This is a genomic window from Streptomyces sp. NPDC053513 (genome assembly GCF_044544765.1).
Taxonomy (GTDB): Bacteria; Actinomycetota; Actinomycetes; order Streptomycetales; family Streptomycetaceae; genus Streptomyces; species Streptomyces litmocidini.
This window is the reverse complement of record NZ_JBITXP010000031.1, coordinates 1-54,844: the sequence shown is the minus strand read 5'-3', so window position 1 is coordinate 54,844 and position 54,844 is coordinate 1. Positions and strand designations below refer to the sequence as shown.

The following is a 54,844-nucleotide window of genomic DNA, read 5'->3' as shown; positions in this document are numbered from 1 at the left end:
ACGGGGCACCTCCCCTCCTGGGGACTTGACAGACAGTGGGGTCTCGTGTGCACGCGCGTGCACGTGCACGTGTGCACGCTTTACGCGCGCGAGGCCCCGCCGGAGCCCGGCGGGGCCTTCGTGGGTGACGTTCAGTGACGCGGGCCGTGCTGCTTCAGGACGGTGTCCGCGTACTGCATGAGGTGGTCGAACAGCCGCGGGTCGCCCGCCTGCCGCTTCTCCAGCACCAGCTTGAAGAGGCGGCAGACCAGCGTGAATGCGGCGAGGACATCGCCGCGACCGGCTTTGACTTCCCTGGTGATTTCAGTCCGGGTGACTCGGAGCCAGAATTCCATCCGGCCGGTCTCTCCGCGACTTTCGATCGCCTTCCGCTCTTCTTCCTGCAGCCAGCCGTTCCGCCCTTGAATGGAGCGTTCGATGCTGCTGAGGGGGCGCGTCACGCCGACTCCCTCTTACCGAGGTCGAAAATCGACGTGGGACCACTGTAGCCGGAATTCTGCGGCTGCGCACTCTGCTGCGGCGGGTTGGGCGCGGCCTGGAGGACCGGCGGGTTCTTCTTCCGCTGCTTCTCCAGCTCCTTTTCCTTCCTTTCCTTGGCCGTATTCACCACGGCCTCGTCGTGGGCCCGGCGCTTGTAGGCGCTCTTTTCCAGGCCCTCGGTGAGGTTCTTCAGGTTCTTGAGGACGTTTCCGAGGGCCCTTTCAACGGGCATCGCGCGCAGCCGGGCGTGGTACCAGCGGTCGCCCTCAACGTGCGTGTCGCGCAGGTGCACCTGGGTCTCGATCGAGAGGGTCTCCAGGTTCTTGCCGATGTCCAGCAGGACCCGCTGGACATCGGCCAGGTACCGGGCGGTGGCCTCCGGGCTCTGCGCGACGTCGCGCAGGGGGGAGTAGTTCGGGTCGTTGTTGCTGTTCACGGCGGGGATTCCCTCCTGGTGTACTGGTGGGGCTGTGACTGCTTCCGGCAGTCGCAGCGAGGGCCAGCCCACTTCCGATGGGCTGGCCCTCACTGGTGTGTGCCGGACGGTGGATCAGGGGCGGTAGCCGCCGGCGAGCAGCTCGGCCGCCTCCTGGCGGTACTCCGAGGCCGTGCCGGGCGAGGTGACCGCCAGCTCGTGCTGGATGTGGGAAAGCGGCAGCCGGTCGGCGTCGCCACCGGCCGCGAGGATCATCCGGGCAACCTTGCGGACCGCCCGCTCGCGCGGCTTGAGCTTCGCGGCGTCCTCGGCTTCGACCGCGCGCCGCTCGATTTCGGCGGCGGCCCGCCGCATTTCGGCAGCGGCCCGCTCGGCCTCGGCGGCCTCCTTCCGGGAGCGCGCGATGTCGGCGAGAGCGGCCTCCCGGCGGCTGTCCTCCTCCGCCTGCTTGCGGTCGGCTTCGGCGACGGCCCGCCGCGTTTCGGCAGCGGCCTTCTCCGTTTCGGCAGCACGCCGGTCCGCTTCGGCAGCGGCCTGGCGAGCCTCGGCGATGGCCTGGGTCTCGATGGCCTGCGCCTCCGCCGCGGCGACCCGGTCGGCCTCCGCCGCTTCCTTCCGCTTCTGCGCCGCCTGGCGCTCCAGCTCGGCCGCCTCCAGGTCGGCGGCGGCCGCCGCCTTGCGCGCCTGCGCGATCCGCTCGGTCTCGATCGCGCCGGCCTCCGCCGCCGCGACCTTGTCCGCCTCGGCCGCCGCCCTGCGCTGCTCGGCGGCCTTCCGCTCGAGCTCGGCCTTCGCCAGGTCCGCCTCGGCCGCCGCCTTGCGCTCCTCGGCCTCCAGGCGCTCCGCCTCGGCCTCGCGGGCGCGGGCCTCGGCGACCACGGCGTTGTCGAGGGCCTGCAGCTCCAGCTCAGCGGCCCTCTCTGCGGCGCTGACCTGGGCTCGGGCGTGCGCGCGGGCCTGCCCGGTCTGGCCGTCGACCTCCGCCTGGACCAGCTCCACCTTCCCCTTGGCACGCAGCCGCTCGGCCGCGGACTCGGCCTTGGCGACCTCGCTGCGGGTCTCCGCGTCCAGGCGGCGGCGCTCCGCCTCTTCCTCACGTTCGGCAGCTGCCTGTTCCTGCTCATCGGGCATGGCCAGCGCCTGGGCGACGGTGTAGCCGTACGGCGCCATCCGCATCGGCAGCAGCTCGTCCTCGCTGGCCTGGGAGATGTCACCGTCGTGCTTGCGCTTGAGCCACTGCTCGTAGGCGATGAGCTCCTGGTCCCGGCGGATCATCTCCGGGTAGGAGGTGACGCCCCACAGCCGCATCCGGCGGAAGATCCGGGCCGTCGCTACCGGGGCGAGCACCCACCGCAGCCACGGGATCGAGTCGCGTTCGGCCTGGTCAGGACGGACAACGCGGTCGATCGCGTCACGGCCGAGCTCCACCACCATGATGAAGAGGACCGGGACGACGCCGTGGGCGCCGGCCGCGACGTAGTCCATCAGCGACCATGCCCGGTCCCGGGGAGCGCCGGACGCGGCGTTGAGGACGACCGTGACCGCCGTCAGCAGCCACACCGGATAGCGGATCCAGCTGATGGGGCGCTTGAGCCAGGCCATCAGCAGGTCGACCGCAATCATCACCATGATGCCGACGTCAACGCCGACCGCGAACATCTGCCCCTTGCCCAGCGAGCCGAAGCGGAGCCGCTCGAAGGCGAAGACCGCGACGTGCTCGAAGGACAGGTACAGGCCGATGCCCGCGAGGACGAGCGCGGCGATCACGATCGCCCCGGCCGCCCACTTCTGGCTGCCGGTCAGCCTCCCCGGGGAGGGCTTCGCTCCGGTTCCGCTTTCCGTCTCCGAAACGAACTCCGCCGTCTCCGAAACGACGTCGGCCGTCCGCGAAACCGGCGTGGACGTTCCCGAAACGGCGGCCGGTGAAGCCGTCCCAGGGCCGGGTTCAGCCGCGGTTCGCGGCCAGTCGGTGATCGTCATAGGGGCCTCCGAGAGGGGTCGTTCAGGGTGTGCGCGAAACGGCGGGGGCTGCTCCCGAAACGCGGCGAGGCGTTCCCGAAACGGCCGGTTGTGCGGATGGTTGCTTGCGAACTGGACACCGGCTCTACCCGCTCCGCGCGCACGAAAAGGCCGACGGCCCGGGAGGTGGGCGGCCGTGCTCGCGAAGCGTCGCGGGGCGGGCCCGAAACTGGGTGCGGCTCCCGCCGGGCGGGCGCGAAGTCAGCGTCAGCGCTCGGGGAACTGCGCGCCGTGCCGCCGAAGGTCGGCGGTGGTGATGCCGAAGTGCCGGCACCGGTCGATCAGCAGCTGAAGCCTGGTGCCCTCGGCGAGCGCCTCGGGCGAGCCGACGCCGTACTGCTTCTGCGCGGCGAACAGCTCGTTCAGCGCGGCCGCGGTACGGGCGGCGTGCCGCTCGAAGCGGCCCTCGCCCACCCACTCCTCCGCGATGACGTGGAGGGTGGTGCGCCAGCTGCCGTCGTAGTCCTCGGGGTCGATCGGCGGGATGTCGGTGCCGAAAATCGCGAAGGCGCACGCCTGGGCGGTGGCTTCCGTGCCGGGCTGGAGCGGGGTCATCGTCGTGGCCATGAAGGCCTCCCTCGACTGTTCGGTCCGGGCTATCCGGCTCCCCTTCACCGCTCGTCCTGGCCGCCATGGTGAGCAGCCGGGACGAGCGGATCAGGCAGCCGCCAGAGCGGATCAGATGGCGTTGCGGGCCCGCTGGCGGGCTGCACGGTGCTTCATCGCCCGCCGATCGGTCAGGTGGCCTGGGGCACCTCGGCAGCGCCGGGACCGTAGGTGCGGGCGAAGCAGGCGCCGGCGGCCAGCAGGTCGAGGACGTCCTCGCGGGTGCGGTGCAGGCGCTCCGTCCACGCCGTGGCGAGGGCCTGGTCGTGGCCGGTCAGCGCGCGGACCACCCCGTTCAGGACCTGATAGGCGACGTCGCGGGTGTCGGTGTCGCCGTTCCCGCCGCGCGCCGCTTGGTCCAGCGCCACGGACAGGGTGCGCGGACCGGGAGCGGTCTCCTCCCGGACCGCGAGGAGCACCTCGCGGACCATGGCCTGCGTGCTCATCGACTCGATCGCGGGCAGCTTCGTGCTCGCGGGCGAGGTGTAAGTGCTGGTGCGGGACCAACCGTCGGCCTCCAGCAGGGCGGCGGCCGCCTCCAGGTGGCGGGCGACCGACTCGCCGGTCGACTCCTCACCCGAGGCGCCGGTCCACACCGGCCGGTAGGAGTCCCGCGCGAGCTCGGCGGCCCGGGCGAGGACCTCGTCGGTGAACACGGTGGCGGGGAGGGTAGTGGTGGTCATGCGGTTCTCTCCTTCAGAGACAAGGACCGCCCCCGCCGGGCGGCGGGGGCGGGAGAGGCAGACGCGCGTCAGCGGCGCTGCTGGGTGAGGTGGTTGTTCCAGGCGGCCTGGAGACGGGAGAACCGCTCGAACAGCGGCGCTCCCACCTCGCACGGCGCCTCGACCCGGCACGAGCAACTGGTGACGTGGGTGGTCCACTCGTTAAAGGCGGCCATGTACCGGGTGTAGAGCGGATTCTGTCGGGCGGTCACTTCTGGTGGTTCTCCGATCGGCGGTTCGCCTCGGCGACCTTGTCGGAGAGCTCCTTACGCTCGGCCTCGGTCATGCCGACACCGCCTGTCCGCTCCAGGACCGCCGGCGGGCGCGGCGCTTCATCGCGCGGCGCTCGTCCTCCGACAGTCCGCCCCAGACGCCGTCGTCCTGACCGGACTCCAGCGCCCACCGCAGGCACGCCTGCATGACGGGGCAGCGGCAGCAGACGGCCTTGGCCTCCGCGATCTGCAGCAGGGCGGGGCCGGTGTTGCCGACGGGGAAGAACAGGTCGGGGTCCTCTTCGCGGCAGACCGCGTTGTGGCGCCAGTCCATCGCGGTCACTTCCCCGAGCGGACGCGGCGCAGGGCCTCGTCCATGTCCGTGTCGGAGTCGCCGTTGTTCCGTGCGATGCTGTCCTGCATAGGTCCTCCGCGTAGGTCCTGGACAGCCTCGGGGGCGCAATCCCCGGGGCTGTCGTTCGTTTGGCGGGTCGTACGACCGGCCACGACCAGCAGCCATCCCCTTGGTGCAGTAGGGGGTGGCCGCTGATCGTGAGCGTCCGTCCGGGGCCGTCTGGTCAGGCGGCGGCGTACTCGGGGCGGCAGCCGGAGCGGATCGTCCGGCGCAGTCGAGCGGCGTGGGGGAGCAGGATGTCGACCAGGCGCTCACGGACGCAGGCAGTGATGGTCGGGTCGGCGGCGAGGATGTCGCGGCCGGCGTCGACGCGAGCGGTGATCTCCGCGCCGTGCGCGAGGGCGAGCTCGTGGCGACGGTCGGGCGGGACGACCAGAACCGCGGCCGCGTAGCGGCGCATCTCCCGGGCGGTGCACGCGGGCTCGTACATCTCCAGCGGCGTACCGAAGGCGATGTCGAGGTCCGCGTCGAGGTCGGCGAGCTCGGTGGGGAGCGGGACGTCGAGCTCGTCCAAGAGCGCCAGGGTCTCCGCGTCGAACGGTCCCTCGGTGGTGTGTGCCTGGCGGAAGGTCAGGGTCGTGGGCATCGGGTCCTCCGGATCGCGTCGGGTCAGGCGGGGCGGGGTGTAGATGGCCCCAGCCTCGGCTCCCTTTTTCGGGGGAGTCGAGGCCGGGGCCGGGAGAACGGGTCAGGTCGTCGGGGTGAGCTTTCGGGTCGGCACCGGCGGGGCGCCGAGCGGGGTGTCACCGGCGGGCAGCTGGGCTCGGCGGGTGTCGGTGTCGCGGACCGCGGACGCGGTCGCTGCCCACTGCTTCTTGCGCAGCAGCCACATGGGCCGGCCGTCGCCGGGCTCGTCACCGGCCGACGTTTGCCGCTGCGCGGCGATCTGGCTGACGGCCGGGGCGACCGCGACCTTCGGCTTGCGCCGCACGGTGGTCCGGCGGCGGTGGCCGGTCTCCGCGTGACCGTCCTCCAGGTGCTCCGCCCACTTCTTCACCGTGACGTCGACCGTGACCAGGCGGTTGCTGCCCAGGCGGCAGCGGACGGCCGGGGCCTCGAACGCGCGGCCGGTGTCGTGCGGCACGAGCTTGGGCTTCTTGGTCTGGATGCCGGTGATCGGCACCCACGTCTCGCAGTCGGGGCAGACCAGCGACGCGCAGGCGGGGCGCAGGTCGTACTGGTTGGGCTTGAGGGTGGAGAGGGCGAGCACCGGGCGGGCGTTGACGGTGCGGGAGCGGGTCCGGCTCTTGCGGGGCCGGGCGGTGCGCTCAACGGTCGAAGCAGACATCTGAACTCCTCGTGACGGAGCGGCAGGGGGAGCGTCGCGATGCTCTCTCCGCCCTCCGGGCCGCACGGCACAAGGCCGGCGTCCCGCAGGACAGACAGCGCACAGCGCTGCGACGTGCACGCAGTCGTCGTGCCGTCAGGCTCCGGGGGAGTTCGATGGTGCTCTCGCGTCCTGGGTGACCCCGAGGACTACCCCGCCGCCCCGAAGGGCGGACGACTACTGCGGTGGTGCGACTACGCGGTGTTCCCGGGGGATCACCGCCTTACTTACATCAGGTTGCCTCAGGTACCCTCAGGTGTCAAGCGGTATAGTGAGGCACCTAGACAGAAGAGAAGGAGGCGAGGCGACATGCCAGGGCAACCGCGGGCCGACAACCGGCCGCCATACGCGCGCATCGCGGGCCACTACCGCGACCTCATCAGCTCCGGGGAGCTGGCGCCGGGCGACCTGCTGCCCAGCATCCGCGCCCTGGCAGATCAGTGGCAGGTCAGCACCGCAACGGCTGACCGCGCCATGAAACTGCTGCGAGACGAGAAGCTGGTCAACGGCATCCCGGGCGTTGGCACCGAGGTCATGGCGCGTCCCGTGTCGCTCGCATCCGGATCGGAGCGCCACGATCGGAGCGCCACGACGAAGTCGTCGTGGGGCGTGGGGGAAAAATCCTCCGGCCACACCGCGGGCATGGTGCCGGCCCCCGAGGACGTCGCGGATGCGCTCGGCATCGAGCCCGGTGAGGACGTGATTCGTCGAAGCCGTGTCTACCGAGATGCTCACGGGATCGTCTCCCACTCAACGTCCTGGATCCCGGCGGAGTTCGCCCAGGTGCTGCCCGAGCTCGCGCACAGCGAGCGCCTCAAGGGCGGCCTGTCGCTGGACCTCGTCGCCGAAGCCACTGGGCGCCACGTCGTACAGCGTGTGGATGAGGAGACGGCACGCATCGCCACTGCCCGCGACCTCGAGCTCCTGGAATTGGAGCCCGACACCGTCGCAGCGATCCTTGTGCTGACCGCGCGCTTCCTGGACGCCGACGGCGAGCTGCTGGAGTACGGCGTGGACCTGGGCGCCCCCGGCCGCACCCGGCGAACCACGTCCGCGGTTCTGCGATGACCGGGCGCACCACCGGCCGCCCGGCTCCCACGCCTCGCGCGATCCTCATGTCGGGCCTGCAGGGCGCGGGCAAAACAACCCTCGCTCGCGCCCTGGAGAAAGCTGGCTTCCGGCGGCTCTGCCCCGACGAGGAGATGTTCCGCCGCTACGGCCACTACGGCCGAGACTTCCCCCGCGGGCAGTTCAGGATTCGAGAGGCGCCCGTACTCAAGGACATCGCCCTTGAGCTCGAAGAGCTCCTGGCGGCCGGACACGACGCCGTGGTCGACCACGGCTTCTGGACTCCGGAGGAACGGGCCCAGTGGGCAGCGACTGTGGTGAAGGCGGGCGGTGAGCCCATTCTGATCTACCTGCCGCTCCCGCACGAGGTGCGCTGGGACCGGATCCGGAAGCGCAACGAGCAATCGCTGATCGACGCGAACTCCATCGAGTTCAGCGAGGAGGACCTCCTTCGGCATGCGGGACGCTTCTCCCCGCCGACCGACGACGAGCCGCACCTCGTGTACGACGGCAATCCGGACAGCGTCCTCGCCCTGCTCCGCCGCGCGCAGCAGCCGGATGCGGATGGAACCGTAGAACACTGAGAGCCTCCCGAGTCGGCGGACCGTTGTTTCGGTTCTAGGTCCGCCACACTCGGGAGTTCCAGATCCGACATGTGGCCGGATCATCTGGCCACATAGGCCACGAGGTTGGGGGCGGGATGGCACAGAAGCCGAGGGAGCTGACGCCCTGGGTGTCGCCCTTGCACAACTGGGGATACCAGCTGCGGGAGCTGCGGACCGCACGGGGACTAAGCCTTCGCGAGCTCGGCAAGATCACTCGTATCGACCACAGCCACCTGGGACGATTCGAGCGAGCGGAGCGAACGCCCGACCGGTCGCAGGCCGTGGTCCTGGACGACAGGTTGGGCGCCAGCGGGATGCTGCTCCGCCTGTGGGAGCGGATCGGTGACGAGCGTGGCCATGTGGCCAATCCCCCGGCCCATGTGGCCAGATCATCAGTGGACCTAGCTTTCGCCGTGGCCGACCAGGCAGCGTCGGACGAAGGGATCTCGGTCCCGTGTCGTCTAGCTGATGGGTCGGTGATTTGGGTGGCTCTGAATCGGCGTGCGCTGCTGCGCACGGGGATGGGGCTCGGGGCTGCGGCCGCGGTCGGCGTCGGTTCGCCGGCCTTCGCGGACTCCGGTGCCGTTCCCGGTCTGGTCCGCAAGGCCCGGGCCGCGTACGCGTACGGCTCGACGCCGGTGGAGCACCTGCGTCGCACCCGCCGCCTGCTGATCGACAACGACAACCTGCTCGGGCCCCGGCACGCCGTCGCCGCCGTGCGCGACCACATCCAGGTCATCCAGGAGCTGCGCCGGGACGCGAAGGGCGCCGACCGGCGCGACCTGATGGAGCTCCAGACGCAGTACGGCGAGTTCCTGTCCTGGCTCTACCAGGACCTGGGTAACCCGCAGGCGGCGTCGTACTGGCTGGACCGGGCCATGCAGTGGTCCCACACCGTCGGCGACAACGACCTGACCACGTACGTCATGGCCCGCAAGGCGCAGCTGGCTGGTGACACGGCCGACCTGGTCGACGTGGTCGACCTCGCCGAAGCCGCCCAGCGCATGGCCCGTCCCCGCAGCCGCCTCGCCGCCGTCGCGCGCACCTATGAAGCGTACGGACACGCGCTGCGCGGTGACGCCGACGAGAGCGAGCGGGCGATCGACGACGTCCGCAACGCCCTCGATGGCGCCGCCGCCGACCCCACCCCGTGGGGCGTGTGGCTGAACGCCTCGTACGTAGAGGTCCACCGCGCCCAGGGCCTCGAGGCCCTCGGTAAGCACGACCAGGCCGCGGACGCGTTCGGCGCCGCCATCCGGCTGATGCCGGACGGCTACCACCGCGACCGGGGCGTCTACATGGCGCGGCAGGCCGTGGCGTTGGCCGGCGCCCGTGCCCCGGAGCAGGCCGCCGCCCTCGGGATGCACGCGCTGACCGTCGCGGAGGACACGGGCTCCGGCCGGATCACGAACGAACTCGTCCGGCTCGACAAGGCCCTGATCCCCTGGCAGCGCGAGCCGGCCGTAGCCGAGTTCCGCGCCACCTTCGACTCCACCCTCTTCCACGAGACTGAAACGGAAGCCTGAGCAGATGACTGCCCGCCCGTACGTTCTGCTGTCCGCCGCCATGTCGGTCGACGGCTACCTGGACGACACCAGCCCCGAGCGGCTGCTGCTCTCCAACGCTGAGGACTTCGACCGCGTCGATCAGGTCCGAGCGGAGTCCGACGCCATCCTGATCGGCGCGAACACCATGCGCCGGGACAACCCGCGCCTGTTGGTCAACAGCGACGAACGCCGTGCTCAGCGCGTCGCCGACGGCAAGCCGGCCTACCCGCTCAAGGTCACGGTCACCCGAACTGGCGACCTCACCGCCGACCTGAAATTCTGGCACCACGGCGGCGACAAGTTGGTCGTCACCGTCGACAGCGCGGTGGAAAAGGTCCGTGCGACGCTCGGAGACCTCGCCGACGTCGTCAGCGTCGGGCCCGACCTCGACTGGGGCCTGGTCCTCGATGAGCTCGGGCGCCGCGGCGTCAAGCAGCTGATGGTGGAGGGCGGCGCCACGATCCACACCCAGCTCATGGCGCAGAACCTGGCCGACGAGGTCCACCTCGCCGTCGCGCCGCTGCTCGTGGGCCAGGCCGACGCCCCGAAATTCCTGGGCGCCGCCGACTACCCGGGCGGGTCGACCTCCCGTATGCGGCTGCTGGAGGCCCGCGCGATCGGCGACGTCGTGCTGCTGCGCTACGCCCCGAAGGAGCGCGGCTGATGTACGCGCCCGACCGAGACGAGGACCTCCGCTGGATGCGGCGCGCGATCGGCCTCGCCGCGCTGTGCCCCCCGGCCGCCGGGGCGTACTCGGTGGGCGCGGTCATCGTCGCCGAGGACGGCACCGAGCTCGCGGCCGGCTACTCGCGCGAGACCGATCCGCGTGAACACGCGGAGGAGGCTGCCCTCGCGAAGCTCCCGGTGGGCGACCCGCAGCTGGCCATGGCGACGATCTACTCCTCCCTGGAACCGTGCTCCCAGCGGAGCGCGGACCGCACTCCGTGCACGCAGCGGATCCTTGAGGCCGGGATCCCGCGCGTCGTCATCGCCTGGCGCGAACCGCCGTTGTTCGTTGCCGACTGCGTGGGGGTCGAGCAGCTCGCCGAGGCGGGCGTGGACGTCGTGGAACTGCCGGAACTCGCGGAGGCCGCACGCGCCGCGAACTCGCACCTGGGGTTCTCGTGACCACGCCTGTCCGTGATCTCGGCATCGCCCTTCCGATGGAAGCAGGCCAGGCGCTCCCCTCACAAAGATCCAGTAATGTATGGTTTCGGAGAACATCAGATGGGATGGAGGCTGCCATGTCGGGTCCGCTGCGTCGAGACGATGCCCTAGTGGATGCTGACACGCTTCCCCCACCGCACATTCGTCGGCAGCTGCGCATTGCCGCGAACCTCACGCAGGAGGAAGTCGCCGAGGCCCTCGGCGTCAAGCGCCTCGCCATCGTCGGGTGGGAAGCCGGCCGCACGCAGCCTCACCGCAGCAACCGGCTGAAGTACGCAGAGTTTCTTCGCGGGCTGGCTAAGGCACACCCGGCAGTTGCCCAGGGAGGTCCGCGTGAGGACTGATCTTGCTCCCGGTTTCGGGTACGCCGACTCCACCTTCGGTTTCGAGGGGGTCGGGGTGACGTAGCCGCCACGGGCCGCGCGCCTACCGAGAGGACGGCAATCCACTCGGCCTCGCGCGGCCCTTCGCGCCGACCATCAGGTCGGCCGCCCAGTCCCCGGTTGGCCCCGGTTCTGGGCTCCAGCTCATCGAGCTGGATTGAGCAATCCAATGCAGTACCCGGTCCGCGAGGACCACGCACCACCACCGCAGCAGCCCTCCGGCAAGAGGGCTTCTGCATAGCACCACCGAAGTGGCTCCGCCATTCCGACAGCCCCGGCAAGGGCTTGGGAACACGGCACGACCAGCCCGAGGGCTGTCCGTGTCATCCGTCCGATTCACCACAAGAGAGAACGGAGACCCGCCTCTGGTTCCTCGTCCGGCGCCCGCTCCTCACGGAGGGGGACCACCCACCTACCTGCTGAAACATCCATCCGGCGATACGCCGGAAGATACAGAGAGGCGGACGTCCTCATAGTGCCCGATCTGGTGTCCCCTGAAAAGTCGAGCCCTGCCCGTTTCAGTATGATTCGCACCTTTGGCGCGTTTCACGTGACGGAACAGGCATCCGAGATCTTCCTGTTCGCGCCTTTTGAACAGGAAGTGGTTCTTCCTGTAGGAAGCCACAGCCCGGCTGGGTCTGTCTGGTGGGTGTCCGTCCGCGTCCGCGACAACCTCGTCGGTGGCGTCCTCGAGGGGGTCGTCCCGTGTGGCGGGACACGATCCGAGGTTTCTGCCCACCGTGCGGGAGCGCGGGGGGTGATCCGCGCTGAGCGGACTCTGTCCACAGGCCGTCTGGTGCAGGGTCGGCGGATGGATCACGAAGCGTGCGTTTTGCCTGCTGAGGGGGGTGTCTGCTTTGGCGTGCACACCAGCCTGATGACGACACAGGCGATCTTCACCACCTCGGCCGGGACGGTGGGCCGATGAGCGGCGTGGCGGCACCGGTCGCCGCGCTGGTTCCTGCCCCGCGTCGGTCGGTCGACGGCGACGCGGTCTCGGTACTGCCCACGCTGTACGTGCCGGAGGCGTCACAGTGGCTGTCGACGTCGGCGGGCCGGATCGCGGGCGACGGTTACTCCTGGATGCAGGCGGTCCACTGGGTCGCCGGGGCTGGGCTCTACAAGCCGCGGCGGCATCGGTCGCACGGCCCGCGCTCGTTCGGGCCGACGACCGTGCGCGTCGCCCAGGAGCTCGCCCAGCTGTTCCCGTGCCGTCCGGGGATCGAGTACCTGGTGCGCTGCACCGGGCTGTCGGAGCGGTCGGTACAGAACCACCTGCAGATCCTGCGGGAGACGGGGCTGCTCGCCTACATCGTCAAGGGCACCCGGGTGTCCGGCGGCCCGGCGCAGGCCAGCGAGTTCGCACGGATGATCCCGGTGGAATTCGACGCCGCGCTGGGGATCCGTACGGCCGGTGAGGGGACGGGGCGGCGGGTTGTCGGAATCGCGGAGGCGGGTCGGGAGCTGATCGCGGCGCTGGCGGCGCGGGCGGCGAAGAAGGTCCGCCGGCCGCGCCCGAAGGCGGCGAAGCCTGTCTCGAAGGGCTCGCCGACGGGTGTCCCGGAAGGCGCTGGCGAGGCGGCTGAGACGGCTGTTTCGGCGAGGTCACGTTGCACCCCAATGGGGGGTGGTGCTGATGGTTCTTCTACTGCCGGTACTACTTCGCTCCCCCCTGAGAACAAGCTCGCAAGCGGGCAGAACGAGTCGTCGAGCAGGAAGAAGTCCAAGGCAAAGGCCGGTGGCCGGAAGAGCGGGCGCCGGAAGCTGAACATCATTGGGCGCCGCTACCAGCTGGGCCGGGAACTGACGCAGCAGGTGGAGTGGCTGCGCGGCTGCGCGGTGCCCCGCATCTCCTGGGTGGCCCGGCACCTCGCCGATGCCGGATGGACGGTGACCGAGGTCCTTGCCTGGCTGTACCTGCGCAGCAGCGCCGAGAAGGTCTACCGCGGCTCGGGCCTCCTCGCCGTTCTGCTCGCGAACGCGCAGAACGTGCTGGACACCCCGGCCAAGCGGGCCGACGCCGTCGCCCAGTGGCGCGGTGCCCAGGAGGCCCGGCGTTGTCACGACATCGAGCGAGTCCGTGCCGACCGTGAGCGCTACGAGGGTGACTGGCAGGCTCCGCGGAACCGCGGGGTCCACAACGAGGTGAACGTCGCCGTCGTCCAGCTCAAGAGCGCCCTTCGTCCGGCCGTCCAGGACCTTCCCGACGACAGCAGCTTCGGCGCGGCGGCCTTCGAGGTCGGCGACCAGGAGCTCGAGGACATCCGCGCGGTCGCCCAGGCCGGGCTCGAGAACGGCGACACCAGTTTGATCAACGACACCATCCACGCCTGCGGTTTTGAGGAAGCCCTGCGCGTCTACGGCCTCGACCTCATGCGCCGCGCCCGCCAGCTCGACGGGTTCCGCCGCAGCTCCCTGACCACACTCGCCTACGGCGCCTGAGGAGGCATCAACCATGACCGAGACCACCCAGACCACCACCGGCGCCGTCGTCCCCGCACAGCCGGACGCCACCGGTCCCGCGCCGTCCGGGGCCGACCTGGCCCGCCTCATGCTCCAGCGGGCCCGCCAGGACGCCAAGCAGCGCGGCAACGACCGGCTCGGCGCTCCCCGACGCCCGAAGAAGACGTCGAACGTCCAGTTCCACGGGCGCGCCCCCGTCGGGCTGGCCGGCGCTTTCCAGGGCCTGCTGGCCGACCGGGGCTGGGACGTCCCGGCCGCCGGCGGCAGCATCCTGGACCGCTGGCCCGACATCGCCGACGCCGTCGCTCCCAAGCTCGCCGCCCACAGCGTCGCCGTCGCCTTCCACCCGGAGACCGGGCAGCTCGACCTGCTCCCCGACTCGCCCGCCTACGCCACCCAGCTGCGCCTGATGACCCCCCGGATCATCGCCGCCGCCAACCAGCGGGCCGGCGCGGCCGCCGTGCGCACGATCCGGGTCCGCCAGCCCGGTACCGTCTCGACCACCCCGGCTTCGGTCCCGGTGCCCGCTGTCCGGACGGCCTGCGAGCCCACCGCTCCGGTGAAGACCCGAGAGACCGCCTCCGAGGGATACCGGCACGCGCTCGCCGCCCACCACGCCGCGTACACGCCCTTCCAGCAGGACCCCGCCCTCGCCGCCGCCGTCGGCCGCCAGGAACAGGTCCGTCGCGCCCTCGCCACCACCGTCTTCCCCGAACGCGAGGACGACCAAGAGGACGAGGCGCCGACGCTGCTGGAGGACGTCCGAGCCCAGCAGCGCCAGGTCAACGAAGCCGTCCGCGTCGCCGCGATCCTGCGGGCCCGCGCCGAACGCGCCGGACGGCCAGTGCCGACCACCGCTCCCGCGCTGCGTCAGGCAGGATGAAGCAGTTCAAATGCCCGAAATATGCGAGGCTTACTGCTTGCCTCCTGCACCGCAACCACGGTGATGTCCCCAACAGTCGCTAGCCATCCGGCTGTGCGTCTCTCGGTGTCAACCGGCTGGTGAAGACAGAAGAGACTGCGACGGGCAGGCGCCGACTTGCTCTCGCAGCGCACCGTGCGGCCGTGATCTTCGGGCGAGCAGTTCCACCCGTGAGCAGGAAGCCGCAGCCTTCGGCTGCTTTCCGGGTGCTGCCCATGGTGGGAAGGACTGGGGTAGTCCATCGAACTGACGAATCAGCAGTAAGCCATGGCTGTGGTCAGGTCGGCGTTTTACCGTATGACTGCGATCAAGACATGCGTCATGGACGGTGGGAGAGACGATGGGCACTCATAAGGACGGCATGCCCGTAGATCTTGCCGCTGAGCGTGCCGTTCTCGGAGCGATGATGCTGTCGAAGGACACCATCGCGGGCGTTGCGATGGCGCTAGTGCCGGAGGATTTCTACGACCCTGGCCATCGGCTGCTGTACTCAGTCATCCTTGGCCTCTTTAGCGCCGGGACCCCCGCCGATCCCACTCTGGTCGAAGCTGAGCTGGACAAGCGGAAACAGCTGGAGACCATCAGCCGTGACGTCATCCACGACCTGATCCACGCACCCGGCGCCCGCAAGGATCCCAACGCGGCGGCGCAACGGGTCATGGACGCAGCGGCCCTCAGGGCGACCGTCGAGGCGGCCCGCAAGGCCGAACGCCTCGTGACAGATGCAGACATCGACGACGCCGACGAGGTCCTGGAGGCGGCCCAGAGCGCCTTCTTCAAGGCCACGAGCCGTCAGCACCCCTCCGACAACGCCCTGCCTCTGGGCGACATCATGGAAGACACGCTCGACGACATCGAAGCCATCGGCAGCCGGTCAGGAACACTGCCCGGCGTCCCCACCGGGTTCACCGATCTCGACGCCCTGACCGGCGGCTTCATGCCCGGGCACCTGATCGTCATCGCCGCTCGTCCCGCCATGGGGAAATCCACCCTGGCCATGGACTTCCTCCGCAGCGCCTCCATCAAACACAGCACGCCCAGCGTGCTCTTCAGTCTGCAGTCCGGCCGCAACGAGATCACCATGCGGATCCTGTCCGCCGAAGCACGTGTCGCCCTCCACTACATGCGCAGCGGCACAATGAGGGACGAGGACTGGCACCGGCTCGCCAAACGGATGCCTGATGTCGCCTCTGCCCCGCTCTACATCCAGGACGCGGGATCCATGACCCTTCTCGATCTGCGAGCCCAGTGCCGCCGGCTACGCATGCGCAACGGTGCCCGCCTGGTCGTCGTCGACTCCCTGCAGACTCTCGACTACGGCACCCGCCGCTTCAGCTCCCGCTACGAGGAAGTCTCCGAGATCGCCCGCGGCCTCAAGGCCCTAGCCAAGGAACTCGAGATCCCCATCATCGCCGTGTCCGATCTCACCCGCGGCCCCGAGCAACGCACCGACAAAAAACCCATGATCAGCGACCTGCGCGACTCCGGCACCCTGGAAGAGATGGCCGACCTCGTCATCCTCCTCCACCGCGAGGACGCCTACGAGAAGCTCTCACCCAGAGCAGGCGAAGCCGACTTCATCGTCGCCAAGCACCGCCAAGGCCCCACCGCCACAATCACCGTGGCCTTCCAGGGCCACTACTCCCGCTTCGTCGACATGGCCCAGACCTGAAAGGAGAAGCCGCAGTGCTCGAGAACCTCGGCCGCTACGACGGCGCGCACAGTGACTACTGCAAGGCGCACCTGTGCTGCCGCTGCCAGCAGCGATCCTGGACGACCCGCCTGGGCGACGAACGCCTGTGCGGGCTGTGTGCGTCGTGCTGCATGGAATGCGGCCGGGCGCCGGCGCCTCACCTCGAAGGGCTGAACAACGGGGTCTGCGCGGAATGCCAGGGAAGGTGCGCACGCTGCGGCAACAGGGTCCCGGAGACGGGCCCCTGCCCGTGCCGGACGTGGAGGAAGGGGCCGGGAGGCGATCCGGTCGGCTTCGTTATGCAGGGCTTTCCCCAACCCCTGCTCCAGGCCCTCGGCCACCGCTTCCCGCGGAACCTGCCCGACATCCTCTTCGCCGAACTCAACCACCGGACACCGGCGCAGCTCCTCGCCCGCGTTGAGCGGCGCTGGCACACCCGCTGGTCCCACGCCATCCACGAACGCGACGAGGACAACCGGCGGCGCTGGGCACCACAGGAGATCGCCGAGTTCCTCGTCGGCCGCGGCCCCTGCCAGAACCCCGCCTGCGAGGACGGACACCTCATCCACGACGACACCCCCTGCGGCTACTGCCAGCAGCCCGAACATCGCTTCGTCCCCGGCACCGCAGAGGTCACCTCCACTAGCGAGCACGCCCGCAAAACCGCCGCCGAAATCCGCCAGACACTCATCGCCAACCGGACCGACCGGAAGAAGAAGCCGGGCATCCGCGTGGGGGCAGCGCCCTGGCCGCTTCCGCCCCAGGCCGATCGGTAGTCCTGCTTGGCTCCCTTTGCCACAGCGGTGGTGCTGCGGGCCTTGCCAATGCTGTCTGTGAAGCGAGCGCACTGCACAGCACGCGCGGTGGCCGCATCCTCCCAGCAAGACTCAACAATTCCAGCACCACCCGCCCATACCGGGCGGTCGATCGCGTCCTTCCGCAATAGGGGACCGCGCGGCAGACTGACTCTCCGCACAGAACCGATCAAGGAGAAACCATGGAATTAGAGCCCACCGAACTGTCCGAGGCGATCAAGGCAGTACGCGGGGGACTGGCGGCGGCGCAGCGGGACGGGGACGGATCGCCGATCCGGTTCACAGTCAGGGAGATCGTGCTGGACTTGGGGATCGAGCTGCGGCACACCGCCTCGGCCGGCGGCGGGGTCAAGGCGTTCGTGGTCTCCGCGGACGCCAAGGGAGAGCGGGCGAAGACGGCCACGCACCGGATGACGGTCACCCTGGCCGTGGCCCCGAACGGCGAGGGCAGCGACCTGCTGATCGGGGATACGGGCGGCGGTCGCGGCGGGCCCGTGGACGGTATGCGGTAGGAGGGGCGTGGTGGCGCGGGGAGGTGCGGTCCTGCGGACCGTCGAAGTCAGCAACCAGGACAAGGGTTCGTACGGGACCGGCTGCCTGATCGCGCCTGGTCTCGTGCTTACCGCGCACCATGTGGCTCTGCCCGGAGGCGACAGCCTCGTCACAGTCCGGGATACGGCGAGCACCGGTTTCACTGGGGCATCGGTGGTGTGGGAGAGCCCCGAACTGGATGCGGTGCTGTTGAAGGCCGATCGGACACTGGTCGGGGCCGGCCTGGGCGTCGTGCGGTGGGGCGAACTTGTCTGCGATCTACCGGGCCATCGCCCCGTGTGCTCGATGACCGGGTTTCCTAAGGCGATGCGCCGGCGGGTCTCTACCCGGCCCGAGCACTATGTCGACGACCTCAAGACGGTGGAGGGGACCATCGCCCCGCACACTGGATCCCGCTCGAAGCTGTATGGCTTCGAGGTCGACGGCGCTGTGCCGAGCGAGGTGAAGAACTGGCAGGGGCTGTCCGGGGCCGGGATCTTCTGCAATGGCGTACTGATAGGGCTGGCCCGCCTGGTCGACCGCCAGTGGGACCGGATCATCATGGTGCTGCCGCTCTCGCACCTACTGGCTGCCGACGGCTTCACTAACACGGTTATTGCTCACACTGGCATGGCCCCATTGCTGCAGCCCGCCGACCTGCGGCCGCTGATGGACAATGCGCCCGATCCGACACTGTCCTCCACCTACCTGCTCGATCCGCGTTCCCAGGTCACCGACCTCACCGGCGTGAACAGCCTCGTCCACCAGATCGAGCAGTGGTGCAAGAGCGGCAGCCGCATCGACATCGCCGCCGTGACCGGCCTGGGCGGCACAGGCAAGTCCCGTCTCCTCACCGAACTGTTACACCGGCTCACCACAGGCTCAGGCGAACAGCGGCCGTGGAGCGGGGGCTTCCTCGCCGAACACCCCGCCCACACCGACTACGAGATGCTCACCGCCGCCAGCTACCCACTGCTCCTGGCAGTCGACCTCGCAGAAACCCGCCTTCCCCAGATCCGCGACCTCGCCACGGCCCTGGCCGGCGCCCACGACGGAACCTGCATTCGCGTCATACTCCTGGCTCGCGGACACGACACCTGGTGGCCGGCCCTGCGCCGCCACCTGCGCACCCGCAACGTCGGCCCGGTCGGACATGTCTTCACCCTCACTCCCGACGACGCACTGAACGGCCACAGCCCGGAAGACATCTACGTAGAGGCCAAGGTCGCCTTCGCCCGCCGTATCCGACTGCTCCAGCAGGCCGGACACGGCGACGACACCTGGCCCGACCGCGTAGTCGCCGACGCACCCCGCCTGTACGGCGCCGGCATTGAGCACGCCGCCCGGCAACCAGTGATCTATCACCACATTGCTGCCCTGGCTGACGTCCTCGCCCACGCTAACCCGCAGTTCGCGCTGAACGACCACCCCATGGAGGTCCTGCTTGCCAACGAAGTGGAGTACGTACGGCGCGTCGCCGAAGCACGCCTTCCCGACGGCACCGTCGACGACAAGCTGATCCGCACTCTGGTCGCCGCTCAGTTCCTCGCCGGAGCCCGCACCGCGCGGGCCGGCCGTGCCGCTGTCCGAGCCGGATTCGACGTCCATCACTGCGGCTACGGGGTCACCGCGCCTCCTGACGCCCGTCACCTGGCCGCACTCGACGACGTCCTGACCGCCGCCTACCCGGCCACCGATGGAGCCCACTGGGGTTCCATCGGCCAGCCACTAGCCGCCGCATGGCTCGCCGAAGTCGAGACCGACAGCGACGAAGAGTTCATCGAAGCCTTTTTGCAGCACGACTCCCTCTCCACCGAACAGCGCCACCAGACCCTCAGAACCGTCGCCCGCACCGTCCAGGACCAGCCCAACCTCGCCGCTGGCGCCCAACGAGCCGTAGCTGCCGACCCCGAACGGCTGCTGCCGCTCGCGACCCAGATCGCCACCGCTGAACTCAGCACCGACCATGCCCGTCAGTGGCTCACCGGCCTCGAAAACGCCGTCGCCGACCGTGCCGCTCACCCCGATGCCGACCCCGACACCTACCAGTGGGCCAGCAGCCTCATCAGCCAAGCCCAGGAGGACACGGCTGCCGACAGAGACGACCTGGAGGAGCTAATCGGCGCAGCCCCCGCCCAGGAGCCCGACGCTCCGGAACAGCCGACCCCGGTTGTGGCCCCGGCTGCCCCCTCCGCCGACTCCCCCCTTGTCCTGGTGAAACTACAGGTCGGCTGGCTCACCCGGATCGTCATCACTTTCCTCGGCCTCTGCCACCTGCTCCTGGTCGCAGCCGTCCCCTCCGTTGTCGCTCTCACCACCAGCACCAAACACGACGGCTGGGTCATGTGGCTCTTCGTCCCCATCAACCTGGGCCTGCATCTGACCATCGCGAGCACCTTCGGCAGCCGCCGCCTCGGAACCCTTGCGTTCTCCTGGATCGCACCACTCTTCACGATCGCGTTAACGACCCTGTCCGGCCTCATGCTCAACCAGCAGTGGCCCCTGAACTGGCTCCCGCCCTGGCTCCTGTGGCCAGCCCTCTTCACCATCGGCCTCACAGCCCTGACCTACGCCTGGCGCATCTCATTCGGCCAACTCCAGGACGTCCCGCAATCACCCGCACCAAATGCAAGCGAGCCCAGAACACCGCCGGACGAGCTCCCGCTGTCTACGGCAACGGAAAGGCTGACGCGCATGAACAGGCGGTGGGAATTGCTGCGCCGCCGGGTCTACGGAACCGACCACGCCAGCCCTAACCCGGGCCCATTGCCGTGGCGGACCTATGCCGCGCTCGTAGGCGGGCCGCTGGACGGGCTGCTCCTGGACATCACGGGCTGGACGAAGGACGAGATCGACACCGGCGCAGCACTGTCCACCGAACTCGGGCAATTCCCGGGCGGCCGCGCGCTGTACATCCCTGACCTCGACGAACCGCGGGCACCGGACCCTGGCGTGACGTGTTGCTTTTACTACTCCGGTGATACGCCCCGACCAGTCGATAAGTGACACGCCCACCAGCACGAAAACTCGTTCCCATATGGCGGGTCATGGACGTCGCCTGTCCTGAGTGTGGTGCTGCGCTCAGCTCGAACTCCACGCCCCCGGACGGCTGACCGCACCAGCCCCGCTCCGGGCGTTGCTACCGGTATGGGGCTGATCGTCCGGGCAGAACCCGGCATCGAGAAGCAGGCGGACGAGGTGGAGGCAGCGCGCTGGATGACGGTGCAGCGGCGGGCGGGGGAGCGGGGCCGGCACCGGTACATCGCGCACGACCTGGCTCCCGAGCCCCGTCCGACCGCCCCGGCCGACGTCGTCCGGGAGGGTGCCGAGACGGTCGTGGCCAGCAGACTCGAGACCTCGGCCAGTTCTCAAGTTGGTGAGGGATCGGGTTCTCCGGTTGGTGAGGGATCCCTCGCGTATAAGGAATCACCTAAGACCGTGTCTCACGTGGTGATCTTGGCGAGCTTCTTGTAGCAGGTCATGGCTGCAGCAAGGCCGAGGAAGGCGAGGAAGTGACCGCCCTTTCGTTCATAGCGGACGGTCAGGCGGCGGTATCCGAAGAGCCACGAGATCGATCTTTCGATCTTCCATCGGTGTCTCCCGGGACGTTCGGAGGACTCCACGCCTGGCCGGGCGATCCGTGGAGTGATGTTGCGTTCGCGCAGCCACGCCAGGTTGCCGGCCGAGTGGTAAGCCTTGTCGGCCCGAACCTTGTTAGGGCGTCGCCGGCGAGGGCCGCGGCGAGAGCGGACGGCCGGGATCCCGAGAACGAGCGGGCCAAGCGCTTGGACGTCGTTGACGTTCGCGGCGGACACCCCGACGACCATGGGCAGCCCCTGCGCGTCGGTCAGAACGTGCAGTTTGCTGCCCGCTTTGCCTCGGTCGACCGGATTCGGCCCCGTCAGAGAACCCCCTTTTTCGCGCGCACCGAGGCCGCGTCGACGATCACAGAGCTCCAGTCGAGTCCGCTGCGGGCTCCGGTCTTGTCCAGAATCACGCGGTGCAGGCGGCGCCATACTCCGGATGCGGTCCAGACGGAGAACCTCCGGTGAGCCGTCGCCGACGACACTCCGAATGTCGGTGGCAGATACCGCCACGCGCACCCGCTGGTCAGCACGTATACGACGGCCGTGAACACGGCACGTTGGTCGACCGGCGCGGTGCCACCGCCCTGCGGGCGCGAGCGGAAGGACGGCAGCACCGGCTCGACCAATGCCCATAGATCATCCGGTACGAGTCGCTGCGACAGATCCCCACCCATGAACGATCATGATGCCGCTGCCAGCCACCCTGGCGACGGCTGGTGGAGGTGTTGGGCTGGTTGCCCTCGCCACCTCAGAATGGGCGCATGGCTCCTCTCTCCATCGACCCGCGCTCGTTGAACGCCGACGAGCGCGCAGTGCTTGAACACATCCTGTCGGCGGAGTTCGATGGCGCGTCGCAACTGCGGAATCAGCTGGACCGCACCGAGGTGACCGCTGTCTGGGGGGTCGGCTCCGTGAGCGTCGATCTGCAGGTCCGGGAACCGTGCGAGCATGCGGCACTCCCGACCGAGCTCGTTCCCGTGGACGCGCACGTCCATGACCCGTCCGGCGCCTACGTCGGCAAGATCCTCGTATGGACGGACCGGGGAGCCACGCTCGCGGCCCTGGAGTTCGCCTGGGTCACCGACGAGATGCCCACGTCTCTCCCCACTGTCATGCACGGCCGGCTCAGCTGGCCGTCCTGACGGCTCCCCCCTCAGCCCCTATGCCCCGCAGGGGACGAGATCGCCACGTGAGACACCGTCTAAGTGCGCAGAGACCCACTGCTCTCGCGAAGTAGCGCCACGAACGCCCTCGAGCCACACTGAATTGAGCCTCGTTTTCTGGACGGTGGGCACCATGACCTTGTTTCGTCGACATAGAGCCGAGGCCGTTCGTGAGGTATCCGGTGGCCAGCGAGAACATCACGATCAGCAGGCGACCGGCGAACATGTTCGCGAACAGTCGCACCGCGTGCGTGAAGAGCCGGATGAGCCGGTTCGAGAAGAACTGGAGCAGAATTATCAGCGGGAGGGTCGCGACCAGCAGCTTGTCGTAGCCGAGGATCTCCTTCCAACCACCGCTCCCATCAACTCACCAAAAACGAGTGAATGGAAGTTCTTTCACCACAGGTCAGCTTGGCGCGCCCACGCACTCGCTAGAATCGACTACCTCAAGGCGCAGCTCGAGTTGGAAGCATGCCCCCCGGAGGACTGCGCTCAGAAATCTTTGATTAATAGCGCAAGCGACCTGATTTCCCAGGCAGAGAAAGCACTTAAAGTCGTTTGGCCGTGGTCGTCCGCCTCCGGATGGGCCACCGAGCGAGCATGGGCAAATATTCATGCAGTCGAGGTTCTGCTCGCACAACTCGCCGATTCTAAAAACATCGCGAGTCGCGGATTTCACCTCTGCTCGATGATCTCCTACCTAGAAGACGAAAACGGGCAGCGGCAGCGCGCTGTCCGTCTATGTAAAAAAATGATGGCCGGCCAGGAGCTGGCTAAGTATGAACGTCAATTAGTGACCGGCTTCCTCAGGGATGCCTACAGAAGTCGCGACAAAGAATTTGCAAGGATGAGGAGCATTCGAAATGCCCTCCTGATCTCGACCATCCTAACCTCCATCCTGCTCGCAGGTTTTACACTCGCCCTCTACTTGCATCGGATCCCCGTGATGGATCTATGCTTCGAGGCGACCAAACCCGGCATCCGGCCGGTCGTAATTGACGTCTGCCCTTCGGGAGAGGGGGCTAACCTACATACCACGGCCGCCGATATCCTGCTGATTGAAATCGCAGGCGCGTTCGGCGCTGCATTGACTGCTATTGCGTCACTGCATAGCATGTGGCCGACGAGTGCGCCATATCGAATTCAATTGGCTTCGGCGACACTGAAGATCCCTGCAGGGGCTCTCTCTGCGCTTGTGGGACTCATGCTGATTCGGGGGCGGTTCGTTCCCGGATTGTCCGATCTCGATACTTCTACGCAGATTCTCGCCTGGGCAGCAGCATTCGGCGCGGCACAGCATTTGGTGACTCGCATGGTTGATGCGCGAGTGAGGGACGCCATTCCCGCTTCGGAGCGTCAAGAGCGCGAACGCCCCCGCACGAGAGATCGCGACTCCAGTCGATAGAGTGTAGGGTCACGAGCCTGAATCCCCGCCACATTGCCGGCAAAATCGTGCTATCGATTCCATCGACGCCAGGAACGGGGCCCTGCTATCTGATCCGCTCGCCCCGATTGGGCAGCCGAATGGCCTATCCCGAATCTCGGCAAGCTTGATGACGCTAATAGGACTGTGTCCTATGTGGTGAGTTTGAGGAGTCGCTTGTAGCAGCAGAGAGCTGCGGCCAGGCCGAGAAAGGGCAGGTAGTTGCGGGGACAGCGCTCATAGCGGTGGTTGAGCCGGCGGTAGCCGGTCGGCCAGGACATGGTCCGTTCGATCACCCACCTGCGACGCCCTAGCACTCCAGCCGGACTTTGGTGTTGTGCCTGGTCAACGGCTTGGGAGTGGGGAGTATAGCGGGATGTGGCCGGGTGCTGGGCGGGTTCGCCCGGCCCGTCCCGCGAACGAGTGCCCCCGCCGCGTGTAGTGGAAGTGCCGGGCCCGGGCCTGGTGTCGGCGACGCCATCGTGACCAGTTCACCGCGTGGTCCCTCTGTTGAGAAGGACGTCGGTGCCGAGCTGCCAGCAGACGGCGGATCTCGGCCGGGGTGAGGTCCACGAGCTCGGGCGTGTTGTGGCCGGCTCCCCCTTTTCTCGTTCCTGGGCGGCAACGACGGCCAGGAAGGCGTGGGCGAGCATGGCCAGGGTGATGTGCCGATACCAGCCGACGTAACGGCGGACCTCGTACTGATCCAGACCGCATTCGTTCTTCGCACTCTGGAAGCACTCCTCGATCTTCCAACGGCATCCTGCGATCCGCGCGAGGTCGGCAACCGTGGCGTGCAAGGGTGCGGAGGCGAGGAAGTACGTAATCTCGTCGGGCTTGGTGATGCTGCGACGGGCGAGCATCCAGCGTTGCCGGGTGGGCTCGTCGCCGTCGAACTCCCAGACCGCAGGCAGGCGGGCGGCGGCCCAGTCGTAGAGCCGCGGTCCTTTGGCTCCGTCGCCGCAGGACAGACGTTGCCATGCCTCGGCCGGGGCCTGGCCGATGAGGTGGTCGATGCGGGGTCCGTGGACCTGCTGGGACTTCGGGACGGCCATGACGTAGGACAGGCCCGAGTCTTCGAGGAAGCGGCGGAAGCGGGAGTCCTGTCCGTAGGCGGCATCCGCGGTGACCCAGGCGATGGGCAGTGGGGAGGCCTGGGCTCGCAGGACCATGGTGCGGGCGAGGTCGTTCTTGGTCGCGAAGTCGCGTTGTTCGGGGATGCGGGCGGCTCGGCAGCGTTTGGCGTCGTCGGTCCAGGACTTGGGCAGGTAGAGCTCGCGGTCGATCAGGGCGTGTCCGCGAGTGGTGGCATAGGCGGCGAAGACGCCGATCTGGCAGTTCTCGGTGCGGCCGGCGGTGCCGGAGTACTGCCGTTGCACCCCGGCCGAGGTGCAGCCCTTCTTGACGAACCCGGTGCCGTCGATGATCAGAACACCGTCGTCGGCGCCAAGGTGCTCGGCAACGTATTCCTGCAGGTCGTCGCGGATCTCGTCGGCCTCCCAGCGACTCTTCGCCAGCAGGTGCTGCAGCCCGTCGGGAGTGGAATGCCCCGCGAACTCGGCCAGTTGCCAGGAGTTCTTCCTGCCCACTGGGCCGAGGAGGCCACGGGTGTAGTCCCGCATCCGCCGTCTCGGCTCGACGCGGCCGAAGCGGTGGCCGATCTGCAGGAAGAGTTCTTCCAGTCCCTGTTCCCACTCGGTGGCGGGTACATCATCGATCACACGGAGTGGCTGTCCGGACCGCTTCCACTACACGCGGCGGGGGCACTCGTTCGCGGGACGGGCCGGGCGAACCCGCCCAGCACCCGGCCACATCCCGCTACACTCCCCACTCCCAAGCCGTTGACCAGGCACAACACCAAAGTCCGGCTGGAGTACTAATCCGTAGTTATGAGCGATCCGCAGGAGCATGGGCTTCTCGGAGCGTTCGAGTACCAGACCGTGACATCCGGGTGCAGCCGGGCCCCACGGAGGCCTCAACGTAGATCGGTGCGCGGTCCGGTGCGAGTGGTGGCGGTCACGTGGGCGCAGGGCGCCATCCACTCGTGGAGCGCGAACCGCTGGTACACGTTCGGTCCGACGACCGTGCCGTACTCCCCGATGACTGCCCAGTCCAGCGCGTTGTTCCAGCGATGCATCCAGTAGCGGTCCGCGACCCAGTAGGCAGCCTCGGCGACGGACGAGCCGTCGTCGATGACCAGGCTGTCGTCACGGACCCGCCGCAGAGCCTCGGCCAGGTCATCCGTAGTGATCGGCATCCCCTTGCTGGCTGCGACGGCAGCCAGCTCGCCATCAACCGTATCCACCCTGTGCTCCATGGCGTATTCGAGGGTCTCGATCGCGGCCTCCCGACCGGCGGCGAGGTACTTGGCGTACTCCTGACCGCCCCGCTCCGCCCGGTCGGCGACCTCCCCGGCGGTGAACTTGCCGCAGCTGCGGGCAACCAGACCGGCCACCATCGTGGCGGAGTCCTGGGGGGCCTCCTCGGTTTCGGTGGCCAGGCGCCGGCGGGCAGCGGTGTACGAGATGCCTTCGGCGTCGGCGAGCTTGCGGACGTCCTTCTTGAACTGCTTGTCGGTGGTCACGGTCTCTCCCGAGTCCCGGGGATGGCGGCGACCCCATGCATCCCCGCCGCGGGCACTCGGCCACGGACAGGCAGGTGTAAGTGCGTGAGGCGGAGCCCCTTGTCCTCATCGCCGTCCGCGGCGTGGGCGCGACACGACTCGGAGTCGGGCCGACGCAAGGCGGCCGACTTCCACTCTAGGACAGCGAGTGCCCGGTACACGCGCCGACATCGCCTACACCGCGCCCTGTGACGCCCGAGCCATGATGGCCATATCGCCCGCTCGGGAAGCCACTTCGCACGTTGTCACCCCAAGGCTGACAGGTGGGTGATGTCAGCCTTGGGGTGACAACCGCGCGCTTTTCCGAACGCACAGGATAATTACGGTTATCCTGTGCGTATGCTGACGCCGGATCAAAGTGTTCCGCAAACAGGTGAATCACCCGACTTGCCGGAAGTAAAGGTCACATTCTTCTCTGCGTCGGTGTACGGCGCCGTCCGGCGCCTCGACGCACCCGGAGGGCCCATCCGGGGCGCGGGCATGAAGAAACCCCGGCCGTCGACGGCCGGGGTTGGACGAAAGGGCGGTGAAGGTCAGCCGAGAAGCAGGGCCACCACCCCCATGACGCTCAACGCGCCGGTGAGCGCGCCGCCTGCGGCGAAGGCCCGCAGGGCCCGGACCGACTCCGGCGCCGGGGCGGCGGTCCCGACAGGCGCGGGGGCCGGCCCGTTCACGGCATACGCGAAGACGGCGACCCCGATGGCGCACAGCACCCCGAACACCGTCCAGGCGATCCGGACCTGGTCCGGGCTCTGCGCGGGCAGCCCTAGCGTGCCGAAGACGGCTGCGAGGTCGACCGCCCAGGCCGCGACCGCCGCACCCGCCGCCGCCCAGCACCTGCCGTTCGGCATCGCCGCCGTCGCGGCCAGCCGGAAGGTGGCGAAGGCCAGCACCAGGGCGACGACGGCACCGCTCGCCACGAGCGCCGGCTGGAGAGTGGACATGAGGTACGCCTCCCGGTACGAGTCCATGAAGTCGGTGGGCGCGCCGAGGCACGGCGAACCGAGCGGCCACCGCCACCCCGCCACCTGTCCCACATTCTATGGAACAATGAAAAAACTACGCAACGAAGGAGGTCAGAACTGATGGGCCGCCCTGAATCGCCGCTGCCGGATGACGCGCCTGGCCCGGCCCGGGAACTCGCGCAGGCACTCCGCGACTTGAAGGACGCCCAGCGGCTGAGCTACCGCGAGCTGAGCGAGCGGGCGAGCTACAGCCCCGCCTCGCTCTCCCGGGCACTGTCCGGCCGGACCGTCCCCACCTGGGAAGCCGTGGAGGCGTTCCTCCGCGCGTGCCACGTCCCGGAGCCCGAGTTCGCCTCCGTGAACCGCATGTGGGCTGCGGCGTCGAAGGCGACCCGGCGGCCAGCGCTCGCCCCTATGAGCCTCGAAGCCCAAGCCCTCGACCTGATGGTCTCCGGGCGGCTCAAAGAACTGCACGTAGCCGCCGGAGCCCCGACCCTGCGGACGATCTCAGAACGATCCGGCATTCCTATGAGCACTACCCACCGCGCGCTGTCCCCCCACTCGGAGCACGGGACGCCGTCAGCGAATGTGGCTCTGCGGGTCGCCGACTGCCTGCTCGACTTCTTGACCTCTGAGGAGCGCGCTGGGCACTTCATGGACGTGGAGGCCCTCGTCCGGTCTCACCGGGACGAAGAAGGACAACTTCGGACCCGGCCTCGGGAGGGCGGCGTGCGGCGCGCGGTCGCTGCCGCGGCGGCCGCTGAGGAGTCGGCCGCGGCCGCGCTGCGCGAACTTGCCGCCCGGGCCTCCCGGCTTCAGGACCGCATCGCGTCGGGGGAACTCCACGCCGACGGCGAGGTGGTGCGGCTCCTCGCCGACCTCCGCGACCAGGCAGCGACGGGAGCGGCCCGTGAGCGCTCCTGAGGCCGACCACCCTCTCGTCCCCGGCGGCGCGCGAGCCCTGGCCACCGCCCGGCGTGACCCGCGCGACCTGTGGCCCGAGCACGCCCGCCGGCTGTACGAGCACCTCACCGCGTTGTACGGCGAGGACGACGTGCTGCCCACCCTCGCCGCCACCTGGATCGCCCACCAGCGCTCGGACAACACCCGCCGCTCCTACGCCCGCGGGTTCAAGGTCTTCGAGGAGTTCGCCCGCGAGCACGGGACCCACCCGATGGCCGTCAAGTTCGCCCTGGCCGACGCGTTCCGGCTGTGGTTGGAGCAGACGCCGACCTGGGTCCGGGTCAAGGGCGGCCAGCGCGGCGAGATGGTGCGCGCCGGGAAGCCGTACTCAGACGCGTCACGGGCGAACGCCCTGTCGGCAGCCTCCTCCTTCTTCTCATACTGGGACAAGGTCAGTGACGACGGGGTGAAGAACCCCTTCGACGCCGTCCAGCGACCGGTGATCGATCCGGACTACTCGGCGACTCCCGGCTACACCGAGCAGGAGTGGGCGAAGCTGCTGCTCACGGCCCGGGACGCGCACCGCATCGCGGCGTACCGCAAGCGCACCTACGCCATGCTCCTGGTGCTCTACACCTGCTGCCTGCGCATCGACGCCCTGCTCAGCGCCCGTGTGGAGGACCTCGGGTACGACAAGGGGCACCGGGTGCTGCTGCTGGAGAAGGTGAAGGGCGGCGGCCGGGTGAAGAAGCCGATCCCGCCAGCCGCGTGGGACGCGCTCCAGGACTACCTCGACGGCCGAGAGACCGGCTGGCTGTTCTGCACAGCCAGCGGCGGCCAGCTCGACGAACCCGCCGTCTGGCGCACCCTCCAGGCTCTCGCCAAGCGCGCCGACCTGCCGCTGCGCGGCCCGCACGGCGTGAAGGGCGACGCCGTCACCCACGCCCTGGCCAGGCCCGATGCCCGTCCCGACAAGGTGCAGCGGTGGGCGGATCACAAGGACTCCCGCACCACCCAGCGCTATAACGCCCGCAAGGAACTCCTCGACGACAGTCCCGGCTACGGCCTCGCGGCCGACGTCGCTGGCGCGCTGGCGCACGGTGTTGACTGAGTCGGCGGCGACGTCATCGTGTCCAGCAAGGAGCCTAAACTCCCGGCATGAACGCTGAGATATGGGCCTTGGTTGGCGTCGTGGTCGGTGCCGCTGGAGCGCTTGGTGCAGCAGCGATTTCTTCTCGTGCGGCGCAACGCGCACCACTGGACGCACATAGGCGGGACAAACGGAGAGAGGCCTACGCAGCGTTCGTCAGCGCGGCTACGGAGCTTGCAGTCTCCGCCGACCCCAACTCCGCTAACGGCTACCGGGTCAGGGGTGCGAACCCAGACCCGGAGGAGTGGGTGCAAGAACTTAACCGGCTTCGGCGCCTGCTCATGGCCAGGTATGCCCTCATTCAGCTCGAAGGGCCCGAGGAGGTGGAGCGCTCCGGCAGGGAGGTCATGAACGCGGCCATGATCTTGGTCATGGACGCAGATAACGTGACGCTTGCCGACGTTCCCCGGTTCGGGCTGGTAGCTGAAGCAGTGGGCAAGCTGTCTGACGCGACCCAGGCATTCTTGGTGGACTGCCAGAAGACTCTGCGAATCTGAGGCAACCGTGAACAGCGGACCACCGGCCGCCGACATCGTGAAGGGCCTCTGAGCTGCGGAAACTTCCGCAGCTCAGAGGCCCTTCACGATGGATATTGCACTTTATCTGGCGTGATCATCTCTGCCGCTACCGTTTCGATATGACGGCCACCGGGCTGGACGCCCAAGGGCCGCAGCTGCCGGGGCGGCCTTGTTATGAAGGGGAGGGGTGCGGTGCAGGACGACTTACTCGTGGTCGGCTTCGACCTGGAGACCCGGCGGGAGGTGCACATCTCCGAGGGGCCGCCGGAGCTGTGGAAGCGGCTCGGGTACGGCGGCACGGGCCAGCTGGTGTGCTTCTACTGCTTCCACGGCTTCGAGGCCCCGGCGGGCACCCGGGTGCCGCTGGTGACGCGCGGACGGCTGGGCGGGAAGGTCCGCCGGCACTTCGCGCACCCGCCCGGGCAGGCCCCGGACGGCGGCCACGGCCCGGAGACGGTCTGGCACATCACGACCAAGCACACGCTGGCGGCCTGGGCGCGGACGCGGCCCGGGGTCGCCCGGGTGCGGCTGGAGCAGTGGACGGAGGACCGTGACCGGCGGGCCGACGTCGAGGTGCTGCTGGAGGACGGAACGAAGATCGCGCTGGAGGCGCAGCGCAGGCTGATGACCGACGACGGCTGGCGGCAGCGGCACCGCGACTACCTCCGCCAGGGCGTGGTCGACGTCTGGTTCTGGCGGCCGCGGGTGCACTTCCCGCACATCGTGCTCAGCGAGGGCCTGCCGGTGTGGTTCTACTCCGTCTCCAAGCGGGAGGCGGCCACCTCGCTCGGGCGTCCGCACCGGCAGGTGGGGGAGTGGTGGAAGGCGCCGGACCTGTCGGTGTACGGACTCCACCACCCGCCGTGCGCGCTGGACGAGCTCGAACGGGTGACGATGCCGCTCGGCTCGCTGGGCCTGACGGCGCACGGGGCGGTGCTGCCGGAGGACGTGCACAGGCGGCTGCTTGACTCCCAGCAGGAGGTGCACCGGGAGGTACAGCGGCGCCAGGAGGACGCGGCCCGGTACGCGCAGTCCGTCCGGGCCGCCCAGGAGCGGGCTGCCCGGGCGCCTGCCCCCACGCCTCCACCACCCCGGGTGCCAGCCGGGACTCTGGTGTGCGAGGCGTGCCGTCGGCCGCTCGACCCTCTCCTGGCCAAGGCCCGCCGCCACATCCTGTGCTGAGGGCCGGTCAGGCGAGCGGGCCGAAGACCTGGTCGTGGCTGGGGACGTAGTGTTCGTACGCCTCGGTCTACTCGTGCTGCCACCCCGGGCGTCCGGCGTCCCGCTCGGCGTCGGCCAGCACGAGCAGCGTCCTCGCCTACTGCACGGCCGCGGCGCCGACGGCGGGCGAGGGGTTCTGGGCCGCGAGTCGGGCGAACTCATCAAAGTGGGCCAGGAGCAACACCTTGGCGTCGCGGTCGGGGCCGGCCGGATAAAGGTCGGCGAGCACGGCCAGGTACCAGGCCGCTATCTCGCCCGCCTGGCGGGTGAAGTCGTAGGTGGTCACACAGCAGAGCCTGCTACCAACGTTTTTCTGAGTCCACCGCGCCAGCGGGCTTATCCGTCTCGCGGCCGGGGCAGCGTCTGCCGGGGTGTCACGGCTGCCGATGTCTCGACGTGCGGATCGGAGCAGGGGTCAGAAGTCGAAGACGGGGCCGGTGGCAAGCGTGAGCTCGCAGTCGTTGTCGTAGGTGTGCTCCCAGTGGACCTGTCGGCCCTGGTAGGTGCCGTGGGCGGTCACTGTGACCGGGCCGGCGTCGTTCGAGCAGATGGCGGTGTCCTGCCCGGGCAGGCGGGCGAAGTCGCCGTGGGCGGTGTGCAGGTCGGCGCAGGCTTCGCGGGTCCGGGGGTGGTCCTGTCCTGACCGGCCCGGGCAGTCGAGCCAGATGAATCCGACGGCCTCGGTCTCGCCCTGGGTGCGGGCGGCGGTGAGCTGGATGTGCGCGTCGCGGGCGGGGTCGACAGGGGCGGCGGCACTCGCGGCGGGGGTGAGAGCGGAGGCCAGGAGACCGGCCCCGAGTACGGCATTGACGATCTTGTTCATGTGCGGATCAACAGTGCGCTGGCACGGCCGGTCACCTCGTCCGATAGGGGACACGCGGCCTGTTCCTGCCCCGACGGGGCAGGAACAGCGACGCCAGGTTCTACCGGCGGTAGAATCGCGTTATGAGCAAGCCGACGAGTATCAAGACCAGTGAGGAAGTCCGTGACCGGCTGCGACGGCTGGCGGAGGAACGCGGTACGACGATCACCGATCTGATCGCGGAGCTCGCGTCGAAGGAGCTCACCGCGGCCGAGCGGGAGCAGCGCGCCGCCGAGGCCGCGCGCGAGCTCGGGGTGGATTACACCGAGCAGGTCCAGCAGGCCGGTCAGGACGCCTGGGCGAAGATCCGCGCCCATCAGGGCCGGGCCGCGTGAACCTGACGGCGGTTCTCGACCACTCCGCGCTGACCGCGCTGTATCAGGCGGACCCGTTCTTCACGGGGCTGTACATCGAGGCCTCCCGCGGCACCGGCCGCATTCTCGTGCCCTCTCTGGCCGCGCTCGCCGCCGAGCGGCAGGCCCCAGGGGCCGGCAAGCACGCCACCCGGCTTCGCTTCTCCGAAAGCGTCGCGTTCACCGCGGGCCACGCGGTCGACGCCATGGCCTGGCCCAACACGGAATGGCCGGTCGCCCACGCGGCGGCCATCGCCTGGAACGCGGCCCGCGAGGGCGAACCGGTCACCGTCCTGTCGCTGGTCCCCGGCCTGTACGCGGCCACCGGCATCACCCCGCTCGACCCCATGGCGTAGCCGAATACCTAGGCACCCCAGTCAGAAACGATGGCCGGCCGCCCGCGCTCGGGGGTGGGGCCGCGGGCGACCGGGCCTTCGGGCGACCGTCTTGTCGGATGCCATGGGTCGACCGTACGTTGCGGCGTGTAGGGTCTCAGCCTTCTTGGCCGAATCTCAGGACGGTTGGCCACCAGGTGGCCACTTGGCCACACATCTGAGACGCGCACGTCGAGGGCGTCACTGAGCCCACAGCCCGCCGAGTCAACAGCCTGCTCGTCGACTCCAGTCGGCTCGGCCGAGCGACACTCCTGCATATCGGAGCTACGGCTGTCGCCAGCCACGGTGCTTGAGCAGGGATTTCCTGCTATCCGGACCTGGCGTTCGACATCGCCGGCCAGCGTCACGCCAGAGGCGTGCCGCCGTCGGTCACCACTCCGCCGATGAGATCGCGGACGAGTGCGGCGGCCTGGGAGCGGGCCTGCTCCGGCTCGTCCGTCTCCGCCACCGTGAGGGAGAGCTCGGTGAGCGCGCCGTAGAAGGCCCGGGCGACCAGATGGGCCGGGTGGGGCCGCAGGCGGCCGGCGTCCAGCGCGGCGTTCACGACCTCGAGGACCAGGCCGCCGAGGTACCGGTGGTCCAGCTCGCGCCACCGCTGCCAACCCAGTGCCACCGGCCCCTGCTGGAGCACGATGTTCCGGTAGGCGGGCTCGGCGCAGACGTCGAGGAACGCCTCGACACCCCGATAGGCGCGCTCGCGCGGGTCGGGTACGGGAGCGATCACCGACCGGATGCGTTCGGCGGCTTGTCGTTCCAGGTCTTCGAAGACGGCCTCGAAGAGTCCGGGCTTGCCGTCGAAGTGGTGGTAGAGCGCACCCCGGGTCAGCCCGGCGGTGCGCACGAGTTCTTCCGCGGAGATGCTGGCGTAGTCACGTTCTGTGAAGAGCCGCAGCCCCGTGTCCAGCAGGGTGCGGCGCGTGTTCTCGGCGTACTTCTCGCGCAGGGATTCCATACGTCATGGATATCACATACGTTGTGTATGTCAGATGCACTCTGTATGAATGGTGGGCGTGATGGAGAAGTCGCTGGACGCGGACGTGGACGTGGTGATCGTCGGGGCTGGGGTGGCGGGGCTGGTGGCCGCCCGTGACCTTGTCCGGGAGGGAGTCGACGTACTGGTTCTGGAGGCACGCGACCGCGTTGGCGGCCGGCTCCTCAACGGAGAGCTGCCCGGCGGCGCCCCCATCGAGGTGGGTGGCCAGTGGGTCGGGCCCACTCAGCACCAGGCCCTGGAGCTGATCGGGGAACTGGGCCTGAAGACGTACCCCACGTACGGCGAGGGCGAGCACATCGGGGAGTTCGGCGCCACCCGCTCCCTGTACACAGGCCGGATCCCCAAGCTCAACCCGCTCGTCCTGGCCGACATCGGACAGACCCAGTACCGCCTGGACCAGATCGCCCGCCAGGTCGCGGCGACCGACCCGTGGCGGGCGCCCGGGGCCGAGGCACTGGACCGCCAGACCTTCGACACCTGGCTGCGCAGGACCGCGCGCACCAGGGGCGGGCGCGCCTTCTTCCGGTTGGTCACCGAGGCGGTCTTCTCCAACGAGCCCGAGGACATGTCCGCCCTGTGGGCCGCCTTCTACGTCGGCGCCGCCGGCGGCCTCGATCCGCTGATCAACGTCGTCGGCGGGGCTCAGCAGGACCGCGTCGTCGGCGGGACGCAGCGCATCGCGCTCGAACTGGCCAGGGAACTCGGCGACCGGGTCGTCCTGGAAGCGCCCGTCCCCGACATCGACTGGCAGCCCTCGGTGACCTCGGGTGTCCGGGTCACCACGCGCAACGGCCCGACGGTGCACGCCAAGCGTGCCGTGGTCGCCGTCCCGCCGCCGCTCGCCGCCCGCATCCGCTACACCCCCGGCCTCCCTGGAGAGCGCGACCAGCTCATTCAGCGGATGCCGATGGGCCGGGTCATCAAGATCAACGTCGCCTACGACGAACCGTTCTGGCGCCACGCCGGCCTCAGCGGACAGGCCAACAGCACCCACCGCCCCTTCGGCACCGTCCTCGACAACACCCCCCACGACGGCTCGTGCGGCGTGCTCGTCGGTTTCCTCGAAGGACGCCACGCCGACACCGGCTCACGCATGGACCCCGACGAGCGCCGCGCCCAGGTGATCGATGACCTCGTCGGCTACTTCGGCCCCAAGGCCCGCAACCCCATCGCCTACATCGAACGCGACTGGGCGGAGGAGGAGCACAGCCGCGGTTGTTACGGGGCCTTCGCCGTACCCGGCACCCTCACCCGCTTCGGCTCGGCCCTGCGCCGCCCGGTCGGTCCCCTGCACTGGGCCGGCACCGAGACCGCCAGGCGCTGGGCCGGCTACATCGACGGGGCCGCCGAATCCGGCCACCGCGTCGCCGGCGAGATCCTCTCCGAGCTCTCCTGACCCCCGACACCTGAGCGAGGACCCCTCATGACCACCACACCCGCCACCGACCTCGACACCCTCGTCGGGCGACTCACCAGAGGTGAACGCGCCTGGGCCCGTACGAACCTGCACGAACGGCGCCGGCTGCTCCTCGACGTCGCGGCCGCCACGGCGACAGCCGCCGACGCATGGGTTCGCATCGCGGCCGGGATCAAGCAGCTCAACCCCTCCTCCCCGCTCGTCGGAGAGGAATGGATGAGCGGACCGTACGCCCTGCTCACCTACCTCCAGGCCCTCCAGGAGACCCTGCGCCACCTGGACGAGGGAACCGACATCCTCGCCCGCACCCGCATCACCCGGGCCCCGGGCGGCCGCCTCGCCGTCCAGGTCCTGCCCCACGACACCTACGACAAGCTGCTCATGAACGGCTACCACGCCGAGGTCTGGACGACCCCCGGCACCACCGAAGAACAGCTGCGCGCCACGGCCGGCCTCACCCAGCGCACCCCGCGCCAGACCAGAGGAGTCGCCCTCGTCCTCGGTGCCGGAAACATCTTCTCCATCCCGCCCCTGGACGTGCTGTACCAGCTGTACGCCGAGAACCGCACCGCCGTCCTCAAGCTCAACCCCACCACCGACCCGCTCGCCGATGTCTACCGGGCGGTGTTCAAGCCGCTCATCGACCGCGGCCTGGTCGAGATCGTCACCGGCGGGCCCGAGGCCGGAGGAGCGCTCGCGGAGCACCCCGGCATCGCGGCCGTCCACATGACCGGCAGCGCAGCCACCCACGACGCCGTGGTCTGGGGAACCGGCGAGACGGCGAAGAACGCCAAAGCCGCCAGCACCCCCAAGCTGGCCAAGCCCATGACCAGCGAGCTCGGCGGAGTCTCGCCGATCATCGTCCTGCCCGGCGCCTGGTCCGACGCGGACCTGCGCTACCAGGCCGAACACGTCGCCACCATGCGCCTGCACAACAGCGGCTGCAACTGCATCGCCGGCCAGATCCTCATCCTCAGCTCCGACTGGCCCCAGAAGAACATCTTCCTCACCGCGCTGCGCCGGGTCCTCGCCACCGCACCGGCCCGCCCCGCCTGGTACCCCGGCTGCGAAGCCCGCGTCCAGGCCGCACGCGACCTCCACCCCCACGCGGAGAAACCTGGAGGCACCCCGGAACGCACTCTTCTCACCGGCCTGGATCTCACCGACCCCGACGAGACCGCCTTCACGACCGAATACTTCGGACCGGTCCTCGGCATCGCCGAAATCCCCGGCACCGGAACACAGTTCCTCAACGCCGCCGTCACCGCCGCCAACGAACGTCTCCACGGCACCCTCGGCGCCAACCTCATCGCCCACCCCGACACCATCAAAGCCCTCGGCCACCGACTCCGCGGCGCCATCGCCGACCTGCGCTACGGGACCATCGCGGTCAACGCCTGGACCGGCGTCGGCTACGCCACCCCCCGCGCCACCTGGGGCGCCTACCCCGGCCACACCCTCGACGACGTGCAGAGCGGCATCGGCATCGTCCACAACGCCCTCCTTCTGGACCACACCGAACGCACTGTCGTCATCGGCCCCTTCCGCCCCGCGCCCCGCTCCATCCTGAGCGGCGAAGCCTCCCTCGCCCCCAAGCCCCCATGGTTCGTCACCCACACCACCGCCGCCCGCACCAGCCGCCTCCTCACCGAGTTCGCCGCCCACCCCCGCTGGCAGGACCTCCCCGCCCTCTTCGCCGCAGCCCTCCGCGGCTGACCACCGTCCAACAAGAAGGGTGTGTGTCGCTCAGCGCGACGCACACTGCAGAAGAAGTGCCACGTTCGCGAGACGGAGCCGTGTGCCGCCTCTATGAGACAACCTCAAATCCGCTGGCCAGAGGTCCGGCGTATGCCACGAACCGCGAGATCCTAATCCGTAGTTATGAGCGTTCCGCAGACGCAGGGGCTTCTCGGAGCGTTCGAGTACCAGACCGTGACATCCAGGTGCAGCCGGGCCGTGGAGGCCTCAACGTAGATCGGTGCGCGGTCGTGGTGCTCAGGGCGGTGGCGGTCACGCGGGCGCTGGATGGATGTCTTGCGAGACCCAGGCGATCAACGCCTATCTGTAGAACGACGGCGTTCAGCGCCTTCGTGACTGCCATCGCCGTCAACACCTACGACCTTGATCACTCGTTGGTGTGCGTGGTGCGAGCCCGCCGCACGGTGACTTCTTGATACGCCCGAGCCGACTGAGCTCCCGCATAGACCGAGGCCCGTGGGGTGCGCTGGTGCCACGAACGGCTAGTGAGGTGGCGGCCTGACCGCGCTGCGGCCGAGGCCTGGGATTAGGTCGCTGCGTGGCCCGCATGCGCTCGTGACCAGCGCAAACACCGAACTCTGGTGAGAGGAACCTTGATCTACTGCGGAATCGACTGGGCGGAACAAACCCACGACGTCGCCCTGGTCGACGACACCGGCCAGCTGCTGGCCAAGCGGCACATCACCGACGACGCGGCCGGCTACAAAATCCTGCTGGAGCTGCTCGCCGAGTACGGCGACACCGCCGAGAACCCAATCCCGGTCGCGATCGAGACCTCCCGCGGCCTGCTCGTCGCGGTCCTGCGGACCGGCACGCGCAAGGTGTTCGCGATCAACCCGATGGCCGCCGCCCGCTACCGCGACCGGCACAGCGTCTCGCGCAAAAAGTCCGACCCCGGCGACGCCCTGGTCCTGGCCAATATCCTGCGCACCGACATGCATGCCCACCGGCCCCTGCCCGACGACTCCGACCTCGGCCGCGCGATCACCGTCCTGGCCCGCGCCCAGCAGGACTCTCTGTGGAACCGGCAGCAGCTCGCCAACCAGCTCCGCTCCCTGCTGCGCGAGTACTACCCCGCCGCCCTGACCGCCTTCGCCCCCTGGACCAACGGCCTGTGCCGACCCGAGGCCCGCGAGCTCCTCAAGACCGCCCCGACACCGACCCGGGCCGCACGGCTGACCCGCACCCAGATCCAGGCCGCCCTCAAGCGCGCCGGCCGCCAGCGCGGCATCGAAGCCGAGGCCGAACGCCTCCGCGAAGTCTTCCGGGACGAATGGGCCCATCAGCCGCCGCTGGTCGAGGACGCGCTCGGCAAGCAGATGCTCGCCCTCCTCATCCAGCTGGACGCCGCCTGCACCGCCGCCGACCAGCTCGCCGAAGCGGTCGAAGAGGCCTTCCCCCAGCACCCGGACGCCGAGATCCTGCTGAGCTTCCCCGGACTCGGCATCCAGCTCGCCGCCCGCGTCCTCGCCGAGATCGGCGACGACCGCACCCGCTTCGCCGACGCCCGGGGCCTGAAGGCCTACGCCGGCTCGTCACCCATCACGCGAGCCTCCGGCAAGAAGTCCGCCATCACCAGACGGTGGGTGAAGAACGACCGGCTCAACCACGCCGGCTACCTCTGGGCCTTCGCCTCACTCCGGGCATCCACCGGGGCCAACGCCCACTACCGGCGCCGCCGCGAGCAAGGCGACTGGCATGCCGCCGCCCAGCGCAACCTCTTCAACCGCATGATCGGACAGCTCTACCACTGCATCCAGCAACGCGAGCTCTTCGACGAACTCGCGGCGTTTCCCGCCCCACCGGAGCTCGCGGTCAGCGCTGCCTGACCGGCGGGCGGCTGGTCAGAGGTCGAGCTCGAAGTACTCGTCGATGGAGATGAAGCGGTGCTGGCCAGTCCCGGGATCGACCTCCAGGGGGACGTTCCCGCCGATCCCACCGCCCCCGTCGGTGGCGTTATAGAAGACGTAGAACTTCCCGTGCCGCTGCTTCACCGAGGTGACGGCCAAGTACTCGCCGATGAGCCCCTCGGCCAGGATGCGTGCGTCGCTCTCGCTCAACAATGGAACCTCCCCTGTCGAGGCAGGCTATCCGTACGCGGAGACGCCCTTCCACGGCACTCGATGTTCGAGGACGTGAGCCCTCCGGCTTGACGGCGTAGCAACGTGAGGTGTCTACAGCCACTGCAGGGTCTCAGTTTTTGTGGCCGAATCTCAGAGCAGATAACCGCTGTATGGGCAGTTGGCCACGTCTTTGAGACGCTCGTCACCCCGGACGTATCAGAGCTGCGGCTGTCGCCGACCACGATGCTTGAGCGCGGTGTGGCCCGGCTGGGTACGTCGAGGCGCCCTGCGATCCGGACCTGGCGTTCGACTCCTGCAGACAAGGTGGCGCACAGTGCGGCCGACGCATCGCCAGCCAGCCGTGTCCGCTGAGGGCGGTGGCCGACGTCCGGTCGCCGGCCCATTGGGGGCTTGCCGCCGCGTGGCACCCGAGCGCCGAGGCGGCGCGAAGTGGAGGTGGGGTCACGGCGGCGGCGAGCCGCCGTCGGTCACCACCTCGCCGATGAGATCGCGGACGAGTGCCGCCTGAGCGCGGGCCTGCTCCTGCTCATGGGCCTCTGCGACCGTGAGGGACAGCTCGGTGAGCGCGCCGTAAAAGGCTCGGGCGACCAGGTGGGCTTACGCCGACGTTCCGCGATATCGCCGGCGCCCCGAGGCTTCACTTTGGGAAGCGGCCTTCTTCGCCATTGTGGTCTGCCCGGATCCGGTCCTGTGATGCCTCCCTCCACCGTGCAGGCCAGGCCCGATAGAACCCGTCATCACAGCAGATGGCCGGAATCTTCGGTGTCCCCGCAGCAAGCCACGGGTAGCGCACCGAGCAGGACTCAACCGGGAGGGGATGAACTTGGGTAAGGCCAGCCGCGGCAAGAAGCAGCGCAGCCGCGACGCCTCGACCATGTGGAGCGCCACCAAGGCGGCCCGCGAAGCACACCACACTCGCTCTGAGACACTGCGGCTCCTGCGGGACAACACATGGGTACGCACCCTGCTGAGCTCGAACCTCAGCAACCGGATGGCTGAGCTGAACACCGTGATCCACCACAGCGACGTCCCCGAACAGCACAGACGCGACCTCGTCTTCGCCATGACGCTCGGCAAGCAGGGCATGCGTCCCCCATGGTCATCCGGCCCCGACCACGCCGCCCGCTGGCAGATGAGGCAGCTCCAACAGCTTCTGACGGACGCCGAGGTCCTCGTCATCTCGCCGGCCGCGCACGCGGCGGTCATGGCCGCCGCTGCCACCCTCGACCCCGCCGACGTCGGCACCCTCGACAAGGACCGCGACATCCCCATGCGTGCAGGCCTGCTCATCCTTCCCGACCCGATCATCGTGGAAAACCGGGGCGGTAGCCTCTCCGACATCAGGGCCTTCGGCTGGCAGTTCATCACCCAGCACCAGGTACTGCCCACCGCCCAGTACGACGGAGTGCAACTCACCTGCTTTATGGACCGCGACGGCCCCGTGCAGCCCGAATCCTGGCGCATGGCCGTCACCCACGCCCGAGCCACCGGCTCCCCGCTCCCCCCACTCGTCCCAGACGGCATCTACGGACTGCGGGCTGACGGCGCCCTCACCGCAGAGAGCAGCGAACAACACGTCGCACTCTCTGAGCAGCACCGCATCATCAACACGGCACTGAATCAGGTCGCCGCGCAGAACGCGCTGCCGCCGGAGGAAGGTATGTGGGACGGCGGGCGGATCGTGGACACCTACGACGACTTCGCCGCCCGCTACGCCTTTGCCTTCTGGCGCTTGGCCACTCAGGGCGTCACCATCCTCGGTTCACCGCATGAGCCGGAGGAGCAGGCACACCGGTCCAGGACCACGCCGATGCCAGCCGGGCCCGACGTCCGTGTCATCCGTCTCGCCCATCAGATCCCCACACAGCGGTACGGAGAAGAGGAAGGCACGAGCCGGGTCTACCACCACCGATGGACCGTCCGGATGCACAAGGTCCGCCAGTGGTATCCCTCCACCCAGGAACACCGGCTGATCTGGCGTGGCCCATACATCAAAGGTCCAGCCAACGCGCCCTTCATGATCGGAGAGAAGGCTTACTCCCTCAGCTGACCAGACTCACCAATGCAGGGCTGACCACGCTGTTCAACGAGAAACACAAGGCAGGGCGCCGGAACTCACTCGTACCGTCCTGCTCCACGCTCTCATGATCCCGCCTTGCACCCGCTGATTCAGCTCTCCAGCCGCCGAGAGCCGCCTGAGGTAGGTAACCGCACGTCAGGGGCATTGTCAGTGGGGCCCTATACGGTCCTGCCGAGCCGATGGGCAGCCAGGCCGACGTGGGAGGGGGGCATGGAGCAAGAGATCCTGCGGGGGTTCAAGTTCGCCCTGGACCCCACCCCGGCGCAGGCCGAGGCCCTGGCCCGGCACTCCGGCGCGGCCCGGTGGGCCTTCAATTACGCGCTCGCCGCCAAGGTGTCCGCGCACCAGCGGTGGCGGGCCGAGGTCGCCGAACTCGTTGACCGGGGCATGCCGGAAACGGAGGCGCGGCGGCGGGTGAAGGTGCCGGTGTCGTCGAAGCCGCAGATCCAAAAGCGGTTGAACGAGATCAAGGGCGACTCCCGAGTCGATGGCCGGCTGCCGGAGGGGGCGTCTGGTCCGGAACGGCCGTGTCCGTGGTGGCACGAGGTCAGCACGTACGCGTTCCAGTCAGCGTTCGCAGACGTGGACCAAGCCTGGAAGAACTGGGTCGACTCGCTGCGCGGCGTGCGGGCGGGGCGGAAAGTCGGCTACCCGCGGTTCAAGAAGAAGGGCCGCTCCCGGGACTCTTTCCGTCTCCACCACGACGTGAAGAAGCCGGGCATCCGGCTGGCGACGTACCGGCGGCTGCGGCTGCCGACGATCGGCGAGGTCCGCCTGCACGACTCCGGCAAGCGCCTGGGCCGGCTCGTCGAACGCGGCCAGGCGGTCGTGCAGTCCGTGACCGTCTCCCGCGCCGGCCATCGCTGGTACGCCTCCGTGTTGTGCAAGGTCACCACGACCGTCCCTCAGCGACCGTCACGGCGGCAGCACGAGCGGGGCACCGTCGGCGTAGACCTCGGTGTGAAGACCCGCGCAGCCCTCTCCCAACCCCTCGACCCCGCCGACCCGACCAGCATCCTGGTTGCGAACCCCCCGCCACCTGGCCCGCGCCGAACAGCGGCTGGTGAAGGCACAGCGGGCGCTCTCCCGCACGGAGAAGGACTCGCGGCGCCGGGACAAGGGCCGGCGGAAGGTTGTCCGACTGCACCACGAAGTCGCGGTGCAGCGCGAGGGCGCGCTGCACACGGTAACCAAGCAGCTCGCGACTCAGTTCGCGGTCGTCGCTGTCGAGGACCTCCACGTCGCTGGAATGACCGCGAGCGCCCGCGGCACCCTCGAAGCCCCCGGCCGCCGGGTGAAGCAGAAGGCCGGCCTCAACCGGGCCATCCTCGACGCCGCCCCCGGCGAGTTCCGCCGACAGCTCACCTACAAGACCGCCTGGTACAGGTCCAAGCTCGCGGTCCTCGACCGCTGGTTCCCCTCCAGCAAGACCTGCTCAGCCTGCGGATGGCAAAACCCACGCCTCGCACTGGCCGACAGGACGTTCCACTGCCCCGACTGCGGACTGACGATCGACCGGGACCTCAACGCCGCCCGGAACATCGCCCAGCATGCCGTCGTGGAAGACGCACCACCCGTCGCCCCTGGTAGAGGGAAGACGCAAAACGCCCGTGGAGCACTGGTAAGACCAGACAGCCGCAAGGCCGCCCGGCACAGAGCGACGAAGCAGGAAGACACCCGGTCGTCCGGCCAGGTGCCACCCCGGCGGAGCAATCCGCCGGCGTCCCTACATACGCAAAGCCAGGCCACGCTCTTCTAAACCAGCAGGTCACGAAAGGCACGGCCCACGCGCGCAGCGGACGACCCTACCTCCTCCCCCTGCCCCCGCACGGACACCAGTATTGATAGCGGCCGTAATCGGCGGTGGCATCGGCTTGGTGGGCGCGCTCCTCGGGGGCACGGCGGCTGTGATCGCAGCCCGCCGCCCGCGACCTCGATCTCGACCTCACTCGATCGTGGATGGTCGGCGACTCCCCGTGCGACGTGGAGGCGGGCTACCGGGCGGGGACCCGTACCGCAAGGGTGGGTGTCGGGCTCAACGGGCGTGCTGATGCCGATGTGACCGGTGCGACGACGTCCGAGGTTCTCCGTCACGTGGTAGGGGCACAACGTGGTGCTGTGAGGGGACGTCGATATCTCCCATTGAGCGTAGGCCAAGCTGCAGACGTAACGTTCCGCCGAGACCTGCGTTCGTCGGGAGCTGAGCGGGCGCGGAACAGTGCCCCCGCGCTCCGAGACCGCTGAGGTTATGAAGACGTCGGCTGTCCCCCAGGACAGCACGGCCAGGCCCTTGCACTGTGTGCCAGATACCGCGAGGCGATCACAAACCAGCACCCACGTTGGTCGAAGACATGGATACGCCTCGGCGGCGAAGGCAGTGCGCTGTGGGGTCGCAGCTTCGTGTCGTGCCCAGAACCTTCTCGGCACCCGTCTCCGCGGACCAGCCGGCTCACCGACGGCGAATTCGGCAGCCCGCACTGTCTCGCCGCCTGTTCTCGAAAGACCGCACTGTCCAAGCACCGGAGAGGCATCGAGGGTCGGAGCGCCGTATAGATAGGGATACGTCTGATGGGACCAGAAAGAGGGGCCCTCAGAGGTGGGACAGAAGATGGCCGGAGTCGAGAGGCCGCGGTGCGATGAGGTAGCGAATCTTGCTGGCGTCATGGCCGACGACCTGGGCGATCGTGTTGACGCTTTGGCGGAGCAGGTGGTGCAGGACGAGGGCGTCGTACTGAAGCCCGGTGGAGGCCTGGATCTCCTGTATGGGCCGGGTACGGCTTTCGGCGCAGGCGACGAGCTGCTCCCAGGCGAGTTGGGCGGGGTGGGGCTGGCTGATGACGTAGTTCCAGTTCGCTGAGAGAAGGCCGAAGGTCTGGTCCACAGCGGATCGAGCTGCGGCGGGGGGCAGGTGGGCGTGGGCGTATGCCTCGTAGGGGCCGCGGGTGAGGGTGTGGAAGGCGTCGAGCGCCGGCGGGAGGAGGAGGGTGACAGGGAGGGTGTTCGTTCGCCGGGCTGCGGCACGCTGGCGCTGACGGCCAGCCGACGGCGGCGACGTGGGGCTGAGGGTCTGAGCGGTGCGGGGCGTCATCCGAGGGAGCCTGCGGAGATGGTGGACGTGGGGATCGACAGCCCTGGGGCGGCTGTCATGGGCGTTGCGGCCCGAGGTTGAGCAGCGTGCCAGAGGGGCTGAATGACTTCGGGCTGTCCGTTGAGGGCGGTGACGAGGGTGCGGACAGTGGTCCAGTCGGGGGTGCGGGTGCCGTGCAGGATGCCGGTGATCTCGTCCTGGGACAGCGAGTTCCCGGTGCGGGCGGAGACTTCCGCAGGGGCGAGGTTGCCGGCGGCGAGCTGCATGCCGCGCAGGGCGGCGTGGAGACTGCCGGGCTGGACTACGTGGTACCCGCGGGTGGCTTCCCATAGGGGGCGCAGCACGTCGGGGTCCGCTCCACAGGCGATGGCGATCGCGCGGGTCACCTTCCACGACGGGGTGCGTTCGCCGGTCAGGACGCGGGAGATGTAGGAGCGGGATACTCCGGCCTGGTCGCCGAGGGCGGAGAAGGTCTTCTTCGACTCTCGCTGGAGCTGGGACAGGGCTTTGGAGAGGGTCGCGGCCGGGGTGGTAGTGGGGGCGGCGGGGGTGCTGAGGCTTCCTGGAGCGCCGCCCTCGGGCGTGGGCGTTCGGGGGGATGGTGGTTCCGGGGCGCGCGGGGCGGGGATTTTGACCTGCTGGGGTGGTGGTGCGGCGTTCCGCTTCCGGGCGCGCTTGACGTGATCGCTCTTGCGGCGGGCGACGGTGGTCTCGGTCATGTTCAGTGCTTTGGCGATCTGCGGCTTGGTCATCTGCCGGTCGAACGCCTGCTGGAAGAAGGCCAGCTCGAGGTCGCTCTGGAGCCGGTTGAGGCTGTCCTGGATGAGGAGGATCGCCTCGATCGGCTGGGTTTTCTCCCGTGCGTGCGCGACGAGGGCGTCGGCCACCCTTTGGAGCTCGTAGGCGAGCTTGATGGTGTAGCCGTCGTTGTCGGTGCCCTGGCGTGGGGCCCCGGACTTTCGGTGTCGGCGGCCGCACTCGTCGGAGCAGTAGAGGCGGGGCCGACCCTTGGAATTCTGTCGGAGGTGACGGTGGCACTGGGGGCACTTGGGGGTGTCCTGGTCCATCGTGGTCATGCTGGCTGGTCCTTCTGGAGGGTTGCTTCCGGGAATCCGAGCTGCTCGGAAATGGCAATCACCCGCCTCCCCGCGACTAGCCGAAGATCATCCGGGGTGAAGTCGGCGCGGTCGGGGCGGGATGCGGGGGCCGGAAGGGGCGGAATGCCGGTGGTCGGCGTTCCGCCCCTTCGAGCAGGGCTGTCACATGCGAAGGTGCCGGTAGCGGATCCAGGACTGACGGGCGGCGGCCGTCAGGAAAGCGACCGCGCCGAGGCCAGGGGCAAGCACCTCGGGCGCGGTCCACAGGATGATGCCGAGGACCGGCATCGCGAGGAACGGGCCTACTTGAATGTTGACTTGAATGTCACGCCAGGCGGTTTCGACCGCCCAACCTCGCGGAATGGTACGGTCGAAACGCTTCGGCCAGGGGCCCACAGGCTCAGGGGCCGGGAAAAGGTCAGGGGGCATGAGTCCTCCTTGATCGTCACAGTGAGCGTGGTGAGTCAGCTCAACGCCTGTGGTTGGCGCCCGGGTTGAGCTGGCTCACCGCGACGCTACATCGTCACCCGTACGGCGGGCGTCATTACGGTCCGTTAATGAGGCTGATTGAGATTGCCGCGCGATCGCTCGGACAGGCTTTCGACTCCCTGACCTGCCGAACAATCGACACTCGAACACTTTTGCAAATTTCTGATCGATCCCACGTCTCGCCGGGAACACGCGCCCCGCGCACTCCCAGCGCGCCGAACGCCCACTCGATACACCCGCCACGCCTCCTGGACGGCTGAGGGTGCCGGGTGTCAGCGAGCCACACTTCCCCTCGTTCGTGATGCCCTTCTCGGACTCGCGAGGTCCGCAATCAAGCCAGGCGCCGTGATTCCCCTCTGCGGCTCACGCGACTGATCCCCGAGGCCGTTCTTCGCTCCCGGAACTCGGGTACGGCAGGATGCCGCCATGGATCAGGGGTGGGCGGCCGTCATAGCGGCCGGAGTAGCAGGCGTCGTCGCGCTGATCGGCGCCTTCATCGGTGTCTGGCTGGGCCGGCGGACTGTACGCGACCAGGCGCAGGTTGAACACCAGCAGTGGCTCCGCGGCCAGCGCCAAGAGGCGTACGTGGCTTTCGGGGCCGAGTGGGACGAGCTGCTCCCGAAGTTCGAGGACCTGGTCCTCGACGGGCACCAGATGGAGATCCTCGACCAGGAGGACGGTTGGGATGAGGCCAACATGGTGGTGGTGGAGTCGATGCACCAGGATCTGGCGCCTCTTCGTCGGGCCGCCGAACGGATCTTGATGTTGGGCCCGGACCCGGTGGAGCGGGCGGCGACTGCGATGGTCGACGCCGCCGAGGACGTCCTGGTCGGGATCGGCGCCCAGTACGTGCCCCCTGAGGAAGGGCATGAGCGGCTGGAGGAGTACTGGCGGGCAGTGGGGCAGACCGATGCCCGACGGTCGGCTTTTCTTCAGGAGACGAGGAAGGTCCTGCGGCAGGCTCCGGACACGAAGCGCTCTTGATGGCTGAGGGGAACCCGTGAACAGGCAGCTGCCGGTGACGGATTCTCGCTCCAGAGCCGTTCCCTGCTGGCATTGCCGGACCGAAGAAGTGCCCGCCCGGTGCAACGTGCGACGGCTTCCCAGGCGGGCTCTGCTCTCATCCTGCGCCTCATCACCGTCTGCCGCGCGCTCGGGGGACCGTTTCTGCGGTGAATCTCCTCCCCTGGACGGCTGATGCCAGTGCGCGGAACCGTGCGCGTCAGGGCGGCGTGCCGCTATCTGTCGTCCGTGATCAAGAAGTTCCTGCGCGTTGCCGCGCTCTCCCTCGTCCTGTCTCCGCTCGTCCTTCCGCCTTCGATCGCTGTTGCCGTGCCGTCGGCCCCGGCGGTCGCCGAGGTGGTGGGCCTGGCCGACGCCGTCAAGCAGATCCCCGTGGCCGACGAGTCCCGGGACGGCTACACCCGCAACCAGTTCAAGCACTGGAACACCGGCCTGGATCCGGCGGACGGCTGTAACACGCGCACCGAGGTCCTCTTGTCGGAAGCGGTCGTGGCGCCGGAGGTGGCGGCCGGCTGCAAGCTGTCCGGCGGGTCGTGGGTGTCGTACTACGACGGCCAGGAGGTCAACGACCCGGCCAAGCTCGACATCGACCACATGGTCCCGCTCGCCGAGGCCTGGGATTCCGGTGCGAGCGCCTGGACGCCGGCGCGACGGGAGGCGTACGCCAACGACCAGGGCGCGGCCGCCTCGCTCGTCGCGGTCACCGCGCGCACGAACCGGTCGAAGGCCGATCAGGACCCGGCGCAGTGGATGCCGCCGCTGCCCGACGCGCACTGCCGGTACGTCGGCGAGTGGACCGCGACGAAGCTCCGCTGGGGCCTGTCCGCGGACCGGGACGAGGTCCAGGCGCTCGCGGTGTATGCGGAGGCCTGCGAGTCGACCGTCGTCCACTACACGCCCGCCCCCTAGACCTTTCTGCCGGGGATGCACTGCGCCCCCACACCTGGGGTCACCGGGAGCGGGGGCGCACAGGGGGCATCTCAACGACCAGTCGACACACCACCTAAGGATCACCGTAGTGGCCGGCGAATGGCCTCGAGGCGGCGTATCGATTCGCCCTCACCCTCACGGGCGATGGGGATGTGCAAGTGGGGACGGGCTGGTTGACGTGCGGGCCGGTCAGGGGCCGGCGATCAGCCACAGGATCAGGACGGCGTCCAGGTCGGGATCGTGCCGGTAGACGACGGACAGGCCGCGGCCGCCGGTCTCGTCGGGCAGGACCTCGACGACCCGCGTGTCGGTTCCGGGCAACGGCCGGCCCCGGCCGGGGGCGTCCTCGAGCGAGCGGCGTACCGTCTCGACGGCGGCCTGCTCGCGGGCGGTGAGTTCGGCGAGGATCTTCTCGGCGGCGTCGGAGTGGAACGCGTGGGTCACCGGCCGTCGCCCTTGGACAGCTTCCGGCGGATCTCGGCGGCGACGTCGTCGTTGCTGCGGGCGATAGCGGCCGTGGCGTTCGGGTCGCGGGCGAGCAGGACACGGTGCCGGTAGGCCTGAACGATCTCGCGGACGCGGGTGAGGTCGTCGAGATCGACGGCGCCGAGCTCGGCGTCGAACTCCTGGCGGTCGCCCGCGAAGCCGTACGCGGTGAGGGCTTCGCGGAGCTCGGCGAGGGTCCGCATGGGCGGTACGGGCCCGGTCGGGCCGGTGTACTCGGGCTGTGCGGTCACGAGAGCCTCCCCGGGGCATCGCTGCTGTCGGCTGCCAGCCTACGCGGTACGCGGCCGGTCAGTCCTTGTAGCCGATCTGGAAGCTCCGGGCGCCGCAGCACCTCAGAACCCGCTCAAGTCCTGAACACACGGCAGCGTGCCAGGCGAAGCTGGCCAGCATGACCACTATCGATTGGGGCACCTTCCCTACCTGGGTCAGCAGTCTCGGTACGACGGGGGCTCTCTGGGTTGGCGCCGTTACCCTGCGCCGCGCGCAAAACAAAGAACGCAGCACTGAAGCTGATGCGGTCAAGTGCGACTGGAAGCGCAGGGACTGCTGCGGGTACAAGGCGCTCCAGGGCTGGACCGCTGACGTATCGAACGGAGGGCCCCGGCCGATCTACAACGTCTACGCGATCACCTTCGATTCCAGCACGGGCATCATGGGGGAGGGACGGCAGATCGCAAACGTTCTGCAGCCTGGTACGGCCGACCACGTCCACGTTTCGGGTGGCTCTCCCGAGTGGTCCCGCCCCTATGCCATCCTCTTCCGCGACACCGAAGGCACATGGTGGCTGCGCGACATATTGGAGCAGTCTCTGTACCGACGCAGCCGGATTCCGGGGACTGGTCGTGTCCGCCACACCATGCGCCGCTTGCGGAAGGAAGGGCGTCTCACCCCGCCGCAGCTGCTGCAGCGTGGAGGGAATGGGCACCGAGCTCCCTGGTGAGCTTCTCCGATACGTTCCAGGCCGTCCGCCTGGAGTGGCAGGATCCCCGGCATGAGTGAGTGGGGGATCGCCCTGATCGCCGCCGGGTCGGCGGTAGCGGGCAGCATCGTGACGGGATGGTTCACGCGTAGCGCCGGCCTGCGGCAGGCCAGCGCGGCAGAGGCCGCCGGTCAGGCACAAGCGGGCGCGCTGATATCGACCGTGCAGGCCACGTTGGACGAGCAGCGTCGGGTTCGCGCGGCAGACCGGCGCCGACAGGTGTACGCGCAGTTCCTGGCGGCAGTCGAGGAGGCCCACCTCGCCGCCTACCGCAGAAGCGAGCACGACGCCGTAGCCATCGGGGCGCGCCTCTTCCAGGCGCAAGGCGCTGTAGACCTTGAAGGGCCCGCCCACGTGACGGAGGCGGCCTACGAGGCTGCACACGCGGTCTCCCTCCTCCGCGCCGCGCGTGGCCCCGCGGCCGAGTCCGAAGCGGCTGATGAGATCAGTCGGAAGCGAGCGGCCTTCATCCGGGCGGCGCAGGAAGCGATCGGGGAGATCGAAGACTCGTCCTGACCTGTTCGTGTGGGTGGTGGCCTCGCCCGTCGGGACCGAGACCACCACCCCACGCCGTTCACGCCCGGAAGCTACAACGGGTCTGGGCCGCAGATACCGCAGTTCCGCTTTTTGCTGCCCTTCCTGCGTAGTTCCTCCGCAGTGAACAGTGCCGGCAGACGAGACCAGAACACGTGCCGCGGCTCCCCGCTCTCTGCGGCTTCCTTCACCTGGGCCTCGAGCGCCTCCAGGCCCTTCTCGGGGTTGGAAAGGGTGACGCAGTCCCAGCGGTGCAGCCGTGCTCCTCCTGACCCGATGGCGTAGGTCTTGCCTTCGCTCAGCTCCTTCTTCCATCGGGCGATGTCGGCGGCAGCGTGGTCCCGCGCGCTGCGAACACCGGCGCAACCTCGACAGAGACCCTTGATGTACTCGCAGGAGCACTCGCCGCAGTCCTGGCACGGCACGCAGGGATGCACGCGCTGTTCGGGGACACCCGCCGGTACCTGGCCTGATGCCGTCTGGTCATTGCCGAGCGGGTGGGGTGCTGCAGCGAGATCGGTGTTCTTGTAGCTGGGAACGTCACCCCAGACGTAGCCCTCTCGAACCGCCTGGCCGAGGTGGTCTCGCAGGTTCAGCGCGTCGAAGGAGGACCTCCACCATCCGCTGGCAGGACCATGTCCCGGGCCTCCCTCGGCGTAGATCGCTGCGATCTCGAGGGCGCTTGTAAACGAGTCGAACGCGTAGTGGAGCACTTCGCCGAGCTGGTCGAGGTCTTCGGCGCTGGGAGTGTTGCGGCTGTTGACAGCCCGGTTGACTCCGCGCAACGCGGCCGCGCACACGATGCCGGCGGCTTGAAGCGGGAGGGGGTCCGCTTCCTCGCGGTCGGGCAGGGCAAGGCGTTCAAGGAGTTCTGCTCGTTCGTCGGCGGTCAGGGAACCCAGCAGGTGTCGAGCGAGAGCAGGGATGTCGGTCATGGTCTCCTCGGGTGGTCGTGCCCTTCCCCGGGCAGCAGATCGGGATCATCCTCGCGTGATGGTGATGCGGTGCTCGTTGAAGTGCTGCCAGTCCAGCACCAGGTGGAAGCGCTCGTGGTCCTTGAGGTCCTCGAGAAGGGTCTGCGCTCGTTCAGCTCCGCGCTCGAACCGTGCCTCACCTTCCCGGAACAGCCGGCCCAGGGCGTGACGGACGTCGTCCTCGCTGAAGTTGATGGCCTTGGCCAGCCGGTCTACGGACGTGAAGACCTCCTCCGGGTGGTTCAGGGTCTTCTCGAGGTAGTCGATCAGGGCCTGCTCGGCCGGCCCGCCCTCCCAGATCCTCCTGCTGTTCGCGATCCTGGCCCGCTCTTCGTCCGACAGCGGCAGGACGGTCTCCGGGCCCGGAAGGGGGTCGGGCATGCTCCAGACTCCGTCCTGTCGGCTGGCGATGCCGAGGGCGATCATGGTGTCGGCGAGCTCGCGGATCGTGGTCGGGACGGGAATGCCAGCAGTCCGGAGTAGTCCCTCGCATCGGGCCTGATGCTCCTCGGCCTCGACGCGGAGCTGCGCCTTCTCTGCCTCAGTCTCGGCGTAGTCCAGCTCGTCCGAGTCCATCCACAACACGGGCGAGTCGAGGGAGTCGCTGGCCTTCCCGAAGAAGGCGCCGTACTCGCCCTCCTCGAAGATCTGCGCCAGGACCTCATCGACGGTGCCTCGAAGCTGCCGAACCGAGGCCGTGCCGAAGAGCATGGACAGTGCCATCGACTGGTGCTGCGGGAGGTAACTGGGCCAGCCGCTGGCGAACCAGCCGTTATGCAGGGACAGGTAGCCGTCGTCGTTGCTCTGAGCGGTGTCCTGGTCGACGGACATAGGGCTCCTTCTGCGAGGTGTCAGGGGGCGTGAGTGCCATCTTGGCGGGCTTGGTGGCCTTGGGGGCGGGTTCCGAATGGAACCCGCCCCCAAGGGTCAGAATGGCGCCGGCCCCTGGCTGCTGAAGGCAGCAAGGTCGGGATTCTGCCGGGCGAACTCGGCGCAGAGCCGGGCGTCCTCCTCGGCGGCCAGCCGCTGGCGCTCCGCCTCGGCCTCGGCCCGCGCTACGGCTTCGGTCTCTTCGCGGGCGGCCCGCTCGGCGTCCTCCTGCTCGAGCTCGACGATGAGCCGGGCGCCGGCAGCGGCCTGCTCAGTCGCGTCCTCCTCGACGGCCCACTGCTCGGCCAGGGCGGCGCCGGCGGCTTCGGCTTCCTGCCGCTCCAAGCAGTCACCGCACAACGGGCCCGTACCGACCGGGATCGACCGGCTGCAGTAGGAGCCCCGGAGCAGTCCCCCGTGATCGCTCGTGCAAGGGTTCCTCCAGCCCGCTGGGACGGCATGCTGGCCGCAGGGTCCCGGCGGGGCCCTCCTGGGCTTGGCTTTGTCCATGAGTACGGGTTCTGGCGCAAGTTCTGTGGTGTCGAGTCGGATCTCGGTGTCCGAGGTCGGAGCACGCCGGGAACCAGCAGGTCAGAAGCCTGTCACAAGGCAGGCAGAAGCCCGGTCGGTGTAGCTCCACAGAAGTTGTGCCAGAACCTGAGTAGGCTCTGGCTCAGGTTCTGTGACGCGGCCACGCTGAGTTAGCGGATCACCTCGCGGTTGACCGTTCCCGATGGCGAGAACGAACCCCGGGTCAGTCTCCCGCCTCGGCTACAGACCTCTTGCTGAGGAACTGCTTCGCTGCCTCAACCGCTTCTCTGTTGAGTTCCTCAACGGAGACTCCCCAGCTCTCCTCCCAGCCGTCGAGGTTGTGCGCGCATTGCACAAGGGGTTTCAGCTCTTCGGGATAGCCGAGGTCATAAGCGATGTCTGCCCAGATGAGGTGAGTACCGGCGGCGGGATCCAGGGATCCGTCGGCGATCTGACCGGCGATCCAGTAGGCCATCGCCCACTTTGCGGCCCGGGGATCCGCGGGCGGGCGGAAGAGCAGTCCCAGCTCCTCCAGTACTTGGTCGAAGAGCTCTGACGCTTCGGGCTCTTCGCTCCGGAGGAGCCCAGCCAGCAAGGCCAGAGACGGGCTCTCGACCCCAGCCATCAGCGCGTCCAGACCTGCCTGAATGAGCCGGTCCGACCCGACATGCCTGCCAAATGCCCGCTCACGCGCGATGTGTCTAAACTGCTCGAGGGCATCGTCGCTGGTCATCAAGGTCTTCTCCGTCGGCATCTGGAAGGGGAAGGCTTGCACATCCACCGGCGCCGCTGCCATCGAGTTCCTCCAGTCGTCGGTAATCAGGACATGAGAACGCGCTTCCGCAGGAGGGCGCGGAGGCGGCGTGCGAGCTCGCGGACGCCGCGGCCGGGCCCGGCGCTGGTCTCTTCTTACAGCAGGCCGCCTGGCGGAAGGCAGAGCTGAGGGGGACGTGAGAACGTCGAGTTTCTCGTGGAGTCCCCTATGCTCACGGGGCAGTTGGTACGAGCAGTTCTTTGAGGGGACCGGAGCCGCGTGACCGACGTAATCAAGTATGAGCACAAGACTGTGCAGGCAGTTCGCGGCACCGACGGCTTGGTGATCTCGAAGATGCAGAAGGACGGCTGGGAGCTGGTGGGACAGGCGCAGGGCATGCTGCGTTCCACCCTCGACTTCCGCCGACCGAAGAAACCGGTACCGCGGCTCTTGATCGGGGCTGCGGCCGGCGGCTTCGTGGTCTTGGCCATCATCATCGGCGTGGCCGCGGCGCTCGAGGACGAAGGCGAGAAGAAGTCGAACAAACCGACGACCGCCACCGCGAGCGCAGAACCCTCCGCAACGCCCACTCCGGCCGCAGCTCGGACAGCTGCCGCTGAGGTGATCACGCCCGAGACCAACGCGGAGTTCGCGGCGCTGCTGAAGACGCCGGACAGCTGCGACAGCTCCATCTCGGACTTCGCGACCAAGTACAAGGGTAAGACGGTCGCCTTCGACGGCTCGATCGTGCACATGGCTCCCCACGGCGACTACGACACCCGCTACGACTTCCTCCTGGGCCCGGGCGACCAGGGTCCGAAAACGAGGGTTGGCCCTGCCTTCAAGTACGAGGACGTCAACACCCGCGACCTCAAGCTGACTGGCCGAAGCACCCCCGACACCGTCCGGGCGGGCGATAAGTTTCGCTTCGTCGCTGAGGTGGGCGAATTCAACGCGACGCAGTGCCTCTTCTTCCTGGACCCGGTTTCGACCGGGATCCGTTAACCGGACTCAGCTTTCAAGGGCGGAGTGGCGGGCCAGCACGAGATGCCGCCACCATCTGCGGACCGTGCTTTCGGCATCGAGCCACCGAGCGGAACTCAGCAGGGCGGGCCGGTCGCCCATGAAGGCGGCGATGTCGGTGGAATACGCGTAATCGCCGCCCTCGGTGAGTCCCCTGAGCCGGGCGATGGTGTCAGTGATGCCCTGGTCGTCGCCGAGGACGGCTTGGTGGAAGCAGACGACGAACTCGAGGATCGCGGTGGCGATGGCGACGCCGGAGACGCGGATCTCCTCGCGCAGGACGTGGGCGCGGTCCAGGACGCCGTGGTCGGTGCCGGCGTCCCGGACGAGGGCGGCCATGTCTATGGTGTGGCCGGTCTGGCGCAAGGTGAGTTCGGAGACACGGGCGGCGGTGGCGAAGCCGAGGAGCACCAGGGCGGCGTTGCGCTGGCCGGCGAGGGTGGTTCGGTCGGTGCCGGTGAGCATGGCGCGGATCTGCGCGAACAGGGCGGCGGTGGCCTACCGCGGGTGCGCGGCGGCGGCCTTCTGCTCGGCAAGGCGGTCGCGGTGGGCGTTGAGGACGGCGCGGGCGCCGCGCATGTTCGGCTTCGGGTGGCCCTGTTCCAGGTGCCAGGTGGTCACGGCGGGTAGGGCGCGCTCAATCGTCGACGGGCTGGCCGGGCGGTTCGTGCGGGGCCGGGGGGTGACGGTCTGGTGCCGGACCCACTCGGCCATCGTCTCGCCGGAGGCCGGCAGGACCGTGCGGCCTTCGCGCAGGCACCAGGCGGCAAAGGCCTCGCGGTCCGCTGCGTAGGCGTGGCGGGTGGAGACAGCCGCGCTCGCCTCGATGGCGGCGACGGTCTCGGGGGACAGGTGCCGGTCCCGCTCGGTGGGGACGGCCGTCCCGCAGCGAGAGTGTCCGATGTCGGGTGTCGGCCCCTCGGCAAGCGCCAGCGCAGCCGAGAAGAGTCCGACGAAGAACCTGAGAAATGCGTGTCATGCAGACGTCTCCCAGGCCCCCCTTCTCTATCGAACGGCTTTCGCGGACCGGCCGCGCAGCCTTAGAGCTCGTAACACGATCTTGTTGAACGGTCCTGGTAGGCCGTGACCGGTGTGACGATTCGGCCGTTCGGGATGGTGTGACTACCCGGCCGTGGAT

At 68.8% G+C, this 54,844-nt stretch carries 59 protein-coding genes and 6 pseudogenes (1 of these 65 cut by a window edge); 32 read left to right on the top strand and 33 right to left on the bottom strand.

Features of this window, described 5'->3' with window-relative positions; all coding sequences use genetic code 11:
* From ACIGW4_RS33650 to ACIGW4_RS33605, 10 genes are all read right to left on the bottom strand, one after another.
* Nucleotides 1-2 carry a 2-nt sliver of an ATP/GTP-binding protein gene (locus tag ACIGW4_RS33650; protein WP_399585114.1) on the bottom strand. It extends 2,191 nt beyond the left edge of the window, so just 2 of its 2,193 coding nucleotides fall inside the window; its start codon straddles the left edge of the window (only 2 of its three bases are visible, at nt 1-2); its stop codon lies beyond the left edge, outside the window.
* A gap of 129 nt (nt 3-131) precedes the next feature.
* The gene (locus tag ACIGW4_RS33645) at nt 132-440 is read right to left on the bottom strand and encodes a hypothetical protein (RefSeq protein ID WP_399585111.1); all 309 of its coding nucleotides are present in this window, start codon (nt 438-440) and stop codon (nt 132-134) included.
* Nucleotides 437-916 (bottom strand): hypothetical protein, encoded by a 480-nt coding sequence (locus ACIGW4_RS33640; protein ID WP_399585108.1) that lies wholly within the window; start codon nt 914-916, stop codon nt 437-439. The genes ACIGW4_RS33645 and ACIGW4_RS33640 overlap by 4 nt, the downstream gene beginning before the upstream one ends.
* 114 nt (nt 917-1,030) lie before the next feature.
* Nucleotides 1,031-2,896 (bottom strand): DUF2637 domain-containing protein, encoded by a 1,866-nt coding sequence (locus tag ACIGW4_RS33635; protein ID WP_399585105.1) that lies wholly within the window; start codon nt 2,894-2,896, stop codon nt 1,031-1,033.
* A gap of 246 nt (nt 2,897-3,142) precedes the next feature.
* Entirely contained in the window at nt 3,143-3,502 is a 360-nt protein-coding gene (locus ACIGW4_RS33630) for a hypothetical protein (RefSeq protein WP_399585102.1), read from the bottom strand.
* A gap of 170 nt (nt 3,503-3,672) precedes the next feature.
* Complete coding sequence (locus tag ACIGW4_RS33625; RefSeq protein WP_399585099.1) at nt 3,673-4,224, bottom strand: hypothetical protein; 552 nt, start codon at nt 4,222-4,224, stop codon at nt 3,673-3,675.
* A gap of 68 nt (nt 4,225-4,292) precedes the next feature.
* Complete coding sequence (locus ACIGW4_RS33620) at nt 4,293-4,475, bottom strand: hypothetical protein (RefSeq protein ID WP_399585097.1); 183 nt, start codon at nt 4,473-4,475, stop codon at nt 4,293-4,295.
* A gap of 70 nt (nt 4,476-4,545) precedes the next feature.
* Nucleotides 4,546-4,809 (bottom strand): WhiB family transcriptional regulator, encoded by a 264-nt coding sequence (locus ACIGW4_RS33615; protein ID WP_399585176.1) that lies wholly within the window; start codon nt 4,807-4,809, stop codon nt 4,546-4,548.
* Nucleotides 4,810-5,053: 244 nt separating this feature from the next.
* Nucleotides 5,054-5,476, bottom strand: a complete 423-nt coding sequence (locus tag ACIGW4_RS33610) for a hypothetical protein (protein WP_399585094.1) — start codon at nt 5,474-5,476, stop codon at nt 5,054-5,056.
* Nucleotides 5,477-5,578: 102 nt separating this feature from the next.
* Nucleotides 5,579-6,178, bottom strand: a complete 600-nt coding sequence (locus ACIGW4_RS33605; protein WP_399585091.1) for a hypothetical protein — start codon at nt 6,176-6,178, stop codon at nt 5,579-5,581.
* Nucleotides 6,179-6,526: 348 nt separating this feature from the next.
* Here ACIGW4_RS33605 and ACIGW4_RS33600 point away from each other — a divergent pair, with 348 nt between their 5' ends.
* The 3 genes and pseudogenes from ACIGW4_RS33600 to ACIGW4_RS33590 all read left to right on the top strand — a co-directional run.
* The gene (locus tag ACIGW4_RS33600) at nt 6,527-7,285 is read left to right on the top strand and encodes a GntR family transcriptional regulator (RefSeq protein ID WP_399585089.1); all 759 of its coding nucleotides are present in this window, start codon (nt 6,527-6,529) and stop codon (nt 7,283-7,285) included.
* A complete protein-coding gene (locus ACIGW4_RS33595; protein ID WP_399585087.1) occupies nt 7,282-7,869 on the top strand; it encodes an AAA family ATPase in 588 nt (195 codons plus the stop codon). Before ACIGW4_RS33600 ends, ACIGW4_RS33595 begins: the two co-directional genes overlap by 4 nt.
* A gap of 116 nt (nt 7,870-7,985) precedes the next feature.
* Nucleotides 7,986-8,159, top strand: a pseudogene (locus tag ACIGW4_RS33590) (helix-turn-helix domain-containing protein); the annotation flags it as partial.
* Here the strand turns inward: ACIGW4_RS33590 and ACIGW4_RS33585 are convergent.
* A complete protein-coding gene (locus ACIGW4_RS33585; RefSeq protein WP_399585182.1) occupies nt 8,076-8,249 on the bottom strand; it encodes a hypothetical protein in 174 nt (57 codons plus the stop codon). The pseudogene ACIGW4_RS33590 and the gene ACIGW4_RS33585 sit on opposite strands and share 84 nt — an antisense overlap.
* A 126-nt stretch (nt 8,250-8,375) precedes the next feature.
* Between ACIGW4_RS33585 and ACIGW4_RS33580 the strand changes: the two genes are divergently transcribed.
* The 10 genes and pseudogenes from ACIGW4_RS33580 to ACIGW4_RS33535 all read left to right on the top strand — a co-directional run bounded on the left by ACIGW4_RS33580 (nt 8,376) and on the right by ACIGW4_RS33535 (nt 20,417).
* The gene (locus ACIGW4_RS33580; protein ID WP_351220501.1) at nt 8,376-9,416 is read left to right on the top strand and encodes a DNA-binding protein; all 1,041 of its coding nucleotides are present in this window, start codon (nt 8,376-8,378) and stop codon (nt 9,414-9,416) included.
* Between the two features lie 4 nt (nt 9,417-9,420).
* Entirely contained in the window at nt 9,421-10,101 is a 681-nt protein-coding gene (locus ACIGW4_RS33575) for a RibD family protein (RefSeq protein ID WP_399585084.1), read from the top strand.
* Nucleotides 10,101-10,565: a deaminase gene (locus ACIGW4_RS33570; protein ID WP_399585082.1), complete on the top strand. Its 465-nt coding sequence runs from the start codon at nt 10,101-10,103 to the stop codon at nt 10,563-10,565. Before ACIGW4_RS33575 ends, ACIGW4_RS33570 begins: the two co-directional genes overlap by 1 nt.
* A 116-nt stretch (nt 10,566-10,681) precedes the next feature.
* Nucleotides 10,682-10,948, top strand: a complete 267-nt coding sequence (locus tag ACIGW4_RS33565) for a helix-turn-helix transcriptional regulator (protein ID WP_399585079.1) — start codon at nt 10,682-10,684, stop codon at nt 10,946-10,948.
* Between the two features lie 963 nt (nt 10,949-11,911).
* Nucleotides 11,912-13,429 (top strand): transcriptional regulator, encoded by a 1,518-nt coding sequence (locus tag ACIGW4_RS33560; protein WP_399585078.1) that lies wholly within the window; start codon nt 11,912-11,914, stop codon nt 13,427-13,429.
* A gap of 13 nt (nt 13,430-13,442) precedes the next feature.
* Nucleotides 13,443-14,333: a DciA family protein gene (locus tag ACIGW4_RS33555; RefSeq protein ID WP_399585075.1), complete on the top strand. Its 891-nt coding sequence runs from the start codon at nt 13,443-13,445 to the stop codon at nt 14,331-14,333.
* Nucleotides 14,334-14,736: 403 nt separating this feature from the next.
* A pseudogene (gene dnaB / locus ACIGW4_RS33550) lies at nt 14,737-16,044 on the top strand (replicative DNA helicase); the annotation flags it as partial.
* A 320-nt stretch (nt 16,045-16,364) separates the two neighbouring features.
* Nucleotides 16,365-16,841, top strand: coding sequence for a hypothetical protein (locus ACIGW4_RS33545; protein WP_399585073.1), 477 nt, complete (start codon nt 16,365-16,367; stop codon nt 16,839-16,841).
* Nucleotides 16,842-17,062: 221 nt separating this feature from the next.
* Nucleotides 17,063-17,392, top strand: coding sequence for a trypco2 family protein (locus ACIGW4_RS33540; protein WP_399585070.1), 330 nt, complete (start codon nt 17,063-17,065; stop codon nt 17,390-17,392).
* 2,713 nt (nt 17,393-20,105) lie between these two features.
* Complete coding sequence (locus tag ACIGW4_RS33535; RefSeq protein ID WP_399585174.1) at nt 20,106-20,417, top strand: hypothetical protein; 312 nt, start codon at nt 20,106-20,108, stop codon at nt 20,415-20,417.
* Nucleotides 20,418-20,854: 437 nt separating this feature from the next.
* Here ACIGW4_RS33535 and ACIGW4_RS33530 read toward each other — a convergent pair.
* A protein-coding gene (locus ACIGW4_RS33530) for an IS5 family transposase (RefSeq protein ID WP_399585067.1) occupies nt 20,855-21,672 on the bottom strand; the annotation gives its coding sequence in 2 pieces (ribosomal slippage) (nt 20,855-21,330 and nt 21,330-21,672; 819 coding nt in all).
* Nucleotides 21,673-21,759: 87 nt separating this feature from the next.
* On the opposite strand from ACIGW4_RS33530, the gene ACIGW4_RS33525 reads away from it, so the two are divergent.
* Complete coding sequence (locus ACIGW4_RS33525; protein ID WP_399585064.1) at nt 21,760-22,140, top strand: hypothetical protein; 381 nt, start codon at nt 21,760-21,762, stop codon at nt 22,138-22,140.
* Nucleotides 22,141-22,318: 178 nt separating this feature from the next.
* Here the strand turns inward: ACIGW4_RS33525 and ACIGW4_RS33520 are convergent.
* From ACIGW4_RS33520 to ACIGW4_RS33500, 5 genes and pseudogenes are all read right to left on the bottom strand, one after another.
* Nucleotides 22,319-22,516 (bottom strand): annotated as a pseudogene (locus ACIGW4_RS33520) (F0F1 ATP synthase subunit A); the annotation flags it as partial.
* A 1,220-nt stretch (nt 22,517-23,736) separates the two neighbouring features.
* A pseudogene (locus tag ACIGW4_RS33515) lies at nt 23,737-23,898 on the bottom strand (transposase); the annotation flags it as partial.
* Nucleotides 23,899-24,075: 177 nt separating this feature from the next.
* Nucleotides 24,076-25,305, bottom strand: a complete 1,230-nt coding sequence (locus ACIGW4_RS33510; protein WP_399585062.1) for an IS701 family transposase — start codon at nt 25,303-25,305, stop codon at nt 24,076-24,078.
* A gap of 254 nt (nt 25,306-25,559) precedes the next feature.
* Nucleotides 25,560-26,168 (bottom strand): hypothetical protein, encoded by a 609-nt coding sequence (locus tag ACIGW4_RS33505; RefSeq protein WP_399585060.1) that lies wholly within the window; start codon nt 26,166-26,168, stop codon nt 25,560-25,562.
* Between the two features lie 572 nt (nt 26,169-26,740).
* Nucleotides 26,741-27,235, bottom strand: coding sequence for a hypothetical protein (locus ACIGW4_RS33500; RefSeq protein ID WP_399585058.1), 495 nt, complete (start codon nt 27,233-27,235; stop codon nt 26,741-26,743).
* A 57-nt stretch (nt 27,236-27,292) separates the two neighbouring features.
* Here ACIGW4_RS33500 and ACIGW4_RS33495 point away from each other — a divergent pair, with 57 nt between their 5' ends.
* The 4 genes from ACIGW4_RS33495 (at nt 27,293) to ACIGW4_RS33480 (ending at nt 30,925) form a co-directional block, all read left to right on the top strand.
* Nucleotides 27,293-28,096: a helix-turn-helix domain-containing protein gene (locus tag ACIGW4_RS33495; protein WP_399585056.1), complete on the top strand. Its 804-nt coding sequence runs from the start codon at nt 27,293-27,295 to the stop codon at nt 28,094-28,096.
* Nucleotides 28,083-29,186 (top strand): tyrosine-type recombinase/integrase, encoded by a 1,104-nt coding sequence (locus ACIGW4_RS33490; RefSeq protein WP_399585053.1) that lies wholly within the window; start codon nt 28,083-28,085, stop codon nt 29,184-29,186. The genes ACIGW4_RS33495 and ACIGW4_RS33490 overlap by 14 nt, the downstream gene beginning before the upstream one ends.
* 47 nt (nt 29,187-29,233) lie before the next feature.
* Nucleotides 29,234-29,722, top strand: a complete 489-nt coding sequence (locus tag ACIGW4_RS33485; protein WP_399585051.1) for a hypothetical protein — start codon at nt 29,234-29,236, stop codon at nt 29,720-29,722.
* Between the two features lie 213 nt (nt 29,723-29,935).
* Nucleotides 29,936-30,925 carry a competence protein CoiA family protein gene (locus tag ACIGW4_RS33480; RefSeq protein ID WP_399585049.1) on the top strand — a complete coding sequence of 330 codons (990 nt, stop codon included), beginning with the start codon at nt 29,936-29,938 and terminating at the stop codon, nt 30,923-30,925.
* 136 nt (nt 30,926-31,061) lie between these two features.
* On the opposite strand, the gene ACIGW4_RS33475 is transcribed toward ACIGW4_RS33480, so the two are convergent.
* Nucleotides 31,062-31,250 carry a hypothetical protein gene (locus tag ACIGW4_RS33475; RefSeq protein WP_399585046.1) on the bottom strand — a complete coding sequence of 63 codons (189 nt, stop codon included), beginning with the start codon at nt 31,248-31,250 and terminating at the stop codon, nt 31,062-31,064.
* Between the two features lie 129 nt (nt 31,251-31,379).
* Nucleotides 31,380-31,787 carry an SSI family serine proteinase inhibitor gene (locus ACIGW4_RS33470; RefSeq protein ID WP_399585043.1) on the bottom strand — a complete coding sequence of 136 codons (408 nt, stop codon included), beginning with the start codon at nt 31,785-31,787 and terminating at the stop codon, nt 31,380-31,382.
* Between the two features lie 122 nt (nt 31,788-31,909).
* Between ACIGW4_RS33470 and ACIGW4_RS33465 the strand changes: the two genes are divergently transcribed.
* Together ACIGW4_RS33465 and ACIGW4_RS33460 are read left to right on the top strand one after the other, a co-directional pair.
* Nucleotides 31,910-32,161, top strand: coding sequence for a hypothetical protein (locus ACIGW4_RS33465; RefSeq protein ID WP_359588940.1), 252 nt, complete (start codon nt 31,910-31,912; stop codon nt 32,159-32,161).
* Entirely contained in the window at nt 32,158-32,535 is a 378-nt protein-coding gene (locus tag ACIGW4_RS33460) for a hypothetical protein (protein WP_399585041.1), read from the top strand. Before ACIGW4_RS33465 ends, ACIGW4_RS33460 begins: the two co-directional genes overlap by 4 nt.
* Before the next feature lie 382 nt (nt 32,536-32,917).
* Here the strand turns inward: ACIGW4_RS33460 and ACIGW4_RS33455 are convergent, their stop codons facing one another.
* A complete protein-coding gene (locus tag ACIGW4_RS33455; protein WP_399585040.1) occupies nt 32,918-33,526 on the bottom strand; it encodes a TetR/AcrR family transcriptional regulator in 609 nt (202 codons plus the stop codon).
* A gap of 49 nt (nt 33,527-33,575) precedes the next feature.
* Here ACIGW4_RS33455 and ACIGW4_RS33450 point away from each other — a divergent pair, with 49 nt between their 5' ends.
* The 3 genes from ACIGW4_RS33450 (at nt 33,576) to ACIGW4_RS33440 (ending at nt 38,572) form a co-directional block, all read left to right on the top strand.
* Nucleotides 33,576-34,964 carry a flavin monoamine oxidase family protein gene (locus ACIGW4_RS33450; protein ID WP_399585038.1) on the top strand — a complete coding sequence of 463 codons (1,389 nt, stop codon included), beginning with the start codon at nt 33,576-33,578 and terminating at the stop codon, nt 34,962-34,964.
* Nucleotides 34,965-34,991: 27 nt separating this feature from the next.
* Nucleotides 34,992-36,701, top strand: coding sequence for an aldehyde dehydrogenase family protein (locus tag ACIGW4_RS33445; protein ID WP_399585035.1), 1,710 nt, complete (start codon nt 34,992-34,994; stop codon nt 36,699-36,701).
* 635 nt (nt 36,702-37,336) lie between these two features.
* Nucleotides 37,337-38,572 (top strand): IS110 family transposase, encoded by a 1,236-nt coding sequence (locus ACIGW4_RS33440; protein ID WP_399585033.1) that lies wholly within the window; start codon nt 37,337-37,339, stop codon nt 38,570-38,572.
* A 15-nt stretch (nt 38,573-38,587) separates the two neighbouring features.
* Here the strand turns inward: ACIGW4_RS33440 and ACIGW4_RS33435 are convergent, their stop codons facing one another.
* Nucleotides 38,588-38,803: a hypothetical protein gene (locus tag ACIGW4_RS33435; protein WP_399585030.1), complete on the bottom strand. Its 216-nt coding sequence runs from the start codon at nt 38,801-38,803 to the stop codon at nt 38,588-38,590.
* Nucleotides 38,804-39,650: 847 nt separating this feature from the next.
* Between ACIGW4_RS33435 and ACIGW4_RS33430 the strand changes: the two genes are divergently transcribed.
* Both ACIGW4_RS33430 and ACIGW4_RS33425 read left to right on the top strand, forming a co-directional pair.
* Nucleotides 39,651-40,877 (top strand): hypothetical protein, encoded by a 1,227-nt coding sequence (locus ACIGW4_RS33430; protein WP_399585027.1) that lies wholly within the window; start codon nt 39,651-39,653, stop codon nt 40,875-40,877.
* A 240-nt stretch (nt 40,878-41,117) separates the two neighbouring features.
* Nucleotides 41,118-41,195: pseudogene (locus ACIGW4_RS33425) on the top strand (helix-turn-helix domain-containing protein); the annotation flags it as partial.
* Nucleotides 41,196-41,221: 26 nt separating this feature from the next.
* On the opposite strand, the gene ACIGW4_RS33420 reads toward ACIGW4_RS33425, so the two are convergent.
* Nucleotides 41,222-41,377 (bottom strand): hypothetical protein, encoded by a 156-nt coding sequence (locus ACIGW4_RS33420; RefSeq protein WP_399585024.1) that lies wholly within the window; start codon nt 41,375-41,377, stop codon nt 41,222-41,224.
* A gap of 551 nt (nt 41,378-41,928) precedes the next feature.
* Here ACIGW4_RS33420 and ACIGW4_RS33415 point away from each other — a divergent pair.
* Together ACIGW4_RS33415 and ACIGW4_RS33410 are read left to right on the top strand one after the other, a co-directional pair.
* A complete protein-coding gene (locus tag ACIGW4_RS33415) occupies nt 41,929-42,666 on the top strand; it encodes an RNA-guided endonuclease InsQ/TnpB family protein (protein ID WP_399585021.1) in 738 nt (245 codons plus the stop codon).
* 173 nt (nt 42,667-42,839) lie between these two features.
* A pseudogene (locus ACIGW4_RS33410) lies at nt 42,840-43,151 on the top strand (HAD hydrolase-like protein); the annotation flags it as partial.
* Nucleotides 43,152-43,497: 346 nt separating this feature from the next.
* Here the strand turns inward: ACIGW4_RS33410 and ACIGW4_RS33405 are convergent.
* From ACIGW4_RS33405 to ACIGW4_RS33395, 3 genes are all read right to left on the bottom strand, one after another.
* A complete protein-coding gene (locus ACIGW4_RS33405) occupies nt 43,498-43,995 on the bottom strand; it encodes a hypothetical protein (protein WP_399585019.1) in 498 nt (165 codons plus the stop codon).
* Nucleotides 43,992-45,071 carry a helix-turn-helix domain-containing protein gene (locus ACIGW4_RS33400; protein ID WP_399585018.1) on the bottom strand — a complete coding sequence of 360 codons (1,080 nt, stop codon included), beginning with the start codon at nt 45,069-45,071 and terminating at the stop codon, nt 43,992-43,994. Before ACIGW4_RS33400 ends, ACIGW4_RS33405 begins: the two co-directional genes overlap by 4 nt.
* Nucleotides 45,072-45,254: 183 nt before the next feature.
* The gene (locus ACIGW4_RS33395; protein ID WP_399585015.1) at nt 45,255-45,521 is read right to left on the bottom strand and encodes a hypothetical protein; all 267 of its coding nucleotides are present in this window, start codon (nt 45,519-45,521) and stop codon (nt 45,255-45,257) included.
* Nucleotides 45,522-46,007: 486 nt separating this feature from the next.
* On the opposite strand from ACIGW4_RS33395, the gene ACIGW4_RS33390 reads away from it, so the two are divergent.
* A complete protein-coding gene (locus tag ACIGW4_RS33390) occupies nt 46,008-46,565 on the top strand; it encodes a hypothetical protein (RefSeq protein WP_399585013.1) in 558 nt (185 codons plus the stop codon).
* Nucleotides 46,566-46,778: 213 nt separating this feature from the next.
* On the top strand, nt 46,779-47,513 hold the full coding sequence (locus tag ACIGW4_RS33385) for an HNH endonuclease family protein (RefSeq protein WP_399585011.1): 735 nt from the start codon (nt 46,779-46,781) through the stop codon (nt 47,511-47,513).
* A gap of 210 nt (nt 47,514-47,723) precedes the next feature.
* Here ACIGW4_RS33385 and ACIGW4_RS33380 read toward each other — a convergent pair whose 3' ends face one another.
* Entirely contained in the window at nt 47,724-47,978 is a 255-nt protein-coding gene (locus ACIGW4_RS33380) for a hypothetical protein (protein ID WP_399585009.1), read from the bottom strand.
* A complete protein-coding gene (locus ACIGW4_RS33375; protein ID WP_399585007.1) occupies nt 47,975-48,271 on the bottom strand; it encodes a hypothetical protein in 297 nt (98 codons plus the stop codon). The genes ACIGW4_RS33380 and ACIGW4_RS33375 overlap by 4 nt, the downstream gene beginning before the upstream one ends.
* A gap of 158 nt (nt 48,272-48,429) precedes the next feature.
* Between ACIGW4_RS33375 and ACIGW4_RS33370 the strand changes: the two genes are divergently transcribed.
* Nucleotides 48,430-48,981, top strand: coding sequence for a hypothetical protein (locus ACIGW4_RS33370; protein WP_399585004.1), 552 nt, complete (start codon nt 48,430-48,432; stop codon nt 48,979-48,981).
* Between the two features lie 51 nt (nt 48,982-49,032).
* Nucleotides 49,033-49,536 (top strand): hypothetical protein, encoded by a 504-nt coding sequence (locus ACIGW4_RS33365; RefSeq protein WP_399585002.1) that lies wholly within the window; start codon nt 49,033-49,035, stop codon nt 49,534-49,536.
* 71 nt (nt 49,537-49,607) lie between these two features.
* On the opposite strand, the gene ACIGW4_RS33360 is transcribed toward ACIGW4_RS33365, so the two are convergent.
* From ACIGW4_RS33360 to ACIGW4_RS33345, 4 genes are all read right to left on the bottom strand, one after another.
* Nucleotides 49,608-50,489, bottom strand: coding sequence for a hypothetical protein (locus tag ACIGW4_RS33360; protein ID WP_399585000.1), 882 nt, complete (start codon nt 50,487-50,489; stop codon nt 49,608-49,610).
* A 45-nt stretch (nt 50,490-50,534) separates the two neighbouring features.
* Nucleotides 50,535-51,359, bottom strand: coding sequence for a DUF6042 family protein (locus tag ACIGW4_RS33355; protein ID WP_399584997.1), 825 nt, complete (start codon nt 51,357-51,359; stop codon nt 50,535-50,537).
* Between the two features lie 96 nt (nt 51,360-51,455).
* Nucleotides 51,456-51,743: a hypothetical protein gene (locus tag ACIGW4_RS33350; RefSeq protein WP_399584994.1), complete on the bottom strand. Its 288-nt coding sequence runs from the start codon at nt 51,741-51,743 to the stop codon at nt 51,456-51,458.
* A gap of 409 nt (nt 51,744-52,152) precedes the next feature.
* Nucleotides 52,153-52,725: a hypothetical protein gene (locus ACIGW4_RS33345; RefSeq protein ID WP_399584992.1), complete on the bottom strand. Its 573-nt coding sequence runs from the start codon at nt 52,723-52,725 to the stop codon at nt 52,153-52,155.
* 237 nt (nt 52,726-52,962) lie between these two features.
* Between ACIGW4_RS33345 and ACIGW4_RS33340 the strand changes: the two genes are divergently transcribed.
* A complete protein-coding gene (locus ACIGW4_RS33340; protein ID WP_399584989.1) occupies nt 52,963-53,688 on the top strand; it encodes a DUF4839 domain-containing protein in 726 nt (241 codons plus the stop codon).
* Between the two features lie 6 nt (nt 53,689-53,694).
* On the opposite strand, the gene ACIGW4_RS33335 is transcribed toward ACIGW4_RS33340, so the two are convergent.
* Both ACIGW4_RS33335 and ACIGW4_RS33330 read right to left on the bottom strand, forming a co-directional pair.
* Complete coding sequence (locus tag ACIGW4_RS33335) at nt 53,695-54,171, bottom strand: hypothetical protein (protein WP_399584986.1); 477 nt, start codon at nt 54,169-54,171, stop codon at nt 53,695-53,697.
* Between the two features lie 33 nt (nt 54,172-54,204).
* Nucleotides 54,205-54,327: a hypothetical protein gene (locus tag ACIGW4_RS33330; protein ID WP_399584983.1), complete on the bottom strand. Its 123-nt coding sequence runs from the start codon at nt 54,325-54,327 to the stop codon at nt 54,205-54,207.
* Between the last annotated feature and the right edge of the window lie 517 nt (nt 54,328-54,844).

Bases quoted from the DNA above. Each gene is read 5' to 3' on its own strand.
- ACIGW4_RS33635 (WP_399585105.1), bottom strand. From the start codon at position 2,896: ATGACGATCACCGACTGGCCGCGAACCGCGGCTGAACCCGGCCCTGGG.
- ACIGW4_RS33630 (WP_399585102.1), bottom strand. From the start codon at position 3,502: ATGGCCACGACGATGACCCCGCTCCAGCCCGGCACGGAAGCCACCGCC.
- ACIGW4_RS33625 (WP_399585099.1), bottom strand. From the start codon at position 4,224: ATGACCACCACTACCCTCCCCGCCACCGTGTTCACCGACGAGGTCCTC.
- ACIGW4_RS33615 (WP_399585176.1), bottom strand. From the start codon at position 4,809: ATGGACTGGCGCCACAACGCGGTCTGCCGCGAAGAGGACCCCGACCTG.
- ACIGW4_RS33610 (WP_399585094.1), bottom strand. From the start codon at position 5,476: ATGCCCACGACCCTGACCTTCCGCCAGGCACACACCACCGAGGGACCG.
- ACIGW4_RS33605 (WP_399585091.1), bottom strand. From the start codon at position 6,178: ATGTCTGCTTCGACCGTTGAGCGCACCGCCCGGCCCCGCAAGAGCCGG.
- ACIGW4_RS33600 (WP_399585089.1), top strand. From the start codon at position 6,527: ATGCCAGGGCAACCGCGGGCCGACAACCGGCCGCCATACGCGCGCATC.
- ACIGW4_RS33595 (WP_399585087.1), top strand. From the start codon at position 7,282: ATGACCGGGCGCACCACCGGCCGCCCGGCTCCCACGCCTCGCGCGATC.
- ACIGW4_RS33585 (WP_399585182.1), bottom strand. From the start codon at position 8,249: ATGGCCACGCTCGTCACCGATCCGCTCCCACAGGCGGAGCAGCATCCC.
- ACIGW4_RS33575 (WP_399585084.1), top strand. From the start codon at position 9,421: ATGACTGCCCGCCCGTACGTTCTGCTGTCCGCCGCCATGTCGGTCGAC.
- ACIGW4_RS33570 (WP_399585082.1), top strand. From the start codon at position 10,101: ATGTACGCGCCCGACCGAGACGAGGACCTCCGCTGGATGCGGCGCGCG.
- ACIGW4_RS33565 (WP_399585079.1), top strand. From the start codon at position 10,682: ATGTCGGGTCCGCTGCGTCGAGACGATGCCCTAGTGGATGCTGACACG.
- ACIGW4_RS33560 (WP_399585078.1), top strand. From the start codon at position 11,912: ATGAGCGGCGTGGCGGCACCGGTCGCCGCGCTGGTTCCTGCCCCGCGT.
- ACIGW4_RS33555 (WP_399585075.1), top strand. From the start codon at position 13,443: ATGACCGAGACCACCCAGACCACCACCGGCGCCGTCGTCCCCGCACAG.
- ACIGW4_RS33545 (WP_399585073.1), top strand. From the start codon at position 16,365: ATGCAGGGCTTTCCCCAACCCCTGCTCCAGGCCCTCGGCCACCGCTTC.
- ACIGW4_RS33540 (WP_399585070.1), top strand. From the start codon at position 17,063: ATGGAATTAGAGCCCACCGAACTGTCCGAGGCGATCAAGGCAGTACGC.
- ACIGW4_RS33535 (WP_399585174.1), top strand. From the start codon at position 20,106: ATGAACAGGCGGTGGGAATTGCTGCGCCGCCGGGTCTACGGAACCGAC.
- ACIGW4_RS33525 (WP_399585064.1), top strand. From the start codon at position 21,760: ATGGCTCCTCTCTCCATCGACCCGCGCTCGTTGAACGCCGACGAGCGC.
- ACIGW4_RS33495 (WP_399585056.1), top strand. From the start codon at position 27,293: ATGGGCCGCCCTGAATCGCCGCTGCCGGATGACGCGCCTGGCCCGGCC.
- ACIGW4_RS33485 (WP_399585051.1), top strand. From the start codon at position 29,234: ATGAACGCTGAGATATGGGCCTTGGTTGGCGTCGTGGTCGGTGCCGCT.
- ACIGW4_RS33470 (WP_399585043.1), bottom strand. From the start codon at position 31,787: ATGAACAAGATCGTCAATGCCGTACTCGGGGCCGGTCTCCTGGCCTCC.
- ACIGW4_RS33465 (WP_359588940.1), top strand. From the start codon at position 31,910: ATGAGCAAGCCGACGAGTATCAAGACCAGTGAGGAAGTCCGTGACCGG.
- ACIGW4_RS33455 (WP_399585040.1), bottom strand. From the start codon at position 33,526: ATGGAATCCCTGCGCGAGAAGTACGCCGAGAACACGCGCCGCACCCTG.
- ACIGW4_RS33450 (WP_399585038.1), top strand. From the start codon at position 33,576: ATGGTGGGCGTGATGGAGAAGTCGCTGGACGCGGACGTGGACGTGGTG.
- ACIGW4_RS33445 (WP_399585035.1), top strand. From the start codon at position 34,992: ATGACCACCACACCCGCCACCGACCTCGACACCCTCGTCGGGCGACTC.
- ACIGW4_RS33405 (WP_399585019.1), bottom strand. From the start codon at position 43,995: ATGACGCCCCGCACCGCTCAGACCCTCAGCCCCACGTCGCCGCCGTCG.
- ACIGW4_RS33400 (WP_399585018.1), bottom strand. From the start codon at position 45,071: ATGACCACGATGGACCAGGACACCCCCAAGTGCCCCCAGTGCCACCGT.
- ACIGW4_RS33395 (WP_399585015.1), bottom strand. From the start codon at position 45,521: ATGCCCCCTGACCTTTTCCCGGCCCCTGAGCCTGTGGGCCCCTGGCCG.
- ACIGW4_RS33390 (WP_399585013.1), top strand. From the start codon at position 46,008: ATGGATCAGGGGTGGGCGGCCGTCATAGCGGCCGGAGTAGCAGGCGTC.
- ACIGW4_RS33385 (WP_399585011.1), top strand. From the start codon at position 46,779: ATGCCAGTGCGCGGAACCGTGCGCGTCAGGGCGGCGTGCCGCTATCTG.
- ACIGW4_RS33370 (WP_399585004.1), top strand. From the start codon at position 48,430: ATGACCACTATCGATTGGGGCACCTTCCCTACCTGGGTCAGCAGTCTC.
- ACIGW4_RS33365 (WP_399585002.1), top strand. From the start codon at position 49,033: ATGAGTGAGTGGGGGATCGCCCTGATCGCCGCCGGGTCGGCGGTAGCG.
- ACIGW4_RS33360 (WP_399585000.1), bottom strand. From the start codon at position 50,489: ATGACCGACATCCCTGCTCTCGCTCGACACCTGCTGGGTTCCCTGACC.
- ACIGW4_RS33355 (WP_399584997.1), bottom strand. From the start codon at position 51,359: ATGTCCGTCGACCAGGACACCGCTCAGAGCAACGACGACGGCTACCTG.
- ACIGW4_RS33345 (WP_399584992.1), bottom strand. From the start codon at position 52,725: ATGGCAGCGGCGCCGGTGGATGTGCAAGCCTTCCCCTTCCAGATGCCG.
- ACIGW4_RS33335 (WP_399584986.1), bottom strand. From the start codon at position 54,171: ATGCTCACCGGCACCGACCGAACCACCCTCGCCGGCCAGCGCAACGCC.